The sequence below is a fragment of the Vibrio sp. A1-1 genome (genome assembly GCF_021728175.1).
In the GTDB taxonomy this organism is placed as follows: Bacteria; Pseudomonadota; Gammaproteobacteria; order Enterobacterales; family Vibrionaceae; genus Vibrio; species Vibrio diabolicus.
Map to the genome: position 1 here is coordinate 57,672 of NZ_JAKKCL010000017.1, position 44,276 is coordinate 101,947.

The window sequence follows — 44,276 nt, forward strand, 5'->3', positions numbered from 1 at the left end:
TTGTCGTCATAAATCTTGGCAGAAATGCTCTTATCGATAAACAAAATAGCCAGAGCAAATGGCTCTGGCTATTTTTGAATTCCGGTCGTTTATACCGCTTTTACTTCAATGGTATCAGCACCGCGCGACGCTTTTAACATTGCAGTACGTTTAGTTCGGTCAATCACATCACCGACTAACTGACCACACGCTGCATCAATGTCATCGCCACGAGTCTTACGAACCGTTACTGTATGCTCATATTGCATCAATGTTTTTTGGAAGCGATCAATACGTGAGTTACTTGGTTTCTTGTAAGGTGAACCTGGATACGGGTTAAACGGAATCAAGTTAATCTTACATGGTGTGTCTTTCATCAGCTCAGCCAGTTCACGAGCATGGTCCATGTCATCATTCACATGATCAAGAAGTACGTACTCAACCGTTACCTTACCGCGGTTTGCATTCGATGAAGCGATGTAACGACGAACTGATGCTAGGAAATCTTGAATATCCCAACGATCGTTAATTGGCATGATTTCACTACGCAACTTATCGTTTGGCGCATGAAGGGAAATTGCCAACGCGACATCGATTTTGCCTGTCATCTGATCAAGACCAGAAACCACACCTGATGTAGATACAGTCACACGACGTTTTGACAAACCAAAGCCAAGGTCGTCCAGCATTAGCTCTAATGCCGGGATCAAGTTCTTCATGTTTAGAAGCGGTTCACCCATCCCCATCATCACGACGTTAGTAATTGGGCGGCGACCTGTTTCTTTCTCAAGACCAATTTCACGTGCAGCGCGCCACACCTGACCGATGATCTCTGAAACTTTCAAGTTACGGTTAAAGCCTTGCTGTGCGGTTGAGCAGAACTTACATTCCAACGCACAACCTACTTGAGAAGACACACAAAGCGTTGCACGGTCATCTTCTGGAATGTAAACCGTCTCCACATCCTGATCACCAACGTTCATCGCCCACTTGATTGTACCATCAGAAGAGTGCTGAGCTTCTGCGACTGTTGGTGCCTTGATTTCGCACTTGTGTAAAAGCTTTTCGCGCAGCTTCTTGTTAATGTTTGTCATTTTTTCGAAGTCATCTACACCGAAATGGTAGATCCACTTCATAACCTGATCGGCACGAAACGCTTTCTCGCCGAGTTCTTCTGCGAAAAACTGACGCATGCCTTTGCGATCAAAGTCGAGTAGATTGATTTTTTCAGTGGTCATGTTGCCTCTCAATGACTGAAACAAGAATAAGGGCGCGAATTGTACAGCCTTTATGCAGCTACAACAAGGGGTGTAAAACCCTGAGTTTGCTAAGGCATTAAAATCAAAATGATTAAATTTTAAGCACCCCTTGTGCTATAAGTGGCTATTACACTATCAAAAGTAAAAGCGTAGAAATCGTAAAGGGAAAAGACTAAAAATAACTCACGTTACTGGGCTTTAAAGCCCATTATATAGTCAGACTAGTTAGCGTGTAAGAGATCACTTATGCAGTCAACATTGCCCTCAACTTAGGTATATGAAATGAAAAAGCCTCGGAAAGTTCCGAGGCTTTTCTGTATCAGAGCATCACTAACAAGTGAAGTATCACGCCTAATTAGCGAGAGAAAACCTCTGACTCAGGGAAGAAAAACTCAATTTCACGCGCTGCAGATTCAGGGCTATCGGAACCATGAACTGAATTGTGACGCATGCTAAGTGCGTAATCAGCACGCAAAGTGCCGCATGCCGCTTCCTCTGGGTTAGTTTTACCCATCAGCTCACGGTAACGTGCAATCGCATTTTCACCTTCCAGTACCTGAACCATAATAGGACCAGATGTCATGAACTCTTTTAGTGGAGGGAAAAACTCTTTGCCTTCATGCTCTGCATAAAAACCGCTTGCCTGATCTTCAGTCAGGTGAACCATTTTAGCAGCGACAATACGTAGGCCAGCCTTTTCAATACGGTTATAGATTTCACCAATCAGGTTTCGCTCTACCGCATCCGGCTTAATGATTGAAAATGTTCTTTCTAGAGCCATAAAATTTCCTTTCTGTACTTGTAATAATAGTTGTGTTTTTAAAGTGACTTACTGGGTAAGAGCAGCACTCAAACAAGGAGTGCTGAAATCAATCTTATTTACCAGCTTGCTCATTGAGGAAACGAGCAAGTGTACGAACGCCCATACCCGTAGCTCCCGCAGCCCATTTATCAGACGCGGCTTTACGGTATGTACCCGCACAGTCGAAGTGCAACCAGCCTTTTTTGTAGTCTTCTACGAAGTAAGACAAGAATGCTGCTGCTGTGCTTGCACCCGGAGAGTAATCGCCAGAACTGATATTCGATAGGTCAGCAAAGTTTGACGGCAGCATTCCACGGTGGAAGTCAGCAAGTGGTAGCGGCCATAAACCTTCTTTTTCTTGGTTTGCCGCAGTGAGCGCTTGATGCGATAACTCGTCATCGAAACTCATTAGTGCGTGGTAATCATTACCCAACGCATTCTTCGCCGCACCTGTTAGTGTTGCACAATCAATGATTAACTCAGGTTTTTGCTCACTAGCGTAGATAAGGCCATCAGCAAGCACTAAACGACCTTCTGCATCGGTGTTCATGATTTCAACGGTTTTACCGTTTTTGTAGGTGATGATGTCGCCAAGCTTGAGTGCGCGACCAGAAACCATGTTCTCTGCACAACAAAGGATCAGTTTTACACGCTTGTTCAAACCACGAAGAATCGCCAGTGCAAGACCACCGGTGATGGTGCCTGAGCCACCCATGTCTGCTTTCATTGCGCTCATGAAGTTAGAAGGCTTCAAGCTGTAACCACCCGAATCAAAGGTGATACCTTTACCGACAAGACACGCGAATATTGGTGCGTTCTCGTCACCTGTCGGGTTGTAGTCTAGCTGGAGCATCGCAGAAGTGCGCTCAGAACCACGGCCTACGGCGTAAATGCCTTCCCAACCTTCTGCCAACAAGTCTTTGTCTTTGACGATACGAGCTGTCACTGTGCCTTTAGGCGCAACAGATTTGATGAATTCAGCGGCCATTGTCGCTAGCTGACGAGGGGCAACTTCTTCTGCGGTTTTATTGATGATATCGCGGGTAAAATCAGTCGCAGTAATACGCGCTTGAAGCTCTGCTTGATCTTCTTCAGACAATGCAGACCACTCAACTGAGCCATGTTTTTTTGGGTTACGGTAACCTTGGTGGAAAGCCCAAACGCTCTCTAAATCCCAGTTATCACCGGAAAGAAAAATAGAACGAATTCCTTGGCCATCTAGCTGACGAGCTGCACGTTGAATTGCACCAAGATCGTGACCTTCACCTAAATGAATGGTTGCGCCGTTTTCAGCGAATGAAAGCAGTGCTTTTTCGCCCCAATGTGGTGCTGCCGACTCTTGACTTAAAAATACAGACATCTGTGTAGACATGGTTTCTCCTTGTCTTATAGCAGCGTTGCCTACGCTGCTTCTTTTTAATAACTCACGGATGTTAGCATTATGTAGGGCAAAAATGTCAATTGGATAAAAAAACGGACCTAAAGGTCCGCTTTTTTTAGTAAGAATTGTTAACTAGGCTGTGTTTTACAGACTTAGTCTGCTTCATCCATCCAGCACATGATAACAGCTTCCAGAATCTTTTCGTTACAATGGTTTGGGTCATCTTCAAACTCATCTAACTCCATGATCCATTGATGAAGATCGGTAAAACGCACCGTTTGCGGATCAACATCTGGAAACTTGTCACAAAGTTCAATCGCGATATCGCGAGAATCTGTCCATTTCATTGCTCATCTTCCTTTTGCTTCTTCCCTATATTGGGAAGATAGTTTTAGTGATCTTCTGAAGCGTGGTTTAGCGTGTACTTAGGAATTTCTACTACTAAGTCTTCATCCGCAATTTTCGCCTGACACCCTAGACGTGATTCAGGCTCTAGACCCCACGCTTTATCCAGCATGTCGTCTTCCAGCTCTTCACTTTCTTCTAGCGAATCAAAACCTTCACGGATGATCACGTGGCAGGTGGTACAAGCACATGATTTTTCACACGCATGTTCAATACCGATACCATTTTTTAGCGCTACGTCCAGAACGGTTTCACCAGTGTTTGCTTCCAACACTGCGCCTTCTGGGCACAAATCGTCGTGTGGTAATACAATAATCTTAGGCATAACTACTTATCTCTTATATATCGTCTACTGATTGACCTGACAGCGCAGCTCGAATCGATTTATCCATACGGCGCGATGCGAAATCTTGGCTCGCTTTATCGGTATCTTTAATGCCTTGCTCAATCGCATCTGCATCATCACCATTACGCAGCTCAATCAAGGCTTCGATGGCTTTTATCAGGTCTTGTTTCTCTTGTTCTGATAGTAGTTCGTCACCATCAGCTTGCATGGCTGCAATCAAGCCTTCTATCACACGGTCGGCCTCAACACGCTGCTCAGCTAGCGCACGAGCTTGCATGTCTTCTTTAGCGTGAGTCATTGAATCACGCAGCATATCCGCCACTTCATTATCGCTTAACCCGTAAGAAGGTTTTACTTGAATCTCTGACTGAACACCGGTGCTCTTTTCCATTGCCGTAACAGAAAGAAGACCGTCAGCGTCAACTTGGTAAGTCACACGAATATGTGCCGCACCCGCCGCCATCGGTGGAATGCCTTTCAATGAGAAACGAGCCAGTGAACGACAATCATCAACCATTTCACGTTCACCTTGTACCACATGAACACTCATGGCCGTTTGGCCATCTTTGAATGTGGTAAATTCTTGCGCACGCGCAACAGGAATCGTGGTATTGCGAGGGATGATCTTCTCAACCAAACCACCCATGGTTTCAATACCAAGCGACAGTGGGATCACGTCAAGAAGTAACATTTCTGAATCAGGCTTGTTACCCGCTAGAATGTCGGCTTGGATACCCGCGCCGATTGCGACAACTTCATCAGGATTAATGCTTGTTAGCGGTGTGCGGCCAAAAAACTCGCCTACCATTTCACGAACCAGCAATGTGCGTGTTGAACCACCAACCATGACAACTTCGAGTACTTCGTCTGCATTAACATCAGCATCTTTTAATGCACGACGACAAGACATTAGTGTTTTCTTCACTAATGGGCGAATCAGATCTTCGAACTGCTCACGAGTAACGGTGTCCTTCCAGCCAAACACGTCAACATCAACGCTGTCTTGCTCAGAGAAAGCAATCTTAGTCGCAGTAGCAATGTTCAGTAGCGTACGGTTTTTTTCAGCAGAAAGTGGGGCTTCGAGACCCGCTTGCTCCATTAGGTAATCCGCTAACAGATGGTCAAAGTCATCACCGCCTAAGGCAGAATCGCCACCTGTTGCTAATACTTCAAATACGCCTTTCGATAAACGTAGGATAGAGATATCAAAAGTACCGCCACCTAGATCGTAAACCGCAATCACACCTTCTTGGCCTGAGTCTAGGCCATAAGCAATTGCCGCGGCGGTTGGTTCGTTAAGCAGACGGAGAACATGAAGACCAGCTAATTTCGCGGCGTCTTTCGTACCTGCACGCTGAGCATCATCAAAGTAAGCAGGAACAGTGATCACAACACCCGCTAACTCACCACCTAACGTTTCTTCTGCTCGCTTACCTAGCGCTTTTAGAATGTCCGCAGATACTTCAATCGGGTTTTTGTCACCTTGAGGCGTTTGCAGGATCGGAAGACCATTTTCACTCTCTCGAAAACGATAAGGAAGTGAAGAGTAACGGGACTGGATGTCCTTTAATGAACGACCGATCAAACGTTTTACAGAGATAATAGTGTTCTCGGGTTCAAGCTCTGCTTTGGCTTTGGCTTCGTGGCCAACCGTTAACGTTTCCTCAGTGTAATTAACGACTGAAGGTAAAATAGTACGGCCCTGCTCGTCCGCAAGTGGAGTTGCATCGCCGCTACGTACAGAAGCAACCAAAGAGTTGGTAGTACCTAAGTCGATACCCGCTGCTAACTTATGCTCATGAGGTGCCGAGCTTTGGCCCGGTTCTGCGATTTGAAGTAGTGCCATGATAGGTCCTTGTCACGCTAACTAGCCGAGGAGTTTATCTTCGACTAGTTCAATTTCGTTCTTTAGTTTGGCAATGAATTTTAGCTTACGAACTCGGTCTGCGGCTTCAGCCCAAAGACCATCATCAAGCTCCTGTTCGACGCTTGCCAGATGCTGTTTGTACATTTTGCTGACCTTAGAATCGAAGTCAAAAAGCGCCGATTCAGGATCGGTGCTGTCAGCAATTTCTTCCAGTTCTTCGCGCAGCTCCATTTGCTCCATTAAGAACATTGGATCTTGCATTGTCTGCTGTTCACCTCGGATCTCAACTCCCTGCTCTGCGAGGATGTACTCGGCACGGGAGATAGGATTTTTCAGAACTTGATAGGCATCGTTGATTTGCGCTGCCTTTTGCACCGCCATCAAACGGTCACGTTCAGATCCCGTTGCAAAGTTATCCGGGTGGAAGCGTTTTTGTAGTTCTCGGAACTGAGAAGAAAGAAGGCTACCATCCAGCTTAAACTGACTTGGTAGCCCAAATAATTCAAAGTGATTCATTAAGTTCGGGTCCTAGTAAAGCCTTCCGGACTCGCTTGCCCAGAAGGACAATCAATTAGACGTTGAAGCTTTCACCACAACCACATTCACTTTTCGCGTTAGGGTTGTTGAATTCAAAACCTTCATTCAACCCTTCTTTCACGTAATCCAATTCGGTACCGTCTAGGTACACTAAGCTTTTTTTGTCGATGATAATTTTCACTCCAGAGAGTTCAAAAACTTCATCTTCTTCGTTAAGCTCATCAACAAACTCAAGTACATATGCCATGCCTGAACAACCAGTCGTCTTCACTCCAAGACGTAAACCGATACCTTTGCCTCGGTTATCTAGGAATGCTCTTACGCGACTTGCCGCTGATTCTGTCATTGTGATGGCCATACTGCACCTTAGTCTGTCTAAATTTCGATTGGAATGGGAGCGTCAAAGCTCCCATTATATTACGGAATAATTATTCTTGGTGTTTTTTCTTGTAGTCTGCAACCGCTGCTTTGATTGCATCTTCAGCAAGAATTGAACAGTGAACTTTCACTGGTGGAAGCTCTAGCTCTTCAGCAATTTCAGAGTTTTTAATTGCTGCTGCTTCATCAACTGACTTGCCTTTTACCCACTCAGTTACTAGTGAGCTTGATGCGATTGCACTACCACAACCGTATGTTTTGAACTTCGCATCTTCGATGATACCTTCAGGTGTCACTTTGATTTGAAGCTTCATTACGTCACCACAAGCTGGAGCGCCAACCATGCCGCTACCTACTGATGGGTCTTCTTTATCGAATGAACCAACGTTACGTGGGTTCTCGTAGTGATCAATTACTTTTTCGCTGTATGCCATGATAAATTACCTCGAATCCTCTATTTCAATCCCTGAGATTAATGGTGAGCCCATTCAACAGTGCTCAAATCAATCCCTTCTTTGTACATATCCCATAGAGGAGACATGTCGCGTAGCTTAGTCACTGCAACGCGGATTTGTTCAATTGCGTAATCAATTTCTTCTTCAGTCGTGAAACGACCAAACGAGAAACGAACCGAGCTGTGAGCCAATTCATCATCCATGCCTAGGGCACGAAGAACGTAAGAAGGCTCAAGACTTGCAGACGTACAAGCACTACCAGAAGATACCGCTAGATCTTTAAGCGACATTAGTAGTGATTCACCTTCTACGAATGCGAAGCTGATGTTTAGGTTGTGTGGTACACGTTGCTCAAGGTCACCGTTTACCGTCACTGCTTCTAAGTCTTTCACGCCATCAAAAAGACGGTTACGAAGCGCTAAAGCGTGATCGTAATCTTTTTGCATGTCTTCTTTTGCAATGCGGAATGCTTCACCCATACCAACGATTTGGTGGGTAGGAAGTGTACCAGAGCGGAAACCACGCTCATGGCCGCCACCGTGCATTTGCGCTTCAAGACGAATACGAGGCTTACGACGAACGTAAAGTGCACCGATGCCTTTAGGGCCATAAACTTTGTGAGCAGAAAGCGAAATTAGGTCAACTTTCATCTCTTGAACGTCGATTGGTAATTTACCTGCAGATTGCGCTGCATCCACGTGGAAAACAATTTTACGCTCACGACACAATTCGCCGATCGCAGTAATGTCTTGAACCACACCAATCTCGTTGTTTACGTGCATAATAGACACAAGCACAGTGTCATCACGCATTGCCGCTTTAAGCTTCTCTAGATCGATCAAGCCATTTGATTCTGGCTCAAGGTAAGTCACTTCAAAGCCTTCACGCTCAAGTTGACGACATGGGTCAAGAACGGCTTTGTGCTCTGTTTTACAAGTGATTACGTGCTTGCCTTTCTTCGAGTAAAAGTGCGCTGCACCTTTAATAGCAAGGTTGTCTGATTCTGTCGCACCAGATGTAAATACGATTTCGCGAGGATCTGCATTTAGAAGGTCAGCAATTTGCTCACGAGCAGTATCGACCGCTTCTTCTGCCTGCCAGCCGTAACGGTGCGAACGCGACGCTGGGTTGCCAAATGTGCCATCCATTGTCATGTACTGAACCATTTTTTCAGCAACACGTGGATCAACTGGACATGTAGCGGAATAATCAAGATAAATCGGCAGTTTCATTCTCTACTCCAATGTAAAAAGCTGACCGCTAAGAGCGGACGTTTACACCGATGGGCGCGGCGGTTGTATTTTTGTTTGATAGCCCATGGGTTACCGCCAGATCAATGTCCTGACGATCAGAAATTTCGAGGACTTCATTGTCTGTCATCAACTCACCAAGAGTGATGTTATTCAAGAAGTCACTAATGCGAGAGCTTAAGTCGCGCCATAGCGTGTGAGTAAGGCAACGTGTTCCGCCTTGGCAATCTCCTTTGCCCTGGCATTTGGTTGCATCGACTGACTCATCAACGGCTGCAATCACGGTACCAATAGCGATACTGTGTGCGTCGGCACCAAGTCGGTAACCACCACCAGGACCACGAACGCTGGCAACGAGACCTGCTTTACGCAATTTTGAAAATAGCTGCTCTAAGTAAGAGAGCGAGATCCCCTGACGCTCTGAGATGTCAGCAAGAGGTACAGGGTTTTGTTGCGAATGCAGTGCCACATCCAGCATGGCTGTCACCGCATATCTTCCTTTAGATGTAAGTTTCATACCACACCGTATCCACATGGTTTGTAATGGTTAAGATTTTTCCATACCTGAGTAATTTGGTCAAGTATTTATTTGACCATTTTACTCAGGTATTCATCCTTACACCTAAAGTGGTTATTCTTTACTCAGAGCTTTTTTTCTATCGAGGTCAAAATGCCGCGTAGAATATTGAGCTCCTGGGTTTCTGGCCGAGCACGAGAGAACAAGCGACGCAATTTATTCATCACCTGCCCTGGTTGCTCTTTATTGATAAACTGGGTCTCAACCATCACCTTTTCAAGATGCTCGAAGAACATTTCGAGCTCTCTATGACGTGGGTACTCTTCCGGCTCATTTGGGGCAAACTGGCTTTGCTCTAAGTCCAAATGCGCAACTCGTACTTCGTAACTCAGAGTTTGTACAGCCATCGCTAGGTTAAGCGAGCTATATTCAGGGTTAGCAGGAATGCAAACATGGTAGTGACACCTTTGCAGCTCTTCGTTTGTTAGACCAGTTCTTTCACGACCAAACACGAGCGCGACAGGATGTTTTCTACCCTCAACCGCAAATTTCTCACCACATTCACGTGGCTCAAGCATTGGCCATTCTAATGTACGAGAGCGAGCACTGGAGCCCACCACAAGGCTGCAATCTTCAACCGCTTCTTCTAGTGTACTGACAACCTTTGCATTTTGAGCAATATCACCAGCCCCCGCAGCCAAAGCAAGAGTTTGTTCATCCACTTCACATTGTGGATCGACTAATACTAGTTGGCTTAAACCCATCACTTTCATAGCTCGAGCTGCTGAGCCAATATTGCCTGAATGAGAGGTACCTACGAGTACAATTTTTACTTGATCCAACATCTGTGTTTGCTACCTAAATTAAAACCGCAGAATGTTACCATAGTTTTTTAACACACCCTAGGACGAAGCAGGCCTCTCTTCTCATTCTTGGTCATTGTTCTCGTTCGCCTCAAGCTAAATACAATAAAACCACTGACTTTAGAACAAAAAATAACCACTTCCCTTTTTACTGATCTCTGGTATACTCGCCGCCGCTTTCATTTGTTCTTTAACATCCGTTGGGAAATTCGTATGCATCCAATGCTAAACATTGCTATTCGCGCTGCGCGAAAGGCAGGCAATCATATTGCTAAATCATTAGAAAACACTGATAAAGTAGAATCTACTCTTAAAGGCACTAATGACTTTGTCACTAATGTAGATAAAGAAGCAGAATACATCATCATCGATACTATCAAGCAGTCTTACCCTGAGCACTGTATCGTTGCTGAAGAACAAGGTCTTATCGAAGGTAAAGATAAAGACGTACAATGGATCATCGACCCACTGGATGGCACCACTAACTTTGTAAAAGGTTACCCACACTTCGCGGTTTCTATCGCTGTTCGTATCAAAGGCAAAACTGAAGTTGCTTGTGTTTACGATCCAATGCAAAACGAGCTATTCACTGCACAACGTGGTGCAGGCGCTCAACTAAACAGTGCGCGTATCCGTGTTGCTCAACTAAAAGACCTTCAAGGTACTGTTCTAGCTACTGGTTTCCCATTCAAACAGAAACAACACGCTGAGTCTTACATCAAGATCGTTGGTGCGCTATTCACTGAATGTGCTGATTTCCGTCGTAGCGGCTCTGCTGCTCTTGACCTATGTTACGTGGCTGCTGGCCGTGTTGATGGTTACTTCGAGCTAGGTCTAAAACCTTGGGATATGGCAGCAGGTGAGCTTATTGCTCGTGAAGCTGGCTCAATCCTAACTGACTTTGCTGGCGGCACTGAGTACATGAAGTCTGGTAACATTGTTGCTTCAAGCGCTCGTGGCGTAAAATCTATCCTTAAGCACATCCGCGAAAACGGTAACAGCGCGATCCTTAAGTAAGATTTGAAAGTCATATTTAGCCCGTCACGCTGATGACTTTAGAAAGCCCCACTCAATGAGCGGGGCTTTTTTGTATCTACTGAACCGTATCTACTTAGCTGTAATGTAAGGCTCTCCATACTGTGAGGTTCTGCAAGCATACGGCTCGATTCAGATACAAAAAAAACCGCTGATTGCTCAGCGGTTTTTGTTTTCGATTCTCAACCTGCCTTATGGCATTTCGTCGAACTCTGCGCCTTCTTTTTCTACTTGAGGTGGCATCAAGTGCTCTTTCTGGATGCCCAGTTTTAGCGCTAGTGCTGATGCTACGTAGATAGAAGAGTAAGTACCTACAGTGATACCAAGTAGAAGTGCGGTTGCGAAGCCGTGAATCATCGCACCACCCTGCATGAACAGTGCAATTACCACGAACAATGTTGTACCCGAGGTAATCAACGTACGGCTCAACGTTTGGGTGATTGAAGCGTCCATGATATCGGCTGGCTCACCTTTACGCATCTTGCGGAAGTTTTCACGGATACGGTCAAACACAACGATGGTATCGTTGAGCGAGTAACCGACTACCGTTAATAGTGCTGCGACGATGGTTAGGTCAACTTCTATTTGTAGGAATGAGAAAACACCTAACGTGATAATGATATCGTGAGCCAATGCCATAACCGCACCAGCCGCTAGACGCCATTCAAATCGCATCGAGACATAAAGCAGGATACAGATCAGCGACACGAGGATCGCTAGACCGCCAGCTTCTGTTAGCTCATCACCAACGTTAGGACCTACGAATTCAATACGACGCATTTCTACGCTTTCGCCAGTACCATCTTTGATAGCACCAATGATTTGGTTGCCCAGCGTTTCACCAGAAACGTCGTCACGTGGACGAAGACGAACCATTACTTCACGAGCACTACCGAAGTTTTGTACTGTCGCATCACCAAAACCTTTCGCATCTAAAGCGGTTCGGATTTTTTCAAGGTTCGCAGGTTTTTCAAAGCCAACTTCAATTAGCGTACCGCCAGTGAAGTCTAGGCCCCAATTTAGCCACTTAGTTGACAAAGTGAAGATAGAAGCAGCAATCATAAAGATTGAAAAAACGAATGCTACTTTCGACCAACGCATAAAGCCGATCGTCTTCTCTGCTTTTAGAATTTGAAACATATTAATTCCCAGCCTTAGATCGACAATTTATCAACGCGTTTGCCACCGTAAATCAGGTTCACGATACAACGTGTACCAATAATGGCGGTGAACATTGAAGTTAAGATACCGATAGATAGAGTAACCGCGAAACCTTTCACTGCACCAGTACCGACTGCAAATAGGATAATTGCAGTAATCAGTGTCGTGATGTTCGCATCGGCAATCGTACTGAATGCATTCGCGTAACCTTGGTGAATCGCTTGTTGTGGACTACGCCCATCACGAAGCTCTTCACGGATACGCTCGAAGATCAGTACGTTCGCATCAACCGCCATACCGACCGTTAACACGATACCGGCAATCCCCGGAAGCGTCATGGTAGCGCCTGGAATCATCGACATAACACCAATGATCAACACTAAGTTAGCCATTAGAGCGATGTTGGCAATCAAGCCAAAGCCACGGTAGTAAAGCAGTGTAAACAGCATTACCGCAACCATACCCCAGATACACGCTTGGATACCCATATCGATGTTTTGCTGGCCCATTGATGGACCAATAGTACGCTCTTCAACGATAGAGATAGGTGCGATCAGTGCACCAGCACGTAATAGAAGTGCAAGGTTGTGCGCTTCAGCTGCAGAGTCTATACCCGTGATACGGAAGTTACGTCCAAGAGCCGATTGAATCGTCGCTTGGTTGATGACTTCTTCATGCTTATCTAGGATGACTTTGCCTTCTGGCGTACGACGACCACTGTCTTTGTACTCAGCAAACACGGTAGCCATTAGCTTACCGATGTTCTTCTTAGAGAACGCTGACATCTTGTTACCACCTTCGCTGTCTAGCGAGATGTTAACTTGTGGACGACCGTATTCATCGACACTTGAGCTTGCATCCGTAATGCTTTGACCACCAAGAATAACACGCTTCTTAAGCACAACCGGACGACCGTCTCGGTCCATTTTGATTTCACTGCCTGCTGGCGCACGACCATTTGCCGCCGCTGATAGGTCAGCTTTATCGTCAACTTCACGGAATTCTAGCGTTGCAGTCGCACCTAGAATCTCTTTTGCACGAGCAGTATCTTGAACACCAGGAAGCTCAACAACAATTCGACTTGCACCTTGACGTTGAACGAGAGGCTCTGCAACACCTAGCTCGTTTACACGGTTACGTAAAATCGTAATGTTTTGCTCAACAGCGTAGTTACGGATCTCTTGTAAACGTTGCTCGGTAAAGGTCGCAGTAAGAGCGTAACGGCCATTTGAATCAGATTCGACAAAGAGCATGTCCGGGTGATTCTTTTCTAGCATTGCTTTCGCTTCTGCTAATTGCTCTTCGTTACGTAGCAGAACCTCTACCGCTTCTTTGCCAGAAGGGCGGATAGCACGATAACGAATTTTTGCCTCACGAAGTTCGCTACGGAAAGCTTCTTCTTGCTGACCAACGAGCTTTTCCATCGCAGCGTCCATGTCTACTTCCATTAAGAAGTGGACACCACCACGAAGGTCAAGACCCAGCTTTAATGGTGACGCGCCAATCGCTTCTAGCCAATCGGGTGTAGAAGGAGCAAGGTTAAGTGCAACAATTGTGTCTTTGCCAAGCGCTTCGCTGATGACATCACGAGCACTGATTTGCGTGTCAGTGTCGTTAAAACGAACAAGAATTGATCCATTCTCGAGAGCAATGGATTTATGAGAGAGTTGCTCTTTATCAAGAGCAGTAGTGACAGCATCCAGCGTTGACATATCTACAGAGGCGCCACGCGCCCCTGTAACTTGAATAGCCGGATCTTCACCGTAGATATTTGGAAGTGCGTATAACGCAGCGGTGATGATGGCAAAAAATACCATCAAGTACTTCCATAATGGATAACGGTTTAGCACAGCGAGGATCCTTTAGCTGTTTTATAGAGACTTAAGCGTACCTTTTGGCAACACTGCAGTGATGAAGTCTTTCTTGATTACCACTTCATTGTTCGCGTTAAGCTCGATTGAAATGTAGTCATTGTCTTCAGCAATCTTAGTGATTTTACCCACTAGGCCACCGCTAGTTAGAACTTCGTCGCCTTTGCCCATAGAAGCCATTAGGTTCTTGTGCTCTTTTACACGTTTCGCTTGTGGGCGGTAAATCATGAAGTAAAAGATCACTGCGAACATGCCAAGCATGATTAGCATTTCAAAACCACCGCCTGCTGGCGCGCCTTCTGCTGCTGCGTGAGCCTGAGAAATAAACATTAAAACATCCTCATTATATTTTATTGATAATCCAACAAGTTGGGCTTTCGCATTTTAGATTCAAGTCTGAGAGTAACTAATAGCGATCACTCTCTCAAAAATAACGTGCGTTAGCCTACTTTATTAGCAAAAGCCTCTGGCGACATGCCAAAGGCTTTAATTCTTTTTAGTCCGTCAATGACTGTTCTTTTGCTAGTGGTGGCACTTCACGGCCACGACGCTCATAGAACTCGGTAACAAACTCATCAAAACGATCTTCATCAATCGCTTTACGAATACTTTCCATCAGACGCTGGTAGTAGCGTAGGTTGTGGATCGTATTTAGACGAGCACCTAGAATTTCATTACAACGCTCTAAGTGATGAAGGTACGATTTACTGTAGTTTTGACAAGTGTAACAGTCACAGTGCGGATCCAACGGGGTTGTATCCGTTTTATGTTTCGCATTACGGATCTTGATCACACCACCAGTCACAAACAGGTGACCATTACGCGCGTTACGCGTTGGCATTACACAGTCAAACATGTCGATACCGCGGCGAACACCTTCAACCAAGTCCTCTGGTTTACCCACGCCCATTAGGTAGCGAGGTTTGTCTTCTGGAAGCTGCGGACAAGTGTGCTCAAGAATACGGTGCATATCTTCTTTAGGCTCGCCTACTGCCAAGCCACCAACCGCGTAACCGTCAAAACCGATTTCAGTTAGACCCTTTACCGACACATCACGTAGATCTTCGTAAACACCACCTTGAACAATACCAAACAGGTTGTTCGGGTTTTCTAGCTTCTCGAAGTGATCACGTGAGCGCTGTGCCCAACGTAGTGACATTTCCATCGATTTCTTCGCTTCATCGTGTGTCGCTGGGTATGGCGTACACTCGTCAAAAATCATGACGATGTCAGAACCTAGGTCTTTTTGAATTTCCATCGACTTTTCTGCGTCCATGAAAATCTTGTCACCATTAACTGGGTTACGGAAGTGCACACCCTCTTCGGTAATAGTACGCATCTTGCCAAGGCTGAATACTTGGAAGCCGCCTGAATCAGTAAGAATAGGACCGTGCCAGTTCATAAAATCATGCAAGTCGCCGTGCATTTTCATGACTTCTTGACCTGGACGCAGCCAAAGGTGGAAGGTGTTACCTAGTAGGATTTCTGCGCCCGTACCTTTCACTTCTTCTGGCGTCATGCCTTTAACCGTACCGTAAGTACCAACTGGCATAAACGCTGGGGTTTGAACAGTGCCACGTTCGAAAGTCAGTTGACCACGACGCGCATTGCCGTTTTTCTTCTTAAGATCGAATTTTAATTTCACGATGCCTCCGGGAGTCAGAGAAACAGTCTGACTGAGTGTTTAGGGCTCTACCCTACTTTAAGGAGCGGTCGCTTTTCCTTGCGAGAGATAAAGCAGAGGTTCTGCTCTATTTCCTAGCTTACTGCTAGCACTCGTAAATCTTATTTTTTACTAAATCGTTTTCTTCTTGATGAACATTGAATCACCATATGAGAAAAAGCGATATTTGTTTTCTACCGCATGCTTGTAAGCATTCATGGTGTTCTCATAACCTGCAAATGCACTCACCAACATGATCAGTGTTGATTCTGGCAAGTGGAAATTGGTAATCAAGCAATCCACAAGCTGATATTCGTAGCCAGGGAAAATAAAGATTTCTGTATCACCAAAGAATGGGACCAACTCAGTCCCTTTTTTCAATGCGTCTTGCGCAGCGCTTTCAAGTGAGCGCACCGATGTTGTACCAACAGCAATAATTCGTCCACCTCGCGCTTTCGTCGCTTTAATTGCTTCGACGACTTCTTGCGGTACTTCTACGTACTCAGCGTGCATATGGTGATCGTTGATGTTTTCTACTTTTACTGGCTGGAATGTACCCGCACCAACGTGCAAAGTGACGTAAGCAAACTCTGCGCCTTTCGCTTTGATTTGCTCTAGTAGAACATCATCAAAATGAAGACCCGCGGTCGGCGCCGCTACTGCGCCTGGCTTCTGATTATATACGGTTTGGTAACGCTCTTTATCTGCATCTTCATCAGGACGGTCAATGTAAGGAGGAAGCGGCATGTGGCCGATTTCTTCCAAAATTTCTAGTACCGTCTTATCAGCGTTAAATTTCAGTTCAAATAGAGCGTCATGACGCGCCACCATTTCTGCTGAGTATTCATCATTCTCGCCAACAATGATGGTTGTACCTGGTTTTGGAGATTTAGAGCAACGAACGTGCGCGAGGATGCTTTTCTCGTCAAGCATGCGCTCCACCAGCACCTCTAGCTTACCGCCCGACTCTTTACGACCAAAAAGACGAGCAGGTATAACACGAGTATTATTAAACACCACTAGATCACCGGGTTGAACTTGGCCCAATACATCAGTAAATGTGCCATCAATTAGCTCTCCGGTATTGCCGTCCATTTGTAATAGTCGGCTAGCGGTACGCTCTGGCTGAGGGTAACGAGCGATAAGTTCATCTGGAAGGTCGAAATGGAAATCTGATACTTGCATGTTACTTGTCTTATATATTGGTCAAATCACGTCTAGGACGACGATAAAATTGCGACGAGTTTTTCGCAGCAGACTAGTATATGTTTACATGCTGCAATAGCAAGCAAATCCCCAGAATATCACTGTAAAAGCCATGATGAAGAGTGTAATAAAACGTGAAAAACCGCGATCACTTGGCATTATTTTTCAGTTTAAGTCGAAAGAAATGGAACATTAAAAAGCAAAGCAGCGCATAACGCTGCTTACTTGTTTAGTATTCAAATCGCCCTATCAAACCTCACGCCTTCGCCACCACGCCAAGGGCACGAATAGACCCAATAGCCACAGACCGAGACTGCCACCATCATCATCTGCCCCTTTGAAATCACAGTTATTAGTTGCGATACCGTCGTGACACTCTTTATCTCCGCCGACTTCGTTATTAGCCTCTTTAATAAAGTTCGGTGCAATGATGTAGCTACTTGGTGGCGCATCGGCAGTAATGTAAGACTGTACCCAGTCGTAATATTGGCTCACCTTGGTGTAGAAACTTGGAATCGTCAAAGAGCCACAAGTCGGAAGAATGAGAGGTCCACCGCTAACAATACCAATCTGTTTGCCCGTCGCCACATCGACCAGCGGCCCCCCACTGTCACCTTTACATGCAGAGTTGCCATATTGGGTGTGGCTATCCGGCTCTAATACTCGGTTTTTCGTTGGTAGCGTACAAATTTTGGTTTGGTTTTCTCTTGAGTCGATGATCCCCGGAAAACTGCTGCCAATTTCTAAACGCTCATAACATTTGTCGATGGGTAAAAATGTACTAATGGTGGTTTTGAGCGTATTGGAAGGTTCAGAAGCATCCGGCTGAGTGGTCCCCCACCCAAACACTTGCACATTTTCGACACGTTGATTGGTCAGGTAATTATCGTTCCAATCCGCTGCCAACCGCGCTTCGATACTCTCCATGTCGGCTTTGTTTGCTAAGTCAGCAAAGCTTGCGTTTGCCACTGGGCGCGTGAGATACAGCAACGCGATGTCTGAGTCTAAACCGGTTTGGATAGGTTTCACGTTGCCATTACTGTCGGTCTCAGCTTTTGAAATCCGCGTGTAATCAGGGTGAACCACAACGTGAGACACCGGATAGAAGTTATCAAGCCCTGCTGAATTAAGTTCATGCACATTCGCATTCACCGACAACTCGCCCGGAGGGGTCACATAGTAGCTTGCTTCGTTCGTTCCCTGCCCCATTACCACGCAGTGTGCCGCAGTCAACACCCACTGCTCCGTCAGCATGGTGCCGCCACACAGTGGGAACTCTGCCATATTACTTGCTCGTAAAGTAACACGATCAACAGAGTCGGTTAGTTCATCTCCTAACACAATCGCCTGTGCTGATTGCACACTGAATGCCGCCACTGCCAGCGCAATGAGTTTGTTACACGTTGTTCTTTTCATTTAGGTTGCTGTCTTCAATTTGGTAAGCCTGAACGTATCTTCTTCGAGAGACGAATCTTGGAAAATCCAGCGAATAAAAATGTGCGATTCAATTCATTGGATTACCTTGGCGGTCCATTCAATATCAACCCAAAATGCCAACTGACTCGCACACAAACCGACTTATTCAAATTAATAAAAACGTCGATAAGACACAGATTACGCAGACAAAAAGAAGCGCAAGTGTATTGTGCTATTTAATTGATGAAAAACGAGTTAGCTCCCAGATATACAGAAAAATATTCTCTATATTTAAGAGAAGGACAATGCCGCTGGAGGTCTCTATGATCAAGGTTGAAGACATGATGACTCGTAATCCTCATACCTTACTGCGCACGCACACCTTGCGTGATGCAAAAAGCATGATGGATGCGCTTGATATTCGACATATTCCGGTTGTTGATGCCAATAACCACTTACAAGGCTTGGTGACTCAACGCGACATTCTTGCTGCTCAAGAATCGAGCTTGCACCCAGATGAGGCTGAACAATCTTTTACTCTAGATACACCGCTCTACGAAATGATGCACACCAACATCATGACGGCCGAACCCATCGCGGGGCTTAAAGAGAGCGCTATCTACATGCAAAAGCACAAAGTTGGCTGTTTACCTGTTGTCACCAAGGGTCGATTGGTAGGCATCATTACTGACAGTGACTTTGTGACCATTGCGATTAACTTATTGGAACTGCAAGAAGAAGTGGAACCCGAAGAAATCGAGCCAGAAGAATAATACGCAAACGCGTTATCTTGGGTGTAAATTTCGTTTCTTAAACGTTTTAAACGAAAAAAGAGCGGCAAGGTTGCCGCTCAAAATGCCATTACTGACGCTGATTAAGGAAGTGTTTCTCTGCCAATTAGAATTGGTCTTCTTCGGTCGAACCTGTCAATGCGGTCACTGAAGAGTTACCACCTTGGATAGTATTGGTCATTCTATCGAAGTAACCTGTACCTACTTCTTGTTGGTGTGCAACAAATGTATAGCCTTTTTCTGCCGCCTGGAATTCAGGACGCTGAACTTTCTCAACATAATGACGCATACCTTCACCTTGAGCATAAGCGTGTGCCAGTTCGAACATGTTGAACCACATGTTGTGAATACCTGCTAGCGTGATGAATTGGTACTTGTAGCCCATGTCTGCCAACTCTTGTTGGAACTTAGCAATGGTTTCTGCATCTAGGTTTTTCTCCCAGTTGAATGAAGGCGAGCAGTTGTACGCCAACAATTGATCTGGGTATTCAGCGTGAATCGCTTCTGCAAACTTACGTGCTTCTTCCAAACATGGCGTAGCCGTTTCACACCAAATCAAATCTGCATATGGTGCGTAAGCCAGGCCACGAGAGATGGCTTGGTCGATACCAGCGCGAACGCGGTAGAAACCTTCTTGAGTACGCTCACCTTCAATAAAGTCTTTATCGTATGGGTCGCAATCTGACGTAATGAGATCCGCCGCATTCGCATCAGTACGAGCAATAACTAATGTTGTTGTACCCGCCACATCAGCAGCCAAACGAGCAGCAACCAGTTTTTGCACCGCTTCTTGCGTAGGAACTAATACCTTACCACCCATATGGCCACACTTTTTCACCGATGCTAACTGGTCTTCAAAGTGAACGCCCGCTGCGCCTGCCTCGATCATCGATTTCATGAGCTCGTAAGCGTTAAGCACACCACCAAAGCCTGCTTCAGCATCCGCTACGATAGGTAGGAAGTAATCAATACCACCTTCATCTTCAGGCGATTTACCTGCTGACCATTGGATTTGGTCTGCACGACGGAACGAGTTATTGATGCGTTTTACTACTGACGGTACAGAATCGACTGGGTATAGAGACTGGTCAGGATACATCGTCGAAGCGGTGTTGTTGTCCGCCGCTACCTGCCAACCAGATAGGTAAATCGCTTCAATACCAGCTTTAGCTTGTTGAACAGCTTGGCCGCCAGTTAACGCACCAAGACAGTTTACGTAACCTTTTTTCGCGCTACCGTTGACCAGTGACCAAAGTTTGTCTGCACCACGTTGTGCAATTGTGTTAGCTGGTACCATAGAGCCACGCAGTTCCACCACTTCCTCAGCAGTGTATGTACGCTTTACATTTTTCCAGCGCGGGTTAGTTGCCCAGTCTTTTTCCAGAGCTTCAATTTGTTGGCGGCGAGTTAAGTTAGTCATTGGTCTATCCCTCTTTATAATTTGCACTTTATGCGTGTGCGTTGAGTTTCCGTTCTCAGGCAGTACTTCCCTATCTGCCTTGAAAATCCTTCACGTTATTGGTGTTACAGTTATTCTTTATTAATCCAGGTAGTCATAACCAGGAACTGTTAAAAAGTTGGTCAGCTCATCGCTCGTAGTGAGCCTTGCCATCAAGTCTGCCGCTTCTTCAAATCGACCCGCTTGGTAGCGCTGCTCGCCAATTTCTTGTTTCACTACTTCAATCTCTTCTTTTAGATAGAGCTCGAACAGATCCTTAGTGACCTTCAATCCGTTATCTAGCGACTTGCCGTGTTGAATCCATTGCCAAATAGAAGCGCGAGAGATTTCAGCTGTCGCCGCATCTTCCATCAAGCCATAAATCGGTACACAACCATTACCAGAAATCCAAGCTTCGATGTATTGCAGCGCAACACGAATATTGTGGCGCATTCCGGCTTCTGTACGCTCGCCTTCACAAGGCTCGAGTAGTTCAGCCGCTGTAATAGGTGCATCCTCTGAACGACTCACATCCAATTGATCGGTGCGCTCGCCCAGTACAGCACTAAAAACTTCCATCGCGGTGTCAGCCAAACCTGGATGAGCTACCCAAGTACCGTCGTGACCGTTGTTTGCTTCTAGCGATTTGTCAGTCTGGATCTTGTCTAATACTTTTTGATTCTCTTGCGGGTCTTTCGCTGGGATAAAGGCGGCCATTCCTCCCATCGCGAAAGCACCTCGTTTATGACAAGTACGCACCAATAATCGCGAGTAAGCGTTCAAGAATGGCTTATCCATCGTAACCACTTGGCGATCTGGCAGTACGCGTTCTGAGTGCTTCTTCAAGGTTTTGATGTAGCTAAAGATGTAATCCCAGCGACCACAGTTCAAACCAACAATGTGTTCTTTAAGCGAGAACAGAATCTCATCCATTTCGAATACGGCTGGTAAAGTTTCAATCAGCACAGTCGCTTTGATGGTGCCTGTATCAAGACCGAAATAGTCTTCCGTGAAATGGAACACTTCGCTCCACCACTTCGCTTCGTGATGCGATTGCAGTTTTGGAATGTAGAAATAAGGGCCGCTGCCTTTTTGAAGTAAGGCTTTGTAGTTGTTATAGAAGTACAGAGCGAAATCGAATAGTGCACCTGGAATGATCTGACCGTGCCACGTAACGTGTTTTTCTTTTAAATGAAGGCCGCGAACACGGCAGATCAACACCGCTGGGTCATCTTCCAGCTGATAATGCTTGCCATTGCCAGGGTTGGTGTAACTGATGGTGCCATTCACGGCATCGCGTAAATTCACTTGCCCATCCAGCACTTTACTCCATGCTGGAGACATTGAATCTTCGAAGTCTGCCATAAACACTTTTACATTCGCATTCAGTGCGTTAATCACCATCTTGCGATCAGTTGGTCCGGTAATCTCCACACGGCGATCTTGCAGATCTTGTGGAATTCCCAGGATCTTCCAGCTTCCTTCACGGATGTCTTGTGTCTCTGGTAAAAAGTCTGGCAGTTCACCTGCATCGATACGCGCTTGCTTCTCTTCTCGTGCTTCCAGCAACTGCTCAACACGTCCGGCAAATTTTTCACACAGTAGAGATAAAAAGGTTTGGGCTTCAACAGGGAAAATTGCTTGATGTTCTGGAGCAACGACTCCATTCACCTCAAGCATGCCTTGGGTTTGCTTTAGTTGTTGTGTTTTTTGTTCTGTCTGAGCAAGCATAATCATTCATCCTTAACGTGCTTTATCCATCTTGGGCAGTCAGCGTAAAGCTACATTTGTAAGTTATGAACAACAAATTACATCCTTTAACTTTGTGTTCAACTCGTCTAGCCATGTCGATAGATTGCGTAATGTTATGTGTATTTTCAATCTAGACATAAGTCTTATCGGCCTTTAAATAAGCTATCTCAACAAAGGGTTTAACGAAACCCCCAAGATAAACAAAACAGAAAATTCGAAGTTTTATTCGGCAGGGTAAAAACCGCCTATCGAACACCTATTTTTGTAAGTTATTACGTAATTAAATTACATTAATTTTAAGGTCGATTTATCATTTCAAACGAGTGTATGAATATAGACTGGCAAACAAACACCTTGTATTCACAAGGGCTGGCAAGATGGATTCAAACAAGGGTCAAACAAGACATACTAGGTTTTGTGTAAAATTAACATTGTGAAATTTCACTATTTTATGAAAGCTTCATCAAAGAAGAGCTGTAAAATTTTACAAGTCAAAGTTCACCAACAGAATAAAATACTAGAAAGCGCACTGTTTTCAGTGCGCTTTTAGATAAATAATGGAGATGTAGAGGCTAATACTAATAGCTAAAGCAGTTCGGAAACGACTTCTGCAAGCTGATTAAATGTTTTCGTTCTTGATGAACTCGGACGCCAAACTAAGCCAATTTCACGATAGGCTTGCTTTCCTGGGGGATCGATCACGACTAAATTCTGGTTATGTAACAGGCCGTGGTCGATAGCCATTTGAGGAATGAACGTCGTTCCCAAACCATTCGCAACCATTTGCACCAAAGTATGAAGGCTGGTTGCTGTAAACGGATTAATTTTTTCTTTATCTGTTAATTTACACGCTGATACCGCGTGTTCCGTTAAGCAATGCTCTTTCTCTAATAAAAAGACGGATTCGTCAGGTAAATCTGCGTAACGAATCGGCACAGGCACCGATTGGGCTTGATTCGCACTAATAACCATTCGAAACGGATCCTTACCCACCACTCGACTTTCCATACCGTCAATTTCAACTGGCAACGCTAAAATGAGTACATCCAACTCACCGTGTCTAAGCGCTTGAAGTAAGTTTGTTGTCGTGTCTTCTCTTAATAAAAGATTCAGTTGTGGGAAACGGTAGTTAACCTCTTGCACCAAATCACACAGTAAAAACGGAGCAATTGTTGGTATGCATCCCACTTTTAGCTGGCCTTGCATATCGTCGCCTTGGCACATACGTCCAAGCTCGACCAAATCTTGCCCTTTTGCTAACAGCTCTCGCCCCTGCTTTACTACCATTTCTCCTGTTTGGGTAAAAACCAGTGGACTTTTCTTGTCTTTCTTTTCATACAATGGACAACCAATCAATTCCTCTAAGTTTTGAATACCTTTACTTAAAGTCGACTGACTAACAAAACAACGCTCTGCAGCGTCACTAAAATGTCTTGTTTCATGCAGTGTGACTAAGTAGTGCAACTGCTTCAAACTGGGCCATTTATTCATAATTGTATTTGTATCTACCGCCGTTCCAGTGATCGAGTTAAGAGTTTTGCTATTATCGTTTTTTTCGATTAACTCAATCTATTTATTTCGCTTTTTTCAATACTACAATCTGTACTATAGTTTGTCTCGTACAAACACGGACCAAACCGACACAACTGAATTCGGTTTGGAACTAACCATACTTTTTAGGAGCAAAAAAATGGTACTAGTAGGTCGTCAAGCCCCTGATTTTACTGCAGCAGCTGTTCTAGGTAACGGTGAAATCGTTGAAAACTTCAACTTTGCAGAGTTCACTAAAGGTAAGAAAGCAGTAGTATTCTTCTACCCACTAGATTTCACTTTCGTTTGCCCATCTGAGCTAATCGCATTCGACAACCGTCTAGCTGATTTCCAAGCTAAAGGTGTTGAAGTAATCGGTGTTTCTATCGATTCTCAGTTCTCTCACAACGCATGGCGTAACACTGCTATCGAAGATGGCGGTATCGGTCAAGTTAAGTACCCACTAGTTGCTGACGTTAAGCACGAAATCTGTAAAGCTTACGACGTTGAGCACCCAGAAGCAGGCGTTGCTTTCCGTGGTTCTTTCCTAATCGACGAAGAAGGCGTTGTACGTCACCAAGTAGTTAACGACCTACCACTAGGCCGTAACATCGACGAAATGCTACGCATGGTTGACGCTCTTAACTTCCACCAGAAGCACGGCGAAGTATGTCCTGCACAATGGGAAGAAGGTAAAGCAGGTATGGACGCATCTCCAAAAGGTGTTGCAGCGTTCCTATCTGAGCACGCAGCTGACCTAGGCAAAAAATAATAGACCTTCCCCCTAGCTCAACGGGTGTGATGGTTGGATGTATATAAAGCAAAAAGCTAATGCGGAAAACCGCAAACGCCAATCAGTCTAAGTAAAGTCCTATCAAAGCCCAGAGCAAATGCTCTGGGCTTTCTTTTACCTTCAGATAAACCGCCAAAATGAGGTAACGCTGCAGCGTAAACTTTACCTCTATTTCTCATGCCCTCCATACAGATTCTGCTTACTGGCCCTGTTAATATCTTAGCCACAACACTTATTTGTAACGTTAGCAGGATGAATGAACGTGGTTACTCACCTAGAAGTCTGTATCGATAATATTGAATCTCTGCACTACGCCATTGCTGGCGGCGCCACTCGGATTGAGCTTTGCTCCTCTTTGGCTTTAGGCGGGCTAACACCCAGCTATGGCTTTATGCAGCAAGCCGCTAAGCTTTCGACTATTCCGGTTTATGCCATGATTCGCCCACGCCAAGGTGACTTCTTCTACTGTGAAGAAGAGATCGAAATGATGCGTTGGGATATTGAAGCTGCTCACCAATCGGGCTTGGATGGTGTGGTTTTAGGTGTACTCACCCAAGAGGGGGATATCCACATGCCCTTTGCAACAGCACTGTGCGAATTCGCACAGGAATTAGGGCTGGGCATAACGTTCCATCGTGCTTTTGATCAATGTAGAAACGCTCAATCAGCATTGGAAGAGGTCATCAGTTTGGGCTGCGAACGCATTCTCACTTCAGGGCTCGCACCTTCTGCGCCAGCAGGCCAGAAAGTACTTAAATCTCTTGTTGAACAAGCCCAAGGACGCATTGCAATCATGGCGGGTGCTGGCGTTAATGCGAGTAACGTACGTGCATTAGTAGAAGACACTCAAGTTCCTGAAATCCATCTGTCAGGCAAAACGACTCGACCTAGTAAAATGAGCTTTGTTGCTGAACAAAGCAAAATGGGCGCAACTGATGTCGATGATTTCTTAATCCCCATCACAAGTACACAAGCCATTACCGATGTCGTAGCAGCTCTCAAATAGACCACCGTAACCTCACACGCATAGCTTTTGAGTGCTAACATATTGTTTATCAAGGAGTGAGGAAAGGTGTATGTCTAAATTGAAGAAAAAGGAATACGAAAAGGAGCTCAAAAACCTTCAAGTTGAGCTCGTAAAACTTCAAGAGTGGGTCAAACACAAAGGGTTAAAAGTGGTGGTTCTGTTTGAAGGCCGTGATGCTGCGGGCAAAGGCGGGGTGATTAAACGCATCACAGAAAAGCTAAACCCGCGTGTTTGTCGCGTGGTCGCTCTGCCTGCACCGACAGAAAAAGAAAAAACGCAATGGTACTTCCAACGTTACGTCGCTCATTTACCATCTGCTGGTGAAATCGTTTTATTTGACCGAAGTTGGTATAACCGAGCAGGTGTCGAAAAAGTCATGGAGTTCTGTACTCCAAACGAATACGAAGAGTTTTTACGCTCTTGCCCTGAATTCGAAAGAATGTTGCAACGCTCTGGGATTATTCTGATTAAGTATTGGTTTTCGGTTTCAGACGAAGAGCAGGAAAAACGTTTTCTAGGCCGAATTAATACGCCGATCAAACGTTGGAAATTCAGCCCAATGGATTTGGAGTCACGTCATCGCTGGGCGGAGTATTCGGAAGCAAAAGATAAGATGTTTGCCTATACAGACACGAAAAACTGCCCTTGGTGGGTCGTCCCTTCTGATGATAAAAAGAAAGCGCGCTTGAACTGTATCAGTCATTTACTAAGCCAGATTGATTACAAAGCACTTGAGTACTCACCCATCGAATTACCTGAACTCAATAAAGAAGGTTACGTCAGAGCGCCCATTGATGATCAGACCTTCGTGCCCGATAAATATTGACGTGCTTTCCCTCTCCCTAATAAATAAACCAGACTAAAAGCTGGTCTATTTATTGAAATCAGTTACTTCAGTACGTCATCAATGCTTTGATCACCTAGATGGCGTACATCTTTCCCTTTCACGAAGTAAATAATGTATTCACAGATGTTCTGGCAACGGTCCCCCACGCGTTCAATCGCGCGTGCAGACCACATCACTTGCAGAATATTGGGGATATTTTTTGGGTCTTCCATCATGTAGGTCATCAACTGACGAATTACCGCTTCATATTCGGCGTCTAGCTTGTCATCTTGTTTGTGCACCTCTGCTGCCGCTTCTACATCCATGCGGGCAAACGCATCCAAAACCTGATGCAGCATATTAATTGCCTGACGGCAGAGAGGCTCTAACGACACTTGGAACTGTCGTTCTTTTGATGATGGGCTTTCAATGGCAACGTAAGCAATGCGTGTCGCCACGTCACCGATACGTTCTAAATCAGTGATCGTTTTGATGATAGCCATGATTAAGCGCAAGTCTTTTGCCGTTGGCTGACGCTTAGCAATAATGCGTGTGCAGGCGTCATCGATCGAGACTTCCATTGCATTCACTTTATGATCGTCACGCACAACCTTACGCGCCAGTTCGATGTCTTCTTTATGCAAGGCTTGAATAGCATACGAAAGCTGCTGTTCTACCAAGCCACCCATGGTTAATACATGAGTACGAATCGATTCTAGCTCTACGTTGAATTGTCCTGAAATATGACGTCCAAAGTGCATGATGTTCCTTATTCCGTATAGAGTCGCGACTTAACCGTATCGACCCGTAATGTAATCTTCGGTCTGTTTCTTCATTGGCGAGGTGAAGATCGAGTCCGCGTCAGAGTATTCAATTAACTTACCCATATGAATGAATGCGGTGTGATCACTCACTCGCGCCGCTTGCTGCATGTTATGGGTAACGATAACGACAGTATATTGAGTCTTAAGCTCATTGATAAGCTCTTCAATAGTTAAAGTTGAGATTGGATCCAACGCTGATGTCGGCTCATCCAATAACAGGACTTCCGGCTCAATCGCCACCGCGCGCGCAATGACCAAGCGCTGTTGCTGACCACCAGATAAACCAAATGCGTTCTCATGCAAGCGGTCTTTGACCTCATCCCACAACGCCGCCGAGCGCAAGGATCGCTCCACTGCGTCATCTAAACTGCGGCTGTTTTTTACACCTTGTAAGCGTAAGCCATAAACTACGTTTTCATAAATAGACTTAGGAAATGGATTGGGTCTTTGAAACACCATCCCCACTCGGCGTCGAAGTGTCGCAACATCGACATTGGGATGATAAACATTCTTGCCATGTAGACGCACTTTGCCTGTGACTCGACACCCTTCCACTAAGTCGTTCATGCGATTGATGCAACGTAATAACGTCGACTTTCCACACCCTGAAGGACCGATAAAAGCGGTGACTCGCCCTTTGGGAATTCGCATCGAAATATCATGCAGCGCCTGAGTTTGACCATAGAACAGATTAAGGTTCTCGATTGAGATGGCTGTTTGTTCATCCGTTAAATTATGAACGTCCAATGGTGGCTCATAACCTAATGTACTATCAAAATTAAACATACTTAATCTTGTCCTAACGTTCTGTATTTTTCTCGTAAATTATTGCGAATACTGATTGCTGTTAAGTTTAGCCCGACAATCACTGTCACAAGTAAGAAAGAGGTAGCATAAACTAATGGTCGCGCCGCTTCGATGTTGGAGGTTTGAAAGCCAACATCGTAAATGTGAAAACCTAAATGCATGAACTTTCTATCCAAATGCACATAAGGGAATTGCCCGTCAACCGGTAAACTGGATGCCAATTTCACGACCCCCACCAGCATCAGTGGCGCTACTTCGCCAGCTGCACGTGCAATCGCAAGGATCAAACCTGTGATAATAGCTGGCGTCGCCATAGGTAAAACCACACGCCATAGTGTTTCGAACTGAGTTGCACCAAGCGCCAGAGAACCATGTCGTACTGAGCTCGGAATACGAGTTAAACCTTCTTCTGTCGTCACAATCACAACTGGAAGCGTCAGCACGGCAAGAGTTAGTGCAGACCATAACAAACCCGGCGTACCAAAGGTTGGTGCCGGTAGCTTCTCAGCATAGAATACGTTGTCGATAGAGGCACCAATCGTATAAACAAAGAAGCCTAAACCAAACACGCCATAAACAATCGATGGAACACCCGCTAGGTTTATAACCGCAATACGAATAACCCTGGTTAGAGCGTTGTTCTTAGCGTATTCATGCAGATAGATAGCAGCGATCACCCCAAGTGGCATCACAATGATCGACATGATAAGTACTAAGAAAACCGTACCAAATATCGCAGGGAACACGCCTCCTTCAGAGTTCGACTCTCTTGGATCTTCAGATAAAAACTTCCAAACCTGCTTCCCCCAGTGCATGACTTTATCAGGCAGTGACATTTGGTTTGGGTACCAGTAGTCCAAAATGTCTTCGAGCGGAATCGATACTTGTGAGCCCGTCATATCCTCGACAATCAGGGCATAGCCAGAAAGCTGTAATCGTAAGCCATCAAGCTGTAAATCTAACGTCGCCAGAGCTTTCTCTATCCGCTCTTTTTTCGTCTGATTTTCCTTTAAGAAGCTTTCTGTCAGCGTGTCATTCAACTCATGCTTGCGCTTTTCTAATCGCAACTGCTCTAGCTTCCAACCAAGCTCTTTAAGCTGATCGACAACCAAAGAGTCAATCTCATGGCGCAGAGTTCCTGCATCATCCAGTTTTTTGTTCAAGACGGATTGAATATCGTTGGTGTATAAGTTGTCTCCATCCTGAAACGCCACCAGCTTACCAAAAAAGTAACCGCCACTACTTCGCTCGATCACTGCCCACTCTTTTGGCGTCGTGGGCTCATCCAACTGCATTTGCAATACGGAGATAAAATCGGCGGGATACAACTCTCGGTTAGCGATTTTGATACTGAGTCGCGTGGCAAAGTCTTCATCGTCTTCTAATTGCTGCGCCGCGCTTTCAGGCAGATAACTCTTCGGTACAAAGCTGCGTTCATACACTTGACCAATCAGAATAGTATTTTCATGTAGCACTTCGCCTTGTACAGGCGTCAATGCTGCAACATTCCACTGATACAAGGGAGCTGGCCAAAAGTAAGTCAGGCCTTTCCAGCCGATAAGGAGTAACAACCCTAATACCGACAACAAACTGATGCTGACTGCACCGCCTGTTAGCCATATCCACGGTGCGCCAGAACGAATCCAATTTAACACGTTATTACTCGCTCTTTACTCGCTCTTTATTCAAACCATTATTACAACGCACGGTACTTGTCTCTCAGTCTCTGACGAACCCACTCCGCAAGCGCGTTTACTGCAAACGTAAACACAAACAAAATCAATGCAGCTAGGAACAGCAGGCGATAATGCGAACTTCCAACTTCCGACTCTGGCAACTCAACGGCGATGGTCGCCGACAGGCTGCGCAATCCTTCCAAAATATTCCAATCCATTAATGGCGTATTGCCCGTTGCCATTAACACAATCATGGTTTCGCCAACAGCGCGTCCCAGGCCCATCATAATGGCAGAAAAAATACCTGGGCTTGCAGTAAGCAAGACAACATAGATTAAAGTTTGCCAAGGCGTGGCCCCTAATGCCAAAGAGCCATCCGATAAATGCTTCGGTACAGAGAAAATGGCATCTTCGGCAATGGTAAAGATCGTCGGGATAACAGCAAACCCCATCGCTAACCCCACCACCAATGCATTACGTTGATCGTAACCAATGCCATGCTCGGTTAAGAACAAGCGCATATCGCCACCAAAGAACGTCTGCTCAATCGTAGGCGAAATCCACACTCCAAGCCCAATCAGTACCAATATGACAGGCATGAGCACTAATGCATGCCAACCATTAGGCAGACGATTCCGCAAAGGTTGCGGTATTAATGCCCATAGCCCGCCCATAATCATGGTGCTCAAGGGCAAAACAAACAGCATGACGACGATCGTAATCAGGTGATCTTCGACAATAGGCGCGAACCACAGCCCCGCTAGGAAACCAATGATCACCGTCGGCAGTGCTTCCATTAGCTCAATCGACGGTTTTACGACACGACGCATGCGTGGCGACATAAAGTAAGCCGTATAAATAGCACCTAGCACTGCGAGCGGTACTGAAAACAGCATCGCAAACATCGCCGCTTTTATCGTCCCAAACGCAATAGGTACTAGGCTGAACTTAGCCTCAAAGTTATCGCTCGCCGAAGTCGATTGCCACACATATTCAGGCTCAGGATACCCTTCGTACCACACTTCTTGCCATAATGAGGACAATGAAATTTCCGGATAGGCATTGTCCACTTCCGCAACATTTAACGCATTATTTTGCCAAGTGATTAAGTAGCGTTCATTGTTAGACATTGCTGCGATTGCGGGCGCTTGATTGTACGCACGCTTAAACAACACCAGTTTTTCACTGGTTGTATAATGGCTTTGCAACGTGCCGTTGGTGTAAAAGCTATAAAATCCTTTGCGATGAGAATCCGGCAACAAATACTTAAGCTCTGATGCCAATTTAAAATCACGAATATGCGTTAACGTGCGTCTCTCTTCTTGCAGCGTGTCAAACCATTGCGACACCCGACCATCGTTGTGTGTCACCAAAAGCGAGTAAGCACCAGCCAGTAGGTCCATTGTACGAACGGAGTGCTTCTTATCACCTTGAGTGAGGTCGACCACCTCTCGCACAGCAAATTTACGTGCGGTTTTCTTTAACACGATCAACTCAGAGCCATCGCGCAAATAAAGCGTTTCACCATCAGGTGTCAATAACATTTGCTGAGGTGCATCAAAGCCTGAAGAGAACGTAAAATCGATCGTTGTCGGAGGCGTACCCAAAGACGAAGCCACTTGCCAACGAGCCTTCACTTCACCGCTTTGTGTCTGCCAAACAATTGTTGGTAAGGGCGTTGAAGCTGCAAACACAAACTGAGTCACAGGATCTTGAGGCGTACTCAGCGTCAGATCCATGCTGGTGTCTAGCTCAATCACTTCCGGAGGACGTGTATTTTCTCTCAACGTGGCATTAAATTCAGGCTTGAAAAGGTGCGCTTTACTCTGCCCATCAACAAACCCATACCAACCTAGTCCAGGAGCAGATTGAGAGAAAGCGACGGGTTCCTGGACGATTTGCTGTTTATACACCGCAGGCTTCGTAGGATCGTCCATCGACAAATATTGAATCTCACCACTTTGGGTTAGAACGAACGCGAGCTGAGCGTAATCATCCACAGAAATCGCCAGTGGTGTTTCAATATGGGAGGCTCGAATGGCTTGGTTGGTTTTGATCTCCGCATCAGAAAAAAGCGGAATGATCACCATGGCGAGGTAGACAAAGATCAAAATAAGCGCCGCGAGTACGCCGACACCACCGGATGTCACTGCAAGTCGAACTAAACGATCTTTTATCAGTCGTTTCTTATCTTTTTCCTGCAATGAAAACTCGGCTTGTGCCATTTAAATCTCTACCTTTTTTGACTTAGTACTAGAATATGTCGTTAAGATGACAATTATATTACAGATCACATTAAACACCTGAAAAGAATACAACTCTTATGCAATGCGTGGTATGAAATAAATCTGTAATGAAAATCTCATAATGTTCTCACTCATCCATTTTTCCAAGATGAGTACGTATTACTTCACTTTTGGCTAGGTAAGGTTATGAGCGCAGAAAAACTATATATAGAAAAAGAACTTAGTTGGTTGTCTTTCAACGAACGAGTATTACAAGAAGCTGCCGATAAAACCGTCCCTTTGATCGAACGTATTCGCTTTCTTGGGATCTTTTCCAACAATTTAGATGAATTTTACAAAGTACGCTTTGCGGACGTGAAGCGCAGAATCCTAATCAGCCAAGAGCGCGGTGGCAGTGATAGCCCTAAACGACTGTTAACCAAAATGCAGTCGAAAGCACTCAAGCTTAACGAACAATTTGATGAGCTTTACAGCGAATTGATTCGAGAAATGGCGCGACGTCGCATTTTCTTGGTCAACGAGCAACAACTGGATGAATCGCAACAAAAGTGGATCGCGAAATACTTCCGTAGAGAGGTCATGCCGCATATCACTCCTCTGCTAATGAAAGATGAGATCGATGTTCTGCAATTTCTCAAAGACGAGTACGCTTACATCGCCGTAGAGCTACGTAAAGAAGAACATTACCAATACGCTCTGATCGAAATTCCGACCGATCACCTTCCCCGCTTTGTGATGGTACCAGAACAGAAAGGAAAGCGTCGAAAAACCATCATCTTACTTGATAATATTATCCGCCATTGTTTGGACGAGCTGTTCAAAGGCTTTTTTGATTATGATGAGCTTAGCGGCTATGCGATGAAAATGACGCGTGACGCCGAATACGATTTACGCAATGAAATCGAGTACAGCTTGCTTGAACAAATGTCAGAGGGTGTCAATCAGCGACTGACAGCAAAGCCCGTTCGCTTCGTCTACGAACGTGATATGCCGCCCCAAATGCTAGAGTTTCTTTGTAACAAGCTCAATATCTCTAATTACGATAACCTTATTCCCGGCGGCCGCTATCACAATTTTAAAGACTTCATTGCGTTTCCAAATGTTGGGCGAGAGTACCTTGAAAATAAACCGCTTCCGCCAATGAAATGCGCCGATTTCGAAGGTTACGCTAACAGCTTTGATGCGATTAAAGCGAAAGATATTCTACTCTATTACCCCTACCACACTTTTGACCACATTAGTGAGTTGGTACGCCAAGCCTCCTTCGATCCGAAAGTGCTTAGTATCAAGATTAATATTTACCGTGTCGCGAAAGATTCTCGCTTGATGAACTCGTTAATTGATGCCGTGCACAACGGCAAAAACGTCACCGTGGTCGTGGAGCTGCAGGCTCGCTTTGATGAAGAAGCCAATATCGAATGGTCAAAAGTGTTGACCGAAGCTGGTGTGCACGTCATCTTCGGAGCGCCTGGCCTTAAGATTCACTCAAAGCTACTGATGATCAGTCGCCGTGAAGGTGAAGAAATTATTCGCTACGCGCACATCGGCACAGGCAACTTCCATGAGAAGACGGCACGAATTTATACCGACTTCTCTCTCCTTACCGCAGATCAAGAAATCACTAACGAAGTTCGTAATGTCTTCGGTTATATTGAGAATCCATACCGCCCAGTGAAGTTCAACCACCTCATGGTATCTCCACGTAATTCTCGAACCCAAATCTACCGCTTAATTGATAATGAAATTGCGAATGCCAAGCTAGGAAAGAAAGCCGCTCTTACGATCAAGGTCAATAACCTAGTCGATAAGGGCATCGTCAATAAGCTATATGGAGCAAGTACGGCGGGGGTGAAAATAAATATGATCATTCGCGGCATGTGCTCATTAGTACCGGGCATTGAGGGGATCAGCGACAATATTCGCATCATCAGTATTGTTGACCGCTTTTTGGAACACCCACGCGTGGTGATTACCCATAACGATGGCGATCCGCAAGTCTATATCTCTTCTGCTGACTGGATGACAAGAAATATCGATCACCGCATTGAGGTGGCGGCGCCAGTCCGTGATCCACGTTTGAAACAGAGAATTATTGATATAACGAATATCCATTTTACCGATACAGTAAAGGCTCGTTTTATAGATAAGGAAATGAGCAACGCTTATGTACCACGAGGTAATCGCAAAAAAGTTCGTTCTCAAATCGCTATCTATGACTATCTTAAAAATATAGAAAAGCAAACTAGAAAACAAAATTCAGATGCCTCAAATACTTGAACAAGATACTCGCTACATTGCCGCGATAGACCTCGGCTCAAACAGTTTCCACATGGTGGTGGCCAAGGTTGTAGGCAGTGACTTACAACTGGTTAGCCGTCATAAACAGCGTGTTCGCTTAGCATCAGGACTCGACAGTGAATTGAACTTAAGTCATTCCGCGATGGAACGTGCGTTAGAGTGCTTAGCCATGTTCGCTGAGAGACTGCAAGGGCTTGATGAGTCGAATGTGCGTATCGCCGCGACACACACACTAAGACGCGCTAAAAATGCTCATCTATTCATTGAGCGTGCGAAAGAAGTGATGCCCTTCCCAATAGAAATCATCCCAGGGGAAGAAGAAGCCCGCTTGATTTACTTAGGTGTCGCTCACACTCAAGTAGAGTCAAACTCCAAGTTGGTCGTTGATATTGGCGGCGGCAGTACCGAAATGATCATTGGACAAGAGTTTGAACCTGAGCTTCTCAACAGTAAACAGATGGGATGCGTCAGCTTTACAGAGCAATATTTTAAAAACGGCAAACTGTCTGGGAAAAACTTTAATAAAGCGATGTTAGCCGCCGAGCAAAAACTCGAGTCCATCGCTTCAGCATACCGTAAAAAAGGCTGGGATATCGCTCTCGGCTCATCAGGAACCATCAAAGCGATTCAAGAAGTGCTAGTAGGATTAGGTTTTGAAGATGGCCTGATCACCGCGAAGAGACTGGACACGCTTATTGAAACTCTGTGTAATTTTGATTCAATTGAAGAGATTGAACTGACAGGTTTAACAGAAGAACGTAAGCCCGTATTCGCGGCAGGCGTGGCGATTTTGTCCGCGATTTTCAAAGCGCTTCGCATTGAGCAGATGTTTTTCTCCGATGGTGCTCTGCGCGAAGGTCTGTTGTACGAAATGGAAGAGCGTTTTGCGCGCTCCGATATACGTATGCGCACAACTGAAAATTTAGCCAACAAACACCGGGTTGACTTAGAACATGCTGCTCGTGTTAAAGGCCATGCACGTGAGATGTTATGTCAGGTGTGCTCTGAACTAGGCATTAAGAAAAAGAGTGAGTTATTTGACTTACTAGAATGGGCAGCATTGCTTCATGAAGTCGGATTAAGTATCAACTTACGTAGCTTCCATCGCCACTCTTTCTATATTCTGTTGCATTCCACTCTTCAAGGCTTCAACCGTGAACAGCAATTAGTGCTCGCAACATTAGCCCGCTTCCAACGCAAAGCACTTAAACTGCAAGAACTGCCAGATTTCAACCTCTACAAACAAAGTGACGTGATAAGCCTCATCAAAATATTACGACTTTCTATCGTATTAAATGGACAGCGTAACGAAGATCCATTGCCTGACATCACTTTATCCATCAAAAATGATGAATGGATTCTTACGTGCACAGATAAAGCATGGCTAGAAAACAACAAATTGCTTCATGCTGATTTGCAGGAAGAACAAGAACGTTGGGACAGCGCGAAGTGGACACTCACTTTCTGATCTCGTGCTGTTCATACCTAAACAAAAAGTCGGCTTACAGGCCGACTTTTTTTAACTCTTCTTCTGCAAAATCTGCCGTGATGGGCACATAACCATCTTTCTCAACCAACGCTTGCCCCTGAGCGGAGAAAATAAAGCGAATAAACTCGGCTTCTATTGGTGTTAATGGGTAATCCGGGTGCTTATTCACATATACATATAAGTAACGTGATAGTGGGTACTTACCACTAACAATATGTTCTCGCGTTGGCGTCACATAGTCATTCCCCGTTTTTGCCACCGGAACCAAGCGTACACCTGCTACTCGATAACCAACACCAGAATAGCCAACTCCACTGATGGTTGAGGCAACAGCTTGCACAACTGACGCGGAGCCTGGCTGCTCATTAACTCGTGTTTTAAAATCGCCGCCACATAAGGCATTGCTTTTGAAGTAACCATAAGTTCCAGAAACGGAGTTACGACCAAACAACTGTACGTTGCGCTTTGCCCACTGTGATTCAAGACCGAGTTGCTGCCAGTTAATGATAAATTGACTTTCACCACAGCGCAGTGTTGCAGAAAACAAAGCATCTAACTGACTAAAGCTGAGCCCTTGAATTGGATTGTCTTGATGGACAAAAATACCGATAGCATCGATCGCAACCCTAAGCGCCGTTGGCTTGTAACCATGTTCACGTTCAAACGCTTCAACCTCTCTTAAACGCATCGGGCGACTCATGGGACCAAACTGAGCTGTTTGTTCGGTCAATGCAGGGGGCGCCGTGGAAGAGCCAGACGCTTGGACTTGCGCATTAATATTCGGGTAAATGGATTTAAACTCTTCAACCCAAAGTGTCGTCATGCCCGCAAGCGTATCGGAGCCGACAGAGAGCAAGTTCCCAACAATCCCAGTCGTTTTATGATAATTCGGCAATGGCTTATCTTGAGCGACAGCCATACAGGAACAAACAAGCGCGAATAAACTGAATGTTTTTGCCAATCGTAACGCCATTATTTCACCACCAAACGCTCAGGTAATACGAAAGAAAACTTACTACCCACTCCTACTTCACTGTAAATTTCCAAATGAGAATCATGGTGGCTCAGCGCATGTTTCACAATAGCCAACCCTAACCCACTCCCTCCGGTATCGCGTGATCTTGCTTTATCGACGCGATAAAAACGCTCAGTAAGTCGGTGGAGGTGCTGAGGCTCTATACCATCACCACTATCCTCCACCTCTAAGCATGCGCCTTGAGATGTTTGGAACCAGCGAACATTAATGTTAGCGCCAGGCGGTGTGTATTTGACAGCATTATAAACGAGGTTAGAGATAGCACTACGTAGCTGGTCATCATCGCCCAGTACGCGTAGGCTAGCATCAACATCAAATTTCAATTTATGTTGGTTGTCCCCACTAAGGCTGACCGCCTCTTTTTCTAGTACTTCGAGCATCGCAGGTACATTCACGACTTCTTCAAGCTCATGCATAGGTGCCGCTTCAATTTTAGATAGCGTCAGTAGTTGGTTCACCAAACTGTTCATGCGGTTGAGCTGCTCCGTCATAACACCATGCGCTTTGCTCCACATTGGGCCCACAACCATGTCAGGGTCTTCTGTCATCTCCAAATAACCTTGCAGGACCGTCATTGGTGTACGCAGTTCATGAGAAACGTTAGCAAAGAAATTACGGCGCATTCCCTCAAGTTGTTTTAACTGGCTAACATCACGCACCACCATCAAATGTTCACCTTCGGTATACGGTACGATACGTAGTTCTAGCATGCGTTCGACATTGAGTGGTGAACGCATTTCCAATGGCTCAGAGAAGTCTTTCTTGTTGAGGTACTTGATAAAATCAGGCGTACGAATGAGGTTGGAGATAGGTTGACCAGAGTCTTCCGGCCAATGGAAACCCAATAAGTGTTGAGCCAGTTTGTTACACCAAACGATATTGCCTTCAGCACGGAACACCACGACGGCATCGGGTAACGATTCCGCACCATTTCTAAATCGGCGAATGAGATTAGTAAGCTCTTTGCGTTTACGGCGTTGACGCTGCTGTAAGCGATACAAGCCATTGAACAAAGATTCCCAGTTACCGCTACCAGACGGTGGCGTCAGGCGCTTTTCATCCCATAACCAAGAAGATAAACGTACTTGGTTATGCAAATGCCACACAAGCTGCAATGCCGTAGCTGCCAAAAGCAACCACGGCATATAACCGAATATCCAACCTACTATCACCCATGGGGTGTAAAAAAAAGCCAGCTCCCAGGCCAGCTTTTTCCACGTTAATCTTTCAACCACTCATAACTCCAGAAATGGTACCGATAAGCTGCGTGTTAATTTATGCTTTTGTCGAGAAGCGGTATCCAGCACCACGAACAGTTTGGATCAGCTTATCATGACCTGCGGCTTCCAATGCTTTACGCAGGCGGCGAATATGAACATCGACCGTACGATCTTCGACATACACGTTAGTACCCCAAACATTGTTTAATAGCTGCTCACGGCTGTACACACGCTCTTGATGCGTCATGAAAAAATGCAGCATTTTAAATTCTGTTGGGCCCATATCTAATGGTGCATCATTAGCCGTGACACGGTGTGATACAGGATCAAGCTTCAATCCCTGCACATCAATTACGTCTTCCAATGCGGTCGGGGTTACGCGACGAATCACCGCTTTTAAGCGGGCAACCAACTCTTTAGGAGAAAATGGCTTAGTAATGTAGTCATCCGCACCGACTTCTAAACCGCGCACTTTATCTTCTTCTTCACCACGAGCGGTAAGCATCACAACTGGAATGTTGCGCGTTAATTCCTCTCGCTTCATGTGTTTGATGAAGTTAATGCCGCTGCCGCCTGGTAACATCCAATCCAGTAAAACTAAATCAGGGAAGGGTTCAGCCAGTTTGGTTACTGCAGTATCGTAATCTTCCGCTTCTACCGCTTGGTAACCTTTCTGCTCAAGTACGAAGCACAGCATTTCGCGAATAGGAGCTTCGTCTTCAACAACCAGAATCCTTCTAGACATAATTGAGTAACCTTATGTTCGTTGAGCTAATGAATTTAAGAGACAAAGCGCCCCTCTATGCATAAGCATTATCACTACCAATTATGACACTTTTGTGACCTTTGAAAACAAATTTTCATATAACTTTCTTTTGAGGTTCATTCGGATATTTTTCATTTCTATTAAGACATCAGCACAAAAATTCCCTATGATTAGTCCCTTGTCATCAAGCCTAGAGAAGATTTATGTGGTTTAAAAACTGTCTGGTATACCGCGTTAACCGCGAGGTTACTTTCAACGCCGAACAACTAGAAACTCAACTGTCTGAATTCCGATTCACCCCATGTGGCAGTCAAGATAAACAGAAATTTGGCTGGGTCAGTGCAATGGGTAGACATGGCGACATGATGACTCACGTGTCAGAAAACCGCATTCTGATTTGCGCCAAGAAAGAAGAGAAAATGCTACCTGCCTCAGTGATCAAAGAGTCATTGAATGCAAAAGTAGAAGCAATGGAAGCGCAAGAAGGTCGTCCTCTGAAGAAGAAAGAGAAAGACAATCTGAAAGATGACATCGTAATGGATTTACTGCCTCGCGCATTTAGCCGTAGCAGCCACACTCACGTGCTCATCATGCCAAAAGAAGGGTTCATCCTTGTTGACGCAAGCAGCTACAAAAAAGCGGAAGACGTATTAGCACTACTTCGTAAAACCATGGGTAGTTTACCTGTTGTTCCTGCCATTCCAGAAGTAGCGATTGAAACAACGCTAACCGAGTGGGTGAAAACGGGCGACACACCTCAAGGTATCACCATGATGGACGAAGCAGAGCTAAAATCCGTGCTTGAAGAAGGTGGCGTGATTCGTTGTAAGAAGCAAGAGCTGACCACAGATGAAATCCGCAACCACATCGCAGCAGATAAAGTCGTAACGAAGCTTGCACTTAATTGGCAAGATCGTATTGAATTCATCATGACAGAAGATGCGGGTATTAAGCGTCTAAAATTCTCTGATGAATTGAAAGATCAAAATGACGATATTCCACGTGAAGATCAAGCGGCTCGATTTGATGCAGACTTCTCTCTGATGTGTGGGGAGTTCAGTGCTTTCCTACCCAACCTATATGATGCGCTAGGCGGCTTACCAAATCCTAACGCTTAACATTGTATAAAGGTTAACCATAACGCCCTCACTTTTTTTGAGGGCGTTTTTCTATCTGAAGCACAATTACCCTAGTCACAGTTCACATTTTAACGTAAAATTTGCGCCCCATTTCCATTAGGTGGAATTGGCCTGACTTGTGATCAGATAAAAGAGAATTGAGCAATGACAACTGAGAAAGCATTCGTACCTGAGCTACTGTCTCCTGCGGGAAGCCTGAAAAACATGCGTTACGCATTCGCCTACGGCGCAGATGCAGTTTACGCTGGCCAACCTCGCTACAGCCTCCGCGTACGTAACAATGAGTTTAACCACGAAAACCTAAAAATCGGTATCGATGAAGCGCATGCTCTAGGCAAAAAGCTTTATGTGGTATGTAACATTCAACCACACAACTCGAAGCTAAAAACCTTCATCCGTGATCTTAAACCAATCGTAGAAATGGGTCCTGACGCATTGATCATGTCAGATCCAGGCCTAATCATGATGGTTCGTGAAGCTTTCCCAGAAATGCCAATTCACCTTTCTGTACAAGCAAACGCTGTAAACTGGGCGACTGTTAAGTTCTGGGCAGCTAATGGCGTGGAGCGTGTGATCGTTTCTCGCGAACTATCTTTAGAAGAAATCGAAGAAATTCGTGAGCATTGTCCTGAAACTGAACTTGAAGTATTCGTTCACGGTGCATTATGCATGGCTTATTCTGGTCGTTGCCTACTTTCTGGTTACATAAACAAACGTGATCCTAACCAAGGCACTTGCACCAACGCGTGCCGTTGGGAATACAAAGTGGAAGAAGGCAAAGAAAACGACGCTGGTGATATTGTAGAGAAATTTGACCCATCTGAAGCACAGCCTGTCGAAGTACAAGACGAACGCCCTGAAACCACAATTGGTCGTGGTAAACCAACGGATGAAATCGTTCTACTTTCTGAAGCGCACCGTCCAGAAGAAAAAATGGCAGCGTACGAAGATGAACATGGTACTTACATCATGAACTCTAAAGACCTGCGAGCAGTGCAGCATGTTGAGCGCCTAACCAAGATGGGTGTGCACTCGCTGAAAATCGAAGGTCGCACTAAATCATTCTATTACTGTGCTCGTACTGCACAGGTTTACCGCAAAGCAATTGATGACGCTGTAGCAGGCCGACCATTTGATGAAAGCCTAATGGGTACACTAGAGAGCCTAGCTCACCGTGGCTATACCGAAGGCTTCCTACGTCGTCATACTCACGACACCTACCAGAATTACGATTACGGCTACTCAGTCTCTGATGCTCAACAGTTTGTCGGTGAGTTCACTGGTAAACGTCGTGGCGATATGGCTGAAGTAGAAGTGAAAAATAAATTCCTTGTCGGTGATAGTCTTGAGCTAATGACGCCAAAAGGTAATGTTGTTTTCACGCTAGAAGCGATGGAAAACCGTAAGTCAGAGTCTATTGAGGATGCCAAAGGGAATGGTCACTTCGTCTTCATTCCAGTACCAGCAGATCTAGATTTAGAATACGGTCTATTGATGCGTAACTTAAACTCAGGGCAGGACACCCGTAACCCGACTGGTAAGTAATCATGGCTTTGCTCATTACTGACAAATGCATTAACTGCGACATGTGTGATCCCGAATGCCCCAATGGGGCAATCAGCATGGGAGAAAGCATCTTCGAAATTGACCCAGCTCTATGTACAGAGTGTAAGGGACATTACGAAAAGCCGACCTGTCAGTCAGTGTGCCCGATTACAAAATGCATTATCACAGACCCGGATCATGTAGAAACAGAAGAGCAGTTACTGGAGAAATTCGTGATTATTCAAGGGTTAGCATAAGAACAAGTAGGTTCAACTTTGGAGACAAAGTTGAACCTTTTTTTAACCCGACTTTTCAATAGGATAGATATTACAAAACAACTCTTTTTCAAAATGAGACTCTAACCGATCTCGCCAATTTTCAGCTTGGGAAACCGGTACAAGATAAAAGTTTTCTCGGCTCGTATCCGTAACGAAAGCCATTCCATATTGCATCAGCTCGTAATGCACATCATTAACAAAACCGGGATCAAGACGCTGACGTCCTGTCAGATGGTTTACATCAACCCGAGTCAATAAGACCCCTTTTGTTTCACTGCTAAATCTGTGTCTTAACCACTCTGCAAATTCTTTTGCACAAATCATAGTCATGGTTTTATCCTTGATTTACTCTTCTAGCAGGAGAAGTATCCATTCCTGCCTCACACACTTGTCTGCCTTGTTATTGCTTCGCTAGCCAACTGACAGACATATTGCTAAGAAACCAAAGTATCGTGACGAAAGATCTTTCTAAACAGAGAAGTTACGACTTATCTATACTACAACTCTTTGTTTAATTTAGATTTCTATATTATGTCACCAAAACTAATTAGGTTAGTTTTTGTATTGGTATTATTCACTGTAGACAAAAGTATGATGTTTCTCCAGTTTCATAAAAGAGATACGTAAGGGAATATAAACCTGTAGAGTCACTCTAGTTAGTAGAGATAAGTGATTGGCATTGCGGTGGAATCGCTTTTTTTCGCTTGGGCTTAGTAATAACTTTCGCAGACGGAGGCTTATCGATAGGCTTAACTTTCGGTCCCCAACTAGCAAGCTCTACCCCGCAACCATCACCAGCGGGAGGCAGAGCTTGTTCAACACAATAGCCACTCGACTCAGGACAAGATAACCTGACGTGGAAGTGGTAATGATGCCCCCACCAAGGGCGAACTTTACGTAACCAAGAACGTTCTTTGCCTTCTTCTTGCGAGCAAAGCTGCTCCTTAATGACAGGATGTACAAAAATTCGTGCAACCCCCTCACTCTGTGCAGCATATCGAATCAGCCTAAAGTGCCTATCTTCCCAGCGATGGTTAAGTATGGAATAGCCTTTTAAGTCCACCACACTCATTGGCTTAGGGAGTTGTAATTCGTTATAAGAAAGCGGTTGGTCAGCGAGTCTTAACCAGATATCAATATCTAACCCAGTTTGGTGACTAGAATGGCCAGAAGAAAACCTTCCTCCTCGTGGTAAAGACAGATCACCTATAAGCAGCGTTGTGTTGAGATTTTGATGAGCTTGAAGCGCTAGGTTTTCAATAAATTCTATCGTTTTAGGGTGCCCATAGTAGCGTTTCGTTTTACTACGTAAAACTTGATAACCAACGCCATCAAGAGGCAAAGGTAATGCGCCATCCAAACAACCGTTGGCATAACTACCAATAGAGGAAGAAGAGTTTCGGGTAGGGTTAGCAACAGACTCCCAAGGAGTAGAGTATACAGAAGCTGAGAAACATAAACCCAAAGATACAATGAAACTCAGCTTCATAGCTTTTAGCCTTTAGTAGTGTTCGCCATTATCGTAATAAGCTTTAGGGGATAAAGCTGAAAAGATAACTGCAACATCAATATCCGCACCAGCAATACCACAAACTTGCTGTGTAATAAGCTTAGCAACTTTATCTTGTACTTCCTGACCACGATCAAACCAAAGCACTTCGACAAAAGGATATGCAGCACTCACCTCGCCCTCATTGAAAAACGTAGTGTAGATATACTCAAAAGTAAAATCCTCACGCGGACAGTCCATAAGAGGCTGAAGTTCATCCGTCAGAGGCTTTGATAGTGCCTGAACAGCTTGCGGCTCTACAGCACGGAATCGAAAATGTGGCATAAACTTACTTCCTAATTATTAGCATTAACTCATGATAATAACAGGAACCAAGTCAGTAATCATCCAAGCCAATGTAACCACTAACCTTTTCTATACACGTCATATAGATCAAGTAGTAAATCAACTAGCTCACTAACGAAGAATAATGGGAGTATGAACAGAGGTAAGAAGGGGTAAAACGATACACCGAAGCTTAGTGACGCAATCTATTGCAAGGGAAAATAGAATGGCTTAAGTCACCGATGTAATATGTTCTTAAGATCAATGTGCATCAGATGTCGACAACTATTCGCTAGAAACGAAAAAGGCTCTGACCTAAGTCAGAGCCTTGATATATGGCAGGGGTGGAGAGATTCGAACTCCCAACACGCGGATTTGGAATCCGCTGCTCTGCCAATTGGAGCTACACCCCTGCAGTTCGTGTTTAATGAGACGACTCTCAAATAAGTGGCGGAGTGGACGGGACTCGAACCCGCGACCCCCGGCGTGACAGGCCGGTATTCTAACCAACTGAACTACCACTCCGCAGTGGTATCACTCGCTTGTAATCAGCAAGTGTCCAAAATTTAA

Annotated in this window: 41 protein-coding genes and 2 tRNA genes; 10 read left to right on the forward strand and 33 right to left on the reverse strand. The window is 45.1% G+C overall.

Annotated elements, in window-relative coordinates:
* Positions 1-89 precede the first annotated feature (89 nt).
* The 12 genes from L3V30_RS19930 to trmJ all read right to left on the reverse strand — a co-directional run bounded on the left by L3V30_RS19930 (position 90) and on the right by trmJ (position 10,021).
* Positions 90-1,217: a bifunctional tRNA (adenosine(37)-C2)-methyltransferase TrmG/ribosomal RNA large subunit methyltransferase RlmN gene (locus L3V30_RS19930; RefSeq protein ID WP_005391540.1), complete on the reverse strand. Its 1,128-nt coding sequence runs from the start codon at positions 1,215-1,217 to the stop codon at positions 90-92.
* Positions 1,218-1,593: 376 nt separating this feature from the next.
* Positions 1,594-2,019 (reverse strand): nucleoside-diphosphate kinase, encoded by a 426-nt coding sequence (gene ndk / locus L3V30_RS19935; RefSeq protein ID WP_005391542.1) that lies wholly within the window; start codon positions 2,017-2,019, stop codon positions 1,594-1,596.
* A 94-nt stretch (positions 2,020-2,113) separates the two neighbouring features.
* A complete protein-coding gene (gene pepB / locus L3V30_RS19940; protein ID WP_005391544.1) occupies positions 2,114-3,412 on the reverse strand; it encodes an aminopeptidase PepB in 1,299 nt (432 codons plus the stop codon).
* 161 nt (positions 3,413-3,573) lie between these two features.
* A complete protein-coding gene (gene iscX, locus L3V30_RS19945; RefSeq protein ID WP_005391546.1) occupies positions 3,574-3,768 on the reverse strand; it encodes a Fe-S cluster assembly protein IscX in 195 nt (64 codons plus the stop codon).
* A gap of 44 nt (positions 3,769-3,812) precedes the next feature.
* Complete coding sequence (gene fdx / locus L3V30_RS19950; protein ID WP_005391548.1) at positions 3,813-4,151, reverse strand: ISC system 2Fe-2S type ferredoxin; 339 nt, start codon at positions 4,149-4,151, stop codon at positions 3,813-3,815.
* A 13-nt stretch (positions 4,152-4,164) separates the two neighbouring features.
* Positions 4,165-6,018: a Fe-S protein assembly chaperone HscA gene (gene hscA / locus L3V30_RS19955; RefSeq protein WP_237309642.1), complete on the reverse strand. Its 1,854-nt coding sequence runs from the start codon at positions 6,016-6,018 to the stop codon at positions 4,165-4,167.
* Positions 6,019-6,039: 21 nt separating this feature from the next.
* Complete coding sequence (gene hscB / locus L3V30_RS19960) at positions 6,040-6,555, reverse strand: co-chaperone HscB (protein ID WP_012842113.1); 516 nt, start codon at positions 6,553-6,555, stop codon at positions 6,040-6,042.
* Between the two features lie 55 nt (positions 6,556-6,610).
* Entirely contained in the window at positions 6,611-6,934 is a 324-nt protein-coding gene (gene iscA, locus L3V30_RS19965) for an iron-sulfur cluster assembly protein IscA (RefSeq protein ID WP_005391554.1), read from the reverse strand.
* 70 nt (positions 6,935-7,004) lie between these two features.
* Positions 7,005-7,388, reverse strand: coding sequence for a Fe-S cluster assembly scaffold IscU (gene iscU, locus L3V30_RS19970; RefSeq protein ID WP_005381718.1), 384 nt, complete (start codon positions 7,386-7,388; stop codon positions 7,005-7,007).
* 38 nt (positions 7,389-7,426) lie between these two features.
* Entirely contained in the window at positions 7,427-8,641 is a 1,215-nt protein-coding gene (locus tag L3V30_RS19975) for an IscS subfamily cysteine desulfurase (RefSeq protein WP_005391556.1), read from the reverse strand.
* A 28-nt stretch (positions 8,642-8,669) separates the two neighbouring features.
* Positions 8,670-9,176: a Fe-S cluster assembly transcriptional regulator IscR gene (gene iscR, locus L3V30_RS19980; RefSeq protein WP_005381720.1), complete on the reverse strand. Its 507-nt coding sequence runs from the start codon at positions 9,174-9,176 to the stop codon at positions 8,670-8,672.
* Positions 9,177-9,301: 125 nt separating this feature from the next.
* Positions 9,302-10,021, reverse strand: a complete 720-nt coding sequence (gene trmJ, locus L3V30_RS19985; protein ID WP_109170042.1) for a tRNA (cytosine(32)/uridine(32)-2'-O)-methyltransferase TrmJ — start codon at positions 10,019-10,021, stop codon at positions 9,302-9,304.
* A gap of 231 nt (positions 10,022-10,252) precedes the next feature.
* Here trmJ and suhB point away from each other — a divergent pair, with 231 nt between their 5' ends.
* The gene (suhB, locus tag L3V30_RS19990; protein WP_237309643.1) at positions 10,253-11,056 is read left to right on the forward strand and encodes an inositol-1-monophosphatase; all 804 of its coding nucleotides are present in this window, start codon (positions 10,253-10,255) and stop codon (positions 11,054-11,056) included.
* A gap of 210 nt (positions 11,057-11,266) precedes the next feature.
* On the opposite strand, the gene secF is transcribed toward suhB, so the two are convergent.
* From secF to L3V30_RS20020, 6 genes are all read right to left on the reverse strand, one after another.
* Positions 11,267-12,214, reverse strand: coding sequence for a protein translocase subunit SecF (gene secF / locus L3V30_RS19995; protein WP_005391572.1), 948 nt, complete (start codon positions 12,212-12,214; stop codon positions 11,267-11,269).
* Between the two features lie 14 nt (positions 12,215-12,228).
* Positions 12,229-14,085 (reverse strand): protein translocase subunit SecD, encoded by a 1,857-nt coding sequence (gene secD, locus L3V30_RS20000; RefSeq protein ID WP_006741889.1) that lies wholly within the window; start codon positions 14,083-14,085, stop codon positions 12,229-12,231.
* A 21-nt stretch (positions 14,086-14,106) separates the two neighbouring features.
* Positions 14,107-14,436 carry a preprotein translocase subunit YajC gene (yajC, locus tag L3V30_RS20005; RefSeq protein WP_005381725.1) on the reverse strand — a complete coding sequence of 110 codons (330 nt, stop codon included), beginning with the start codon at positions 14,434-14,436 and terminating at the stop codon, positions 14,107-14,109.
* A gap of 166 nt (positions 14,437-14,602) precedes the next feature.
* On the reverse strand, positions 14,603-15,751 hold the full coding sequence (gene tgt / locus L3V30_RS20010) for a tRNA guanosine(34) transglycosylase Tgt (protein WP_005391577.1): 1,149 nt from the start codon (positions 15,749-15,751) through the stop codon (positions 14,603-14,605).
* A gap of 150 nt (positions 15,752-15,901) precedes the next feature.
* A complete protein-coding gene (queA, locus tag L3V30_RS20015; RefSeq protein ID WP_074190944.1) occupies positions 15,902-16,954 on the reverse strand; it encodes a tRNA preQ1(34) S-adenosylmethionine ribosyltransferase-isomerase QueA in 1,053 nt (350 codons plus the stop codon).
* Positions 16,955-17,224: 270 nt separating this feature from the next.
* Positions 17,225-18,391 carry a serine protease gene (locus tag L3V30_RS20020; protein ID WP_114323867.1) on the reverse strand — a complete coding sequence of 389 codons (1,167 nt, stop codon included), beginning with the start codon at positions 18,389-18,391 and terminating at the stop codon, positions 17,225-17,227.
* 323 nt (positions 18,392-18,714) lie between these two features.
* Between L3V30_RS20020 and L3V30_RS20025 the strand changes: the two genes are divergently transcribed.
* Positions 18,715-19,164 carry a CBS domain-containing protein gene (locus tag L3V30_RS20025; protein WP_005391583.1) on the forward strand — a complete coding sequence of 150 codons (450 nt, stop codon included), beginning with the start codon at positions 18,715-18,717 and terminating at the stop codon, positions 19,162-19,164.
* Positions 19,165-19,288: 124 nt separating this feature from the next.
* On the opposite strand, the gene aceA is transcribed toward L3V30_RS20025, so the two are convergent.
* The 3 genes from aceA to L3V30_RS20040 all read right to left on the reverse strand — a co-directional run bounded on the left by aceA (position 19,289) and on the right by L3V30_RS20040 (position 23,863).
* Entirely contained in the window at positions 19,289-20,602 is a 1,314-nt protein-coding gene (gene aceA, locus L3V30_RS20030) for an isocitrate lyase (RefSeq protein WP_005391585.1), read from the reverse strand.
* Between the two features lie 120 nt (positions 20,603-20,722).
* Complete coding sequence (gene aceB / locus L3V30_RS20035; RefSeq protein ID WP_237309644.1) at positions 20,723-22,351, reverse strand: malate synthase A; 1,629 nt, start codon at positions 22,349-22,351, stop codon at positions 20,723-20,725.
* A 606-nt stretch (positions 22,352-22,957) separates the two neighbouring features.
* Positions 22,958-23,863 (reverse strand): hydrogen peroxide-inducible genes activator, encoded by a 906-nt coding sequence (locus tag L3V30_RS20040; RefSeq protein ID WP_005383681.1) that lies wholly within the window; start codon positions 23,861-23,863, stop codon positions 22,958-22,960.
* A 199-nt stretch (positions 23,864-24,062) separates the two neighbouring features.
* Here L3V30_RS20040 and L3V30_RS20045 point away from each other — a divergent pair, with 199 nt between their 5' ends.
* From L3V30_RS20045 to ppk2, 3 genes are all read left to right on the forward strand, one after another.
* Positions 24,063-24,674, forward strand: a complete 612-nt coding sequence (locus L3V30_RS20045) for a peroxiredoxin C (protein ID WP_005381738.1) — start codon at positions 24,063-24,065, stop codon at positions 24,672-24,674.
* Between the two features lie 277 nt (positions 24,675-24,951).
* Positions 24,952-25,701 (forward strand): copper homeostasis protein CutC, encoded by a 750-nt coding sequence (locus L3V30_RS20050; RefSeq protein ID WP_237309645.1) that lies wholly within the window; start codon positions 24,952-24,954, stop codon positions 25,699-25,701.
* A gap of 70 nt (positions 25,702-25,771) precedes the next feature.
* Complete coding sequence (gene ppk2 / locus L3V30_RS20055; protein ID WP_170892550.1) at positions 25,772-26,548, forward strand: polyphosphate kinase 2; 777 nt, start codon at positions 25,772-25,774, stop codon at positions 26,546-26,548.
* A 62-nt stretch (positions 26,549-26,610) separates the two neighbouring features.
* Here ppk2 and phoU read toward each other — a convergent pair whose 3' ends face one another.
* The 4 genes from phoU to L3V30_RS20075 are packed head-to-tail and all read right to left on the reverse strand — an operon-like array spanning position 26,611 to position 32,080.
* The gene (gene phoU / locus L3V30_RS20060) at positions 26,611-27,309 is read right to left on the reverse strand and encodes a phosphate signaling complex protein PhoU (RefSeq protein ID WP_005381744.1); all 699 of its coding nucleotides are present in this window, start codon (positions 27,307-27,309) and stop codon (positions 26,611-26,613) included.
* 30 nt (positions 27,310-27,339) lie between these two features.
* Entirely contained in the window at positions 27,340-28,158 is an 819-nt protein-coding gene (gene pstB / locus L3V30_RS20065) for a phosphate ABC transporter ATP-binding protein PstB (protein WP_005381745.1), read from the reverse strand.
* A 2-nt stretch (positions 28,159-28,160) separates the two neighbouring features.
* Positions 28,161-29,834 carry a phosphate ABC transporter permease PstA gene (gene pstA / locus L3V30_RS20070; protein ID WP_237309646.1) on the reverse strand — a complete coding sequence of 558 codons (1,674 nt, stop codon included), beginning with the start codon at positions 29,832-29,834 and terminating at the stop codon, positions 28,161-28,163.
* 41 nt (positions 29,835-29,875) lie between these two features.
* Positions 29,876-32,080, reverse strand: coding sequence for an ABC transporter permease subunit (locus L3V30_RS20075; RefSeq protein WP_237309647.1), 2,205 nt, complete (start codon positions 32,078-32,080; stop codon positions 29,876-29,878).
* A gap of 207 nt (positions 32,081-32,287) precedes the next feature.
* Here L3V30_RS20075 and ppk1 point away from each other — a divergent pair, with 207 nt between their 5' ends.
* Positions 32,288-34,378, forward strand: coding sequence for a polyphosphate kinase 1 (gene ppk1, locus L3V30_RS20080; RefSeq protein ID WP_005391598.1), 2,091 nt, complete (start codon positions 32,288-32,290; stop codon positions 34,376-34,378).
* Positions 34,362-35,867, forward strand: a complete 1,506-nt coding sequence (gene ppx, locus L3V30_RS20085) for an exopolyphosphatase (RefSeq protein WP_237309649.1) — start codon at positions 34,362-34,364, stop codon at positions 35,865-35,867. The genes ppk1 and ppx overlap by 17 nt, the downstream gene beginning before the upstream one ends.
* A 34-nt stretch (positions 35,868-35,901) precedes the next feature.
* Here the strand turns inward: ppx and L3V30_RS20090 are convergent, their stop codons facing one another.
* The 3 genes from L3V30_RS20090 to phoB are packed head-to-tail and all read right to left on the reverse strand — an operon-like array spanning position 35,902 to position 38,889.
* The gene (locus L3V30_RS20090; protein WP_237309651.1) at positions 35,902-36,861 is read right to left on the reverse strand and encodes a phosphate ABC transporter substrate-binding protein; all 960 of its coding nucleotides are present in this window, start codon (positions 36,859-36,861) and stop codon (positions 35,902-35,904) included.
* Entirely contained in the window at positions 36,861-38,159 is a 1,299-nt protein-coding gene (phoR, locus tag L3V30_RS20095) for a phosphate regulon sensor histidine kinase PhoR (protein WP_139060323.1), read from the reverse strand. The genes L3V30_RS20090 and phoR overlap by 1 nt, the downstream gene beginning before the upstream one ends.
* Positions 38,160-38,199: 40 nt before the next feature.
* Positions 38,200-38,889 carry a phosphate regulon transcriptional regulator PhoB gene (gene phoB, locus L3V30_RS20100; protein WP_005381752.1) on the reverse strand — a complete coding sequence of 230 codons (690 nt, stop codon included), beginning with the start codon at positions 38,887-38,889 and terminating at the stop codon, positions 38,200-38,202.
* Between the two features lie 224 nt (positions 38,890-39,113).
* On the opposite strand from phoB, the gene rdgC reads away from it, so the two are divergent.
* The 3 genes from rdgC to L3V30_RS20115 all read left to right on the forward strand — a co-directional run bounded on the left by rdgC (position 39,114) and on the right by L3V30_RS20115 (position 41,851).
* Positions 39,114-40,028, forward strand: coding sequence for a recombination-associated protein RdgC (gene rdgC / locus L3V30_RS20105; RefSeq protein WP_005391604.1), 915 nt, complete (start codon positions 39,114-39,116; stop codon positions 40,026-40,028).
* Between the two features lie 165 nt (positions 40,029-40,193).
* Positions 40,194-41,594, forward strand: coding sequence for a tRNA 5-hydroxyuridine modification protein YegQ (yegQ, locus tag L3V30_RS20110; protein WP_237309652.1), 1,401 nt, complete (start codon positions 40,194-40,196; stop codon positions 41,592-41,594).
* Positions 41,595-41,596: 2 nt separating this feature from the next.
* Complete coding sequence (locus L3V30_RS20115) at positions 41,597-41,851, forward strand: YfhL family 4Fe-4S dicluster ferredoxin (RefSeq protein ID WP_031780214.1); 255 nt, start codon at positions 41,597-41,599, stop codon at positions 41,849-41,851.
* 42 nt (positions 41,852-41,893) lie between these two features.
* On the opposite strand, the gene L3V30_RS20120 is transcribed toward L3V30_RS20115, so the two are convergent.
* The 5 genes from L3V30_RS20120 to L3V30_RS20140 form a co-directional block, all read right to left on the reverse strand.
* On the reverse strand, positions 41,894-42,202 hold the full coding sequence (locus L3V30_RS20120) for a hypothetical protein (protein WP_005391608.1): 309 nt from the start codon (positions 42,200-42,202) through the stop codon (positions 41,894-41,896).
* 322 nt (positions 42,203-42,524) lie between these two features.
* A complete protein-coding gene (mepA, locus tag L3V30_RS20125) occupies positions 42,525-43,361 on the reverse strand; it encodes a penicillin-insensitive murein endopeptidase (RefSeq protein WP_237309653.1) in 837 nt (278 codons plus the stop codon).
* A gap of 12 nt (positions 43,362-43,373) precedes the next feature.
* A complete protein-coding gene (locus tag L3V30_RS20130) occupies positions 43,374-43,706 on the reverse strand; it encodes a DUF1904 domain-containing protein (protein WP_237309654.1) in 333 nt (110 codons plus the stop codon).
* Positions 43,707-44,042: 336 nt separating this feature from the next.
* Positions 44,043-44,119: transfer RNA gene (locus tag L3V30_RS20135), tRNA-Trp, on the reverse strand.
* A gap of 35 nt (positions 44,120-44,154) precedes the next feature.
* Positions 44,155-44,231, reverse strand: a tRNA-Asp gene (locus tag L3V30_RS20140).
* Positions 44,232-44,276: the final 45 nt, after the last annotated feature.

Excerpts from the sequence above, each read along its gene's own strand:
- L3V30_RS19930 (WP_005391540.1), bottom strand. The coding sequence starts at position 1,217 with ATGACCACTGAAAAAATCAATCTACTCGACTTTGATCGCAAAGGCATG.
- ndk (WP_005391542.1), bottom strand. The coding sequence starts at position 2,019 with ATGGCTCTAGAAAGAACATTTTCAATCATTAAGCCGGATGCGGTAGAG.
- pepB (WP_005391544.1), bottom strand. The coding sequence starts at position 3,412 with ATGTCTACACAGATGTCTGTATTTTTAAGTCAAGAGTCGGCAGCACCA.
- iscX (WP_005391546.1), bottom strand. The coding sequence starts at position 3,768 with ATGAAATGGACAGATTCTCGCGATATCGCGATTGAACTTTGTGACAAG.
- fdx (WP_005391548.1), bottom strand. The coding sequence starts at position 4,151 with ATGCCTAAGATTATTGTATTACCACACGACGATTTGTGCCCAGAAGGC.
- hscA (WP_237309642.1), bottom strand. The coding sequence starts at position 6,018 with ATGGCACTACTTCAAATCGCAGAACCGGGCCAAAGCTCGGCACCTCAT.
- hscB (WP_012842113.1), bottom strand. The coding sequence starts at position 6,555 with ATGAATCACTTTGAATTATTTGGGCTACCAAGTCAGTTTAAGCTGGAT.
- iscA (WP_005391554.1), bottom strand. The coding sequence starts at position 6,934 with ATGGCCATCACAATGACAGAATCAGCGGCAAGTCGCGTAAGAGCATTC.
- iscU (WP_005381718.1), bottom strand. The coding sequence starts at position 7,388 with ATGGCATACAGCGAAAAAGTAATTGATCACTACGAGAACCCACGTAAC.
- L3V30_RS19975 (WP_005391556.1), bottom strand. The coding sequence starts at position 8,641 with ATGAAACTGCCGATTTATCTTGATTATTCCGCTACATGTCCAGTTGAT.
- iscR (WP_005381720.1), bottom strand. The coding sequence starts at position 9,176 with ATGAAACTTACATCTAAAGGAAGATATGCGGTGACAGCCATGCTGGAT.
- trmJ (WP_109170042.1), bottom strand. The coding sequence starts at position 10,021 with ATGTTGGATCAAGTAAAAATTGTACTCGTAGGTACCTCTCATTCAGGC.
- suhB (WP_237309643.1), top strand. The coding sequence starts at position 10,253 with ATGCATCCAATGCTAAACATTGCTATTCGCGCTGCGCGAAAGGCAGGC.
- secF (WP_005391572.1), bottom strand. The coding sequence starts at position 12,214 with ATGTTTCAAATTCTAAAAGCAGAGAAGACGATCGGCTTTATGCGTTGG.
- yajC (WP_005381725.1), bottom strand. The coding sequence starts at position 14,436 with ATGTTTATTTCTCAGGCTCACGCAGCAGCAGAAGGCGCGCCAGCAGGC.
- queA (WP_074190944.1), bottom strand. The coding sequence starts at position 16,954 with ATGCAAGTATCAGATTTCCATTTCGACCTTCCAGATGAACTTATCGCT.
- L3V30_RS20020 (WP_114323867.1), bottom strand. The coding sequence starts at position 18,391 with ATGAAAAGAACAACGTGTAACAAACTCATTGCGCTGGCAGTGGCGGCA.
- L3V30_RS20025 (WP_005391583.1), top strand. The coding sequence starts at position 18,715 with ATGATCAAGGTTGAAGACATGATGACTCGTAATCCTCATACCTTACTG.
- aceA (WP_005391585.1), bottom strand. The coding sequence starts at position 20,602 with ATGACTAACTTAACTCGCCGCCAACAAATTGAAGCTCTGGAAAAAGAC.
- aceB (WP_237309644.1), bottom strand. The coding sequence starts at position 22,351 with ATGCTTGCTCAGACAGAACAAAAAACACAACAACTAAAGCAAACCCAA.
- L3V30_RS20040 (WP_005383681.1), bottom strand. The coding sequence starts at position 23,863 with ATGAATAAATGGCCCAGTTTGAAGCAGTTGCACTACTTAGTCACACTG.
- L3V30_RS20045 (WP_005381738.1), top strand. The coding sequence starts at position 24,063 with ATGGTACTAGTAGGTCGTCAAGCCCCTGATTTTACTGCAGCAGCTGTT.
- L3V30_RS20050 (WP_237309645.1), top strand. The coding sequence starts at position 24,952 with ATGAACGTGGTTACTCACCTAGAAGTCTGTATCGATAATATTGAATCT.
- ppk2 (WP_170892550.1), top strand. The coding sequence starts at position 25,772 with ATGTCTAAATTGAAGAAAAAGGAATACGAAAAGGAGCTCAAAAACCTT.
- phoU (WP_005381744.1), bottom strand. The coding sequence starts at position 27,309 with ATGCACTTTGGACGTCATATTTCAGGACAATTCAACGTAGAGCTAGAA.
- pstB (WP_005381745.1), bottom strand. The coding sequence starts at position 28,158 with ATGTTTAATTTTGATAGTACATTAGGTTATGAGCCACCATTGGACGTT.
- L3V30_RS20075 (WP_237309647.1), bottom strand. The coding sequence starts at position 32,080 with ATGGCACAAGCCGAGTTTTCATTGCAGGAAAAAGATAAGAAACGACTG.
- ppk1 (WP_005391598.1), top strand. The coding sequence starts at position 32,288 with ATGAGCGCAGAAAAACTATATATAGAAAAAGAACTTAGTTGGTTGTCT.
- ppx (WP_237309649.1), top strand. The coding sequence starts at position 34,362 with ATGCCTCAAATACTTGAACAAGATACTCGCTACATTGCCGCGATAGAC.
- L3V30_RS20090 (WP_237309651.1), bottom strand. The coding sequence starts at position 36,861 with ATGGCGTTACGATTGGCAAAAACATTCAGTTTATTCGCGCTTGTTTGT.
- phoB (WP_005381752.1), bottom strand. The coding sequence starts at position 38,889 with ATGTCTAGAAGGATTCTGGTTGTTGAAGACGAAGCTCCTATTCGCGAA.
- rdgC (WP_005391604.1), top strand. The coding sequence starts at position 39,114 with ATGTGGTTTAAAAACTGTCTGGTATACCGCGTTAACCGCGAGGTTACT.
- yegQ (WP_237309652.1), top strand. The coding sequence starts at position 40,194 with ATGACAACTGAGAAAGCATTCGTACCTGAGCTACTGTCTCCTGCGGGA.
- L3V30_RS20115 (WP_031780214.1), top strand. The coding sequence starts at position 41,597 with ATGGCTTTGCTCATTACTGACAAATGCATTAACTGCGACATGTGTGAT.
- L3V30_RS20120 (WP_005391608.1), bottom strand. The coding sequence starts at position 42,202 with ATGACTATGATTTGTGCAAAAGAATTTGCAGAGTGGTTAAGACACAGA.
- mepA (WP_237309653.1), bottom strand. The coding sequence starts at position 43,361 with ATGAAGCTGAGTTTCATTGTATCTTTGGGTTTATGTTTCTCAGCTTCT.
- L3V30_RS20130 (WP_237309654.1), bottom strand. The coding sequence starts at position 43,706 with ATGCCACATTTTCGATTCCGTGCTGTAGAGCCGCAAGCTGTTCAGGCA.